Raw genomic sequence first — 55,961 nt, forward strand, 5'->3', positions numbered from 1 at the left:
TGGTCCGGCGCCCCCCGGGGCCGCCCCCGGCCCCGGCCCGCGGCGCCGCGGGGGGGGGGGGGGCGGGGCCCACGGATCCCGAGCGGGCTTGCCCACGGGTACGGGACACGCCCGTCAGCGACCGATCGCCCGCTGAGGCGGAGACGGGGGTACGTGACGGACGTCGGTCGCGCTCGACGCGAGCCCCTCACGCCGTGCACCGCCGCGCCGTTCCCGCACCGGAGCGGCGAGGGAGGCGTTCAGGCGGCGAGGGCGCGGGGGAGCGTCGCGTGACAGTCGATGAAGGCGTCGATACCGACGATGCGGATCGCACGCATCACCGCCTGGGTGGGGGAGGCCAGGCGGAGCCACCCTTGGGATTCGGTGAGCGCGTGGTGGCTCGTGATGAGGATGTTGATGCCGCTGGAGTCCATGAACGTGACCTGGCTCAAGTCGATGACGACGCGCGGGTGAACGCCGTCGCCGACCGTGGCCAGTGCCTCCGCGAGGAGGGATCCGGTGGCGTGGTCGACCTCTCCGGCCAAGGACACGACGTGGATGCCGCTGGTACCGGTGGCGAGGGCGACCGTGAGGTTCCCGGGCCCGCCTGTGTGCGGAGGGTGGACATGATCCGGCGCAGACATGAAGCGATCCTGGCATACTCCGTTTCCGAAGTGCAGGGCTCCGGACATCATCCGTCGGCGGTACGAGGACGTTCTTCCTCCTCGGCAACGAGACATGACGTGCCGAGGCGCGGGTATCCGGGCCCTCAGGAAGCGGGGGCGGGGAAACGGCTGTGGGTGAAGCAGAAGCGGGAAGGCGTCCTGTTGCCGCCGGGCCGGGAGAAGTCCCTCGTCAGGTAGTGGTTCTGGCGCCTGATGACACGTGTATGTCTCAGGCTCGGCGCGTCGCCGCAGACTTCCTCGCGCGGGCGCGGGCCGACCATGGCCTCGCCGTGGCGGAGAAGACGGACGACCTGACCCGCCTGGTGGTGAGCGAGCTGGTCACCAACGCCTACAAGTACGTGGGGGGACCGGTCTTGATGGAGCTGTCGGTCGTGGGTGCGCACATCGAGGTGGTCGTACGGGACCGGGGCACGGATCTGCCGGTGGCTCGGGCCGCGGACGCGGGAAGGATCGGGCAGCACGGGCTGGAGATCGTCATGGCCGTCGCCCAGAGCGTGGAAGCGCGGCGCGAACCGGGCGGCAAGAGCATTACCGTGCGTCTGCCGCTCGAGTAGGCGAGCGTCTCCTCAGGCGGCGTGATGCCTCCCGCTTCCTGAACGCAGGAGACCGACCGGCTCCACCCCGTGGGGACGTCCGGAAGAGTCGACATTCAGGGCTGGGTCGCGGCGACCTTGAGGCCGAACCCGATCAGGACGACGCCCGTGATCCGGTCCATGGCGCGACGCACGGGAGGCCTCTGGAAGAAGGCGCGGGCTCTGGCCAGAAGCATCACGTAGCCGCTGAGCCACAGCGCGGTCAGGACCGCGTGGATGAGGACCAGAAGCGCCATGCCGGTGTGCGGGGACAGACCGGGCGGGGCCAGCGTCGGCAGCAGGCCGGTGTAGAAGACGGCGATCTTGGGATTGAACAGGTTGCTGACCAGACCGGTCCGCCAAGCGCTCCCGGCGGGTGGGGCGGCAGGGGGAGCGTCCGCGCTCTCTGTCCGGCCCAGCCTGCTGTGGATCAGCGCCTGGACACCGAGAAAGACGAGGTAGGCGGCGCCGGTCAGCTTCACCACGGTGTACGCGATCGCGGACGCGGCCAGCAGGGCGGCAAGGCCCACGACCGTGAGAACACCCCACACCAACAGCCCAGCGGTGATGCCGCCGGCCGTCCGCAGCCCGTCCTGCCAGCCGGCGGAGACAGCCCGCTTCGTCACGACGGCCATGTCCGGCCCGGGCACCACGGTCAGCACGGCGAGCACACCAGCTGCGGTGAGAAACGGTATGAGCATGCGCCCAGTCTCACATCCGGCAGACGCCGTCTCCACGAGCACGCCGTGTTCAACGGGCCCGCCGACCGCGCCGTCGTCGCTGCGGTTGGAAAGCCGGAACGTGGGCAGAGGCCGAGCGAAGCGCGGATCGACTGGTCCGCCCGGCCCGTACGACGAAGGCCCCACGCGGCGTCTGCCACAGTGGTCCGCTGTCCGCTGTCCGCTGTCCGCTGTCCGCTGTCCCCGGTCCGTGGTCTGCGGGCATCGGCGACGGCGAACCACGTCCGCCGTCCTCACGACCGCGTGGTGCTCGTCAGCGACGGGCACGACCGTGTGGTGATCGTCGCTGACGAGTCGCCCCCGCCCCCGGGCTCCGACCCTCGGCCCGCCGGCGAGAGCCAGGGCCCCGAGCGGCCCCGCCCCCGACGAGGGCGCCGCTGGGCGCCGGGCGTGGAGCACCGGCGTCGCGTCGGCTCGTCCGCCGCCCGGTGGGCGCGAGCGTCGCCCCGGCCCGCGACCACGGCTGAGGCGCTCGAGGAAGAGGTAGGGCCGATGGATCCATCCTCCGACTCCGGCTCCGGTCCTCTGCAACCGCCGCCCGGAAGGCAAGTCCGTTCACCGGACCCCTCGCGGCACGGGGTTCGTTCACCCGACCCCTCACGGCGCGCGGAGAACGAGGAACCGCGACGGCCCGCCGTGATCCGCCACCGCCGACTGCGGACCTGCGTGGCGACGGTGCTCCTGACGCTGGCTGTCCTCCTGGCCCCGGTGAGCGTGGCGGCCACCTGGGCCAGTTCCCAGATCAACGACGTCGACCGCTACGTCCGGACCGTCGCACCGTTGGCCCGCGATCCCGCGGTCCAGGACGCGGTCACCGACCGCGTCACCGATGAAATCGTCGCGCGCGTCGATGTGCACAGGCTCAGCGAGTACCTCGCCCGGGTCCTCGCCGATCGCGACGCACCCCGGTTTCTCGTGGACGTGGCCCGGTCCTCGGACGGCCAGCTCAAGAGCGTCCTCAGGACGGGTGTGCGCTACGTGGTGCACAGGACGGTGACCAGCGATGTCTTCGCCCAGGCCTGGGACCTGGCCAACCGGGGTGCCCACACCGCCGCGACGAACCTTCTGACGGGCGGAGACGGCGGCGCGATCGAGATCAAGGACGACGCGGTCGAACTGAACGTCGGGGTCGTGGTGGAGGAGATGCAGCAACGGGTCATCGGAACGACGCTCGTGGACGCCGACCAGGTTCCCGGCGCGGACACCTCCCTCGTGCTCCTGCGGAACGATCGGGTGAGCGACGTTCGGGACACGGTTCGCTGGCTCGGCGCCCTCGCTCCGTGGCTTCCGCCGATGGTCGTCGTCCTGGCCGGCGCGGGTCTCTGGGCCGCGCCGTCGCGGAGAAGAGCGCTGATGTGCGCGGCTGTCGGTACGGGGGTGACGATGTGCGGTCTCCTCGTCGGGCTTTCCGTCCTGCGGCAGCTGTGCCTGGACGCGGTGCCCCCTGCCGTCACCACGCAGGACGCCGTGGCGGCTGTCTACGACACCCTCGTCAGATTCCTGCGGCAGGCCACGGCGACCGCGCTCGTGATCGCCGTGGTCGTGGCGCTCGCCGGCTATCTGTACGGCCCCGGTCGCGGTGCCGAAGCCGTGCGGTCGGCCGCCGGCCGGGGCGTCGGTGCAGTCGGTGCCGCGCTCGTCCGCAAGGGAGGGGACACCGGCGGTGTCGGCGAGTGGCTGCGCGCGCACCGCCGTTTCACCACGGTCACGGTGGCCGCGGCCGGAGTCCTGACCCTTCTGCTCTGGAGCTACCCCACTCCCGTGGTCGTGGCGGTCGTGCTTGTCTGCGTCCTTCTCGTCCAGGCGGTGCTCGGCGTCCTCGCGGCCGCCACGACAGACCCGGAAGGCTGACGGGCCTGGCGACGCCTCCGGATCCGGCGACGCCTTCGCATCCGGGGACGCGTTCTGATCCAGCGGCGCCTCCGCATCCGGCGGTGCGATCCCCAGGACCGTCCGGCGGTGCGATCCCCAGGGCCTTCGCCCTGGCCGTGGGTTGTGTGTCCGGGGGCTGTGCGGGGTAGTCGGCAGGAGCCGGGGTGTACGTCCGGCCCCTCCGGTCGTGGGTGAGCGGGGGCGGCCCGACGACGCGCAGCCGCACCCGGCCGGGGTGCGCGGAGCCCCTGGTGGGAGGGGGAGTGGACCGTACCGGGGGTGCGGTGTGGCGTACGGTTCGTCCCGGGGCTTGTCGGTCGAATGGCCGGTCGGTCGGGCGTGCGGGCCGGGCAGCGGTCGAGAGGTGGGGTACATGGATGGGTCCGCAACGCGGGGGGCGACCGACTCTCCTGTGGACGAGGGCTGGGACGAGCGGTTGCACGCCCTGTGGCTCGCCGCGGACCTCACGGACGACGTCACGGGCCTGGCGGGCAGCGTCTACGCGATGCTGCTGTCGCGGCCCGGCGTGGTGTCGGTGGTCGGCACCCGTTGGAACGGGCGCCGGATGACGTACCTCCGCACGGCGTCGGCGCAGGCCCCCACGCCGGTGACCCGGCGTCCGCCGTTCGCCGACTGGAGTGATCCCGTCGTGCGGCCGGGGACGGCCGCGGCCCAGGAGGCCGGGCGCCCGGTGGTACTGGAGCACACGGGGCCGGCCGCCGCCGTGGCTCTGTGGCCGGGTGGGCCCGTGCCGGAGGGAGAGCCCGTCGCCGCGCTGGAGTGCGCCTTCCCACTGGCGGGGGAGGACTGGGCCGCGCTGTGGGTGGGGCTCGACCGGTCGCCGGGAGAGCGGGAACCCCTGCGCGGGCAGCTGGTGCAGGTCGCGCAGGTGCTGGCGACGAGCGATGCCCGGCTCCTCGCGCGGCGTGCGCATGAGCGGCGTCAGGTCGAGGACGCGCTGCTGGCGGAGGCGTCGCTGCAGATGGACACGAGTCTCGACGTCGAGGAGACGCTGCGCAGGATCGCCCGGCTCGCCGTGCCGGCCGTGGCGGAGGGGTGCCTCGTCCACCTCTTCGACAACGCGGGAGTGCTGCGACCTGTCGCGTCGGCGCACGTGGCCGCGTTCGCCCAGGGGTGGCTGCGCGACCTGGCCGGCGACGACGACTGGCTGGTCAAGCTGCTCAGGGTCAGCTCGGAGCGGCGCGACAGCACCCTGGTCGGTGCCGAGGACCTGCGCGACGGGCCTTTCGGCGCTGTGCCCGGCATCGGAGCCGTGCACCACCTCAGCGTCACTCCGCTGCGGGCCCGGGGCCGCAGCCTGGGCACGCTCACCTTCCTCCACCACCGGACGGACGCACCGGTGGCCACGCCCCGGCTGCTGGGAGACCTGGCGGGCCGGGCCGCGCTGGCCATCGACACCAGCCTGCTGTACGAGAAGCGGCGCAGCGACGTGGACGTGCTCCAGCGCCACCTGCTGCCCCGTGCGCTGCCGGAGGTCTCCGGCCTGCGGCTGAGCAGCGCCTATCGGGTCGCGGACCCCACCTTGGACGTGGGCGGCGACTTCTACGACGCCGTGACCGTCGGCGACGGCGTGGCGCTGCTGATCGGAGACGTGTGCGGGCGCGGCGCCGAGGCGGCCGCCGTCACCGGCCTGGCCCGGCACACCCTGCGCACGCTCCTGCAGCAGGGCGCGTCGCCCGGCACCGCCCTGACCCGCCTCAACGACACCCTCATCGCCGAGGGCGCGGCACGGTTCGTGACCGCGCTGATCGCGATGCTGACGCCCGCGGGCGAAGGCGGCTGGGACGTCGAGGTCGCGGTGGCCGGGCATCCGCGCCCCCTGGTTCGCCGAGCCGCAGGACGGATCGAGGAGGTGGAGGGCGCGGGGGTGCTGCTGGGCATCATCCCCGGGACCCGCTACCGGTCCGTCCGGGCGTTCCTGGAACCCGGGGCTTCCTTGGTGATGTTCACCGACGGGCTGACCGAGGCGCGGGGGGCCGACGGCGCGTTCTTCGAGGCGCAGCTTCCCGCGGCCGTCGCCCGCTGCGTGGACGGCGGCCCCGACCCGGCGGGGCGCCTGGCGGCCGAGGCGTCGGCCTTCCGGCACTCGGGCGACGACGACACCGCCCTTCTCGTAGCGACGGCAGAGGAAAGACGATCGTGACGCACACGCACGCCCCCGGGTCCGGTACCGGACCCGCGGTCGAGACGGACCCTGCCGAGGGGCAGGCGAGCAGCCCGGGGATCGACCGCCGGCGGGTCCTGGTCGTCGAGGACTCCCAGGAGGACGCCGAGGCGATAGAGCGGGCCCTGACCCGTACCCACCCGCATCTCGTCCTGGAGTTCACCGACCGTGCGGACGGGCTGGTGGAGCGCCTCACCGGTGGCTCCGTGCTTCCGGGCATGATCCTTCTGGATCTGAACATGCCCGGGGTGAGCGGTCACACCGCGCTGGCGTCGGTGCGGGCCTGCCCGGCGCTGTCCGCGGTGACGGTGGTCGTCTTCACGTCGTCTACGGCGCCCGCCGAGGAGGACGCCTGCTATGCGGCCGGGGCGGACAGCTACGTCTACAAGCCGGTGAACTTCGAGCTGTTCCGTACGGTCCTGAAGGGGGCCGTGGACTTCTGGCAGGAGTCCCCGGGGCGCGGCGGGGCCGTGGCGGCGGGCGGAGCCTGACACGGGGTCGTCCGGCCCGGCGGGTCAGGCGGTGGGCCGGGCACCGGGCGGGGCCGGCGGCTCGTCGAGCGGTGCTGCGGGGGCTTCGTCGAGGGGTGCTGAGGGGGATTCGCCGGGAGACGCTGCGGGGGATTCGCCGAGGGTGAAGAAGAAGGCGGTGCCGGAGCCCGGTTCGCTCTCCAGCCACAGACGTCCGCCGTGTCGTTCGACGATGCGCTTGACGACGGCGAGACCGACACCGGTCCCGCCGCCGTGCTCGGTCGGTCCGTGCAGGCGGCGGAACAGGTCGAACACGTCGGCCTGCAGTTCGGGCCGGATGCCGATGCCGTTGTCCCGGACGACGACCGCCCGCTCGGTCCTCCCGGACCCCGACGCGGATCCTGGTCCCGCCGTGGTGGTGTCCGTTTCCGTGCCGCCGTGAGCGGGGACGTCCTCCACACTGATGCGGACCATGCGGTCGGGGCGGTCGGCAGCGTACTTCGCCGCGTTGACCAGCAGGTTCACCAGGATCTCGTACAGCCGTGTCGGGTCGGCGGCGACGCGCGGGAGCGGAGCCTCGCGGACGACGCGGACGCGTTCCTGCGCGAGCCGGGGTCCCGCGACCTCCAGGGCGGCGTCCACCACCTCGTCGAGGCCGACCTCGACCCGCCGCAGGCCGGCCTGTCCGAGACGCGCGTAGTGCAGGAGCGAGTTCAGGAGCTCGTCCATGCGGCCGGCCAGCCGCTGGATGGACTGGAGCCTGCGGACGCTCGTGGGATCCAGTTCCGCTCCGGCGTCCTCCATGGTGAAGGTGGCGGCGTTGGAGATGCCGCGGAGCGGCTCCTTCAGGTCGTGGGCGGCGGCATGGGCGAACGAGTCGAGGTCCGTGTTGCTCATGCGGAGCTCCTCGTTGAGGACGGCGAGTTCCTCCGCGTGCCGCAGGACCAGCCGGGTCAGCATCCGGCCCAGTTCTCCGGCGGCCGCCTGCTCGCGGGGCTTCCAGGGCAGCGAACGGCCGCGCGTGACGGAGCGGAAGACCTCTCCCGAACCGCGCGGAGTCAGGCGCTCGCCACGCGGCCCGACACGCACCGGAGCCGCGGGGTCGGTGGCCCACTTCCGAGGCATCGGGCGCTCGGCGCGGAACCAGGCCAGGAAGTCGCCCGGTGACGTCAGCCTCACCAGCAGCACACCCGCCGGACCGTCTTCGAGCCCCGGTACGCGCACCTCCTCGTCCGCCAGGCACTCACCCAGCCGGTCCGTGGCCCACACGGCCCCGGAGTCCATGCCGGCGGCCCGCTGCCGCAGCTGCGCCACGAGCGCGGCCGGGACGGGGACGCCGGTGGCGACCGACCGGTCACCGCGGACGAGGACGGCAGAGTCCGCGCCGACCAGGGCCCGGACGGCGGGTCCGTGCGCGGGCAGCGACATCTCCACGTCGGTGTCGAGGAGTTCCGCCACCGACGCCGCACGCCCGGCGGCCCCGGCCAGCGCGTCGGCGCGCTCCCGCTCCTCCAGGGCGGCGAGCTGGAGCGAGAACGCCGCCGCGAACAGCTCGCAGGCGGACCGTACCTCGGGTGCGGGCCGGACGGGCCCGGCGCCGTGGCAGGCGATGAGGCCCCACAGCCGGCCCTCGCGCATCACGGAGACGGACATCGACGAGCGGACACCGATGTTGCGCAGGTACTCGAGGTGGAACCCGGAGACCGTGCGCAGCGCGGCTCCCGACAGGTCGAGCGGCATCCCGGTGGCGGCACGTACGGCGGGCACCAGGCCGACGGTGGGGTCGTCGACGTCTCCGATGACCCGGATCCAGTTCTCCTCGTACAGCCGCCTGGCCTGGGGCGGGATGTCGGTCGCCGGGAACCACAGGCCCAGCCACGACTCCCAGGTGTCGGTCACGTCCTCGGCGAGCACCTCGCCCGGCCCGTCGGGGCCGTCGAAGCGGTAGGCGACGACCCGGTCGTACCCGGTCAGGGCCCGGATCTCGCGCACGGCGGCCCGGCAGCTGTCCAGGACGTCGACCGTCGACCGCAGACGGGCCAGGGCACGCCGGATCCCCTGGTAGAAACCGCTGAAGCGGAACTCCTGACCCGCGTCACGCGGCTCGAACTCCAGGACGACCAGTGATCCGGACCGGTGCGCGTACAGGTCGAACGCACGTCGCCCGCCCTCGGGCCCCGCCTCCACCTGCAGTGCGCAGGCCTCGCCGTCCTCCCCGACGCTCTGGCACACCTCGGCCCAGTCCTCCACCGCCAGAACCCGGGTGACGTGCGCGCCGACCAGCTCCGCCGCCGGCACCCCGAGCACGTCGAGCGTGTTGGCGGCGGCCGTGTCCACCGCACCGCCGTCCGCCGCCACCGCGAGCAGCGTCCCGTGCGACTGCACGCCCCCCAGCAGGTGAATGGGCTCGCGCACGCACTCGGACAGATCGAATCCGCCGGGCACCGCCGACTCGGCATCCCGTGCCCGCGGCGACAGCCAGTCCTCCGGCACCCGCACTCGCCTCCCTGAACTCGAACGTGCCCCGCAACCGTCCCATCCTGTCACCCGACGCGAACGGAGCCGCACCGGCCGTCCGAGCCTCTGCCGCGGGTGGCGCTCCCAGACGGTGGCCTCCTCAGGCCATCGAGGCGAGAAACCCGACCTCGGGCGCCAGGACCCCCGGCTGGGCGAGAGAGCGGAGGTCGGCCTCGACTGCGGCGAGGTCGAGGACACCCGCGCGGACCGCCCGATACCTCACGGCAGACCACAGGAACACGTCGAGGTTGTCGAAGTCCGTTCCCTCCTCGAGGACTTGTTCCTCGTGGAACCACACGGCGACCCGGCCGTCGGTCCGCAGCACGTACAGATTGCCTCCGCCGTCGGCTCCGAGGGACCAGACGTCGTCGTCGCTGAGCTCCGTGGCGTAGTCGCTGTCCAGGACGGCGCAGTCGTTGGCCGCGAAGTCGAAGGCGTACGACCAGTCGTAGACGTCGAGGCACTGCCTCATCGTTCCGGAGCGGACCCTGCGGTCGAACGCGGCCAGGGCCGTCGCGGCGTCGCGCGGGAGCCGGGCGAGGAACGGATCGACGGGGCGGGGAGGGACGGGCATCACGACCGGTGGCGCATCCGGGAACCAGCGCGCCAGGTCCTCGTCCAGACCCCGCTCCACGTACCCGGTCAGTTCAGAGAGAAGAGGCATGCGGGCAGGGTAGTCGGGTCGGGGGACCCGCTCCGTGCTGCTCGCACGCCGTGAACGATCCGTGGCCCAGCACGACGGCCTTCTCACCCTTCCTCGAATGTGGTCAGGCGGCGAGAATCAGGCTGGGCCGACCGGCTGCGGCCATGCCCGGCCCTGCCTCGACGGCCGTGATCCGACAGCCTCGGTCGGCAAGGGGGCGACGATCAGCGCGCGGGCCGTCGAAGCCGGTGAAGGCCGGGCTCGGCGCACGACACGCACGTCGTTGCCGCCGGCCGGATCTCCAGTCGCTCGGGTGGGATGGTCCTGCCGCAGGTCTCGCACTGCCCGTAGGTGCCGCGTTCGACCCGCTGGAGGGCCCGGTCCAGATCGGCAAGGTGCTCGCGCGCCTGCTCCAGCAGGGAGACCACGTGGGCACGCTCGAAGGCGGTGGTCCCTCCTTCGGGGTCGTGTTCGTCGTCCACCGCGACCAGGGCGTTCGCCGCGACGATCCCGTCGAAGTCCCGGCCCAGAGCCGCCATGCGCGCCTGCGTGTCGGCACGGTCGGCCTCCAGGCGTTCACGGACGGTCGCCGTGTCGGACCGGGCATCGCTCATGTGTACGACAACCGGGTCGCGCGGCCCCCCATTCCCCGCTGCACTCCGGCAGTTCCGGAGTCCGGACCAACTTGCCATGTGAGCTCCTGCTGCCCCGGACTCCCGTCGTCAGTGATTCGTTAGCGGGACGCAAGCGGCGCGGGAAACGATGGGGGCCGCCTCAGGGCGTGGCCTGTGCCGTCGGCCGGGCCCTTCAGATCATGGGAGAACGTGGTGAAGTTCCAGAAGTACCGGAAGCTCAAGGCCGGCGTCATGGCGGTGGTCGCCGCCGCGACCCTGGCGGTGGCGACGGCCCCGGCGGAAGCGTCGAACTGCAAGTTCGGCGGTGTCACCATCAACTGCGACTACCCGGTCGCCGAGTACGGCTTCAGCAACGGCGCACTCCAGCAGTTCGTCATCGGCACGGACTCGGCGGTGTGGACCCGCTGGACCAATCCACAGCGCACCACCTGGTCCAGCTGGGAGTCGATGGGCGGAGAGGCCCGGTCCGCCGTGGCGATCAAGCAGCACTTCACGCAGGACTCCATCCTCATCGGAGTCGTCGGCACCGACGGGTACTGGTGGTCGAAGTACCGCCAGCCCAGCGGGACGTGGAACGCGTGGCAGCGGTACGGGGTGAGCTTCCCGTAGCCCTGCCGAGGCCACCGCGGGGCGAGCCGTCCCTCCCGTGGGGACCGCCCGCCAGGGTTGCGCGGTGCCGGTCCGGGTACCGGCACCGTGCAGCCCAGGCGCCGACGCACCCGGTCCCGGTCCTGGTCCCGGTCGCCGTCGGATAAGGTCCTGGTCGCCGATGACCCGACCGAGGGGGACTGGGATGTCCGACAGAGAGCGACCGCACGGCGGCGCGACGACCGCGTCCGCCGACAGCGGCGCTGTGGACGAGCGGATCCACCGCATACGCCGGCGCCTGGAGCGCCTCATCGGCGTCGCGGCGACCGAGGGGAACGCCCTGCGCCCCCTGCGCAACGGGGACGAGATCTTCGCCGCGATGCTGGACGCGATCGGCAGAGCGCGTCACACCGTCGACATGATGACCTTCGTCTACTGGCGAGGCGACATCGCGCGGCGTTTCGCCGAGGCGCTGACCGACCGGGCGCGTGCGGGAGTGAGGGTACGGCTGCTCCTCGACGGCTTCGGCAGCCGCCTGATCGAGAGAGACCTGCTGGACCGGATGAGCGCGGCCGGAGTCGAGGTCGCCTGGTTCCGCAAGCCCCTCTACCTCTCGCCGCTCAAGCAGAACCACCGCTGCCACCGCAAGGTGCTCGTGGTCGACGAGCTGACCGCTTTCACCGGAGGCGTCGGGATCGCCGAGGAATGGTGCGGCGACGCGCGCAACCCCGACGAGTGGCGGGACACCCACGTCGAGGTCCGGGGCCCCGCCGTGGACGGCATCGCCGCCGCCTTCGCCCAGAACTGGGCCGAATGCCATGCGGAACTCTTCGACGAGCGCGACCGGTTCGTCAGCCACCCCCCGAGCGGGAGCGCGATCGTCCAGGTGGTCCGCGGTTCGGCCAGCGTCGGCTGGCAGGACATGCAGACTCTGATCCGGGTCGTCCTCGAATCGGCGGAGGAACGGGTCCGCCTGGCGACCGCCTACTTCGCCCCGGACGACTACTTCATCGACCTGCTCTGCGCCACGGCCCGCCGCGGCGTCGAAGTCGAGATCCTGCTGCCCGGCCCCCACACGGACAAGCGGGTGTGCCAGCTGGCGGGACAGCACCACTACGAGGCGCTGACCGCCGCCGGAGTGCGGATCCACCAGTACCAGCCGACCATGATGCACGCGAAGGTCATCACCATGGACGGCGTCGTGTCCCTGATCGGCTCCACGAACTTCAACCGCCGCTCCCTCGACCACGACGAGGAGGTCATGCTCGCCGTCATGGACTCCGGGTTCACCGCCACCCTCGACGCGCACTACGACGAGGACCTCAAGGTCAGCGAACTGATCCGCCCGGGCCGCTGGAAGCGGCGGTCGCTGCTGCAGCGGGCCCGGGAGACGGCGGTACTGCCCATCCGCCGCTACCTGTAGGAGGCGGCGGCCTCGACTTCCTGCGGCACGTCCTCGGCCTGTTCCTCCGACCGCGCGCGCACCGCGTTGAACTGCGCGCCGGCGAGGAGGGCCAGATTGCCGAACCACAGCCACACCAGGAAGACGACGATGCCCGCCAGCGAACCGTAGAGCCGGCTGTAGGTCCCGAACTGCGTGTAGAGGGTGAAGAGCGCCGAGGCCCCGAGCCACAGGAAGGCCGCGAGGGCTCCACCCGCGAACCCCCGGCGCAGGCCACGGCCCTGGACGGGCCCCGTCCGGTAGAGGATGAGAATCAGTGCCGTGACGATCATCAGCAGCACCGGCCATCGCAGCACGGCCATGGCATCCGTGCCCGAGCGCCCGGCGGCCGCCGCGAGCCGTCGGGCCACGGGGCCGGTGGCGACGAGGCTCGCGGCGCCCGTGACGAGCAGGGTCAGCAGCGAGGCCGAGGTGAGGACGAGGACGTGGGCGGCACGCAGCGGTCGGCGCGTGTCGGGCAGGCGGTGCATCGCGTGCAGGGCGCGCCGGAAGACCGCCAGGTAGCTGGAGGCGGACCACAGGGCGCTCAGGACGCCGCTGACGAGCAGCGGCCACAGCGAGGAGGGTGAGGAGGTGATGCCCTCCAGGGCCTCCCGGAGCACCTGGGCCGACTGGGGCGGAGCGTACGAGGTGAGGTCGCGGATCAGACGTTCGCGCGTACCGGTCCCGGCCAGCCCCACCAGGGAGACCGAGACGAGCAGGGCGGGCATCAGTGCCAGCACCGCGTAGTACGTGAGGGCCGCCGCGGAGTCGGCGATGTTGTCGTCCCAGAGACGCACGGCGGTGTGCCACAGGTGGGTGCAGGTGCGTCTGAGCCGCTCGAAGGACCGGTTCCCGGGAGTGCTCCGACGGGCGCGGAGATGGTTCGATGTCACGGAGGCCTTCTGCCCTGAATGACCGATCCCACCCTTCCTCCGTTTCGGCCTCCCACCGCCCACCGCCCACCTCCCACCGCCCACCGCCCACCGCCCACCGCCCACCGCCCACCTTCCGCGTCCCACCGACCACCGGCGTCGGGCATCCGGATCGCCGCCCACTGCCCACCGGCGTCGGGCATCCGGATCGCCGGCAGAGTGCGCCGACGGACCGGCCTCGGCGACAGCCGTGACGGCCGCGGAGTTTGACCGGCGCCCGGCAGGTAACACGGCGCGAATGACGATCCCGCATGAGGCAGCCAGACCCGGCCGCCGCCTCCTCCGGCTGCCCGCCCAGGCAGCCGGTCCCGGCCGCCCGCTCCTGCTGCTGCCCCTCCAGGCAGCAGCCGTCGCCGCACTGGGGCTGCTGGTGACCGGCCCCCTGGCGCACGGCTGGCCGCTGTCGGCGGAGGACGGCGTCAATCGCGCCCTCGCCGCCCATCGCACCCCTCTCGTCACCGCGCTCACCGACGGAGTGTCGCGGCTGGCCGGCACGGGAAGCGTGATCACTCTCACGGCGCTGTGCGCGGCCGTCCTGCTCCTGGTGCCCCGCGTGCCCCGGTGGCGGGAAGCGGCGTTCCTCGCGTTCGCGGTGGCAGCGCAGTCCGCCGTGTTCCTGCTCGTCACCCTCGTCGTGGAACGCGAACGTCCCGACGTGCCCCACCTGGACCCGGCGCCTCCCACGTCCAGCTTTCCCTCCGGTCATGTCGGGGCCTCCGTCGCCCTCTTCGGAGGGCTGGCCGTCCTCGCCTCCCGACGCCTGCACGGCGTGCGGCGCCGCGTCGTGGTGACGCTGCTCCTCGTGATCCCGCTGCTCGTGGCGGCCTCCCGCGTCTACCGCGGCATGCACCATCCCTCCGACGTGGCCGGAGGGCTGCTGAACGGCGCGTGCACGCTGGCCCTCGCGAAGGCCGCTCTGCTGTCACACCCCCGGAACGAGTCGGCGAAGCCCGTCCCCGCCCCGTCCTCCCACGGTGCCCGGCGGGCGGTCGTGGTGCGCCACCCGCACGCGTGCGACGCCACCACCGCCGACCACGTACGGGTCCTCCTGCGCGACCACGGATACACGGAGCAGCGATGGACGGACACGACGGCGGGGGAGCCCTCCGGCGACCTCGCCTCGTGCCTCGACGCGTCGGACCCCGACGTGGTCGTCGTCTGCGGCGGGGACGGCACCGTACGCGCCTGCGCGGACGTCCTGGCCGGGACCGGTGTCCCCCTGGCGATCGTTCCCTGCGGCACCGGGAACCTCTTCGCCCGCAACCTGCGGATGCCCACCGGTCCCACAGCCGCTCTCCGGGAGGCCCTCAGCGGGCAGGCGGCCGCGCTCGACGTGGCACGGCTACGAGGCGACGGCATCGCTCCGACCCGGTTCGCGGTCATGGCAGGCGCAGGCTTCGACGCCGCCATGGTCAAGGACGCCTCGCCGATACTCAAAGAGCGCCTGGGCTGGGCCGCGTACGCGCTCTCGGCCGTAAGACACCTGGGGGACACCCGCATGCGGCTGTCGATCCGGCTGGACGGCGGCCCCCCGCTGGAGCGGTGGGCCCGCATGGTCGTCGTCGGCAACGTCGGGACGCTTCAGGGCGGCCTGCCGCTGCTGCCGGAGGCCCGGCCCGACAGCGGCAGGCTGGAGGTCGTGCTGCTCGACCCGCGCGGGGTCACCGGCTGGCTCGCCGCCGCCGGATACATCGCCTCGCACATCCCGAGCGCTCGGCGGCGGCACCCTGGCGGCGCGGGGGAGCGGGGCCCCGCGCGCGGCGCCCTGGAGTACTTCAGCGCCGCCCGGATCGACCTGGAGTTCGCCAGGCCCCAGCCGCGCGAACTCGACGGCGACGTCCTCCCGTCGGGCACCCGGATGACGGCGGAGGTCGAACCGGGTGCGCTACGGGTGTACCTGCCCGCCCGGCCGTCGGAGGGCGCCCTGTCGGGAACTGACGCCCCGGTGGGAGCGGATGCCTCATCGGGAGCGGAAGCCCCGGTGGGAACGGACACCCCGACAGACACCCTGACGGAAGCGGAGCCCCCGGCCTGGACCGGAGCGGAAGGAGGAGCCCGTGGGAACCGCGACGCGCGTACCGCAGCGCAGTGAGGTCGACGCCGTCGAGGCCGAACTGCGTCTGCGGGGGGACACCCTGTCGGGCGAGGAGGCGTGGGCGGCGCTCCGCCACTACGGAGGCTGGGCCCTCGTACGGGACTCGTTTCTACGGTTCCGCTACGCCGACGGCTTCAGCCACTCCCGGGCTCTCGCCCTGCAGACCGCCCTAGCGATCGTTCCGCTGGCCATCGCCGTCATCGGACTGTCCGGGGTGCTGCACACCGAGGACCTGGCACGGATCGCCGAGCTGACCATCCGCCGGATCAGCGGTCCGAGCCAGGGCGTGGTGGACGACGCCCTGAGCGAGAGCCGACGGCACGCCGGCGAGGGCGGTGCGGCGGCCTTCTGGCTCGTTCTGCTGTTCTCCGTCGCGAACGTCACCACGGGCATGTGCCAGGTCGAGCGCGGCGCGAACCGCATATACGGCGTGGAGCGCGACCGGCCGTTCCTCCGCAAGTACGGCCGAGGGCTGGCGATGGCCGTACTGGTCGGCGTACCGCTCGGACTGACCTTCTGCGTGACCGTCCTCGGATCCGACCTCAACCAGGCCCTGATCGAGGTCTACCACCTTGAACCGGCCACGTCCCGCGCGTGGAACGTGCTGCGCTGGCCCGTGGGGATCCTGCTCGCTGTGATCGCCACCAGCGTGATCTTCCGCCGCTCGCCCCGACGCGCCCAACCGGGCTACACCTGGCTGGCCTTCGGCGCCACCGTCCACCTCGTGCTCTGGCTGGGTGCCACGTGGGCCCTGAGCCTGTACGTCGGCTCCGTCGGCTCCTTCACGACGGTGTACGGCCCCCTGAGCGCGTTCGTGGCACTGCTGCTGTGGTCCTACCTCACCTCGCTCGCGCTGTTCCTGGGCCTCTCCTTCGCCGCCCAGCTGGAAGCCGTGCGAGCGGGGGTGGCGGCCCCGATCACCGAGGACCCGGGGGTCTGAGCGACCTGCCCGCACGTCCCCGACGGAAAGGAACCGTACCGACCATGACCGAGCGTTCCACCCGGACCCGGCGGCACCCTCTCGGACGGCTCGTGGCCGGCCACGGCGGGCCCGACACGAGGTTCGGTGCGCGGTTGGCCCTGGGCACGGCCCTCACCGCCCTGGCGGCCGTCCCGTTCTCTCTCGCCCTGGTGCTCGTGGAGGCGCACTGGGCCCCGCTGTACCGCTTCGACCAGGACGTGGCCGAGCGGCTCCACCGGTCCGCGCTCGGCAGCCCGGTCCGGGTGGGGCTGCTGGAGTTCCTCACGCACGTCGCGTGGGGGCCGCTGACGATGCGGCTCCTGGTGGCAGGCGTGGTGGTGTGGCTCCTGCGGCGGCGGGCGTACCGGCTCGCCGCCTGGGCGGCCGTCACCGCGACGGCCGGCGGGCTGGTGGGGCTGCTGGTCAAGAACGTGGTCGAGCGTGCCCGCCCCCACCTGCCGGATCCCGTCGCGCACGCGCCCGGATACTCCTTCCCCTCCGGGCACGCCATGACGGCCACCACCTCGTGCGCCGTCCTGTTGCTGGTCCTGCTTCCCCTGGTCCCGCGTGCCTGGCGGCCGCTGCCGTGGGTCCTGGCGGCGGTGGCGGTACTCGGCGTCGGCTACACGCGCGTCGCGCTCGGGGTGCACTGGGTGAGCGACGTGGTCGGGGGCTGGCTGCTGGGCCTTGCGGTGGTGACGGCGACGACGCTCGCCTTCGAGGCCTGGCGGGGCGACACCGGCCGCCCCCTCACCACCCCGGCCGAGGGCCTGGAGCCCGAGATCGTGACGGAGGACCCGGAGCCGGCGAGCCGGCCCGGCGGCCGATGACACGGATCGAACCCGTCAGCCGGCCGAAAGGGCCGCCCGGTAGCCGAGCGCGTGCGCGAGCTCGGCGCCGTCTCCCGCCGGCAGGCCGGTCCCACTCCCCGAAGCGCTCCGGGTCGACCACCGGAACGCTTCGGAGGGGCGACCACCGGAGCGGTTCATGACGGACCCGAGCGGTCCGCCCGGGGAGCCGACCGGCCTCAGTCGAGGATCGTCGCGGCGCCGCGGCGCCGAAGGCCGTCCAGTCCGTCCCGCATGGCCTTGATCTGGTCGGGGGAGTGCCCGACCCAGCCCCGGAGCTCCGAGACGATCCGCACGGGATCGCTCGTGCGGAAGGAGCGGGTCGGGTTGCCGGGGAACTTCTTGTCCGTGACGTTGGGGTCGTCCTCCACGACACCGGTCGGCTCGACGACGTAGATCCGCCCCTCGCCGTCACCCGCGGCGAGCTCGGCGCCCCAGACGGCGGCGTCCAGGGTCTCCGAGAAGTACACGTTCCGGGACACGCGCCCCTCCTCGTAGTTGGACGCGTATCCGGGAACCAGCAGATCCCCCGCGGCGAGGTCCGCCTTCGTGCCGTGCAGGTACGTCCCCGCCTCGTACACCTGGAAGGGAACGGGGGCACTGCTCATCGGATGCTCCTTCGGCCTGGGCGCTGGGCCCACAGACAACCACAACGACAGCCCCCGTGTGACCGGACCGGCCCACCGTCCTCGCCGTCCTCAGGACACCCGGCCGGTCGCCCCGTCGGCGAGCGGCCCGTTCAGGCCGCCTCCTCCATCGCGTGCTCCTCCACGGAGCGGGAGTCGGTGAGGCTCAGCGCTCCGCCGGCGGCGAGCAGGCCCACGACGGCCGCGAGAAGGGCGTAGGTGATGCGCTCGCCGCGGAAGAAGGACGCGATCAGGTCGCCGCTCCAGGTGCCGGCGGGGAGCTGCGCGGTGACCAGGACGGCGATGAGGGTGCCGACGACGGCCGTGCCGACACTGGAGCCGACCTCCTGGGCGGTGTCGTTGAGGGCGGTGCCGAGGGAGGTGCGGTTGCTCGGCATGGCGTCGACGAGGGCGACCGCGCAGATCGTCATGACGGTACGCAGGCCGATGGTCATCAGGACCATGCACACCGCGATGGCGGCGTAGCCGTGCTCGACGCCCCAGGCGAGCCCGGCCACCGAGCCCGCGAGGAAACCGGCGCCCACCAGGCAGGCGACGCGATGCCCGAAGCGCCGCGCGAGCCACTCGGACAGCGGGGTCGCCAGGAGCATCGTCGCGATGATCGGCAGGTTGGCGAGTCCGGCCCGGACGGGGCTCCAGCCGTAGGCGTACTGGAAGTGCAGGATCAGGCCGAACATCACGCTCGCCATGGCGATGGACGTGCCGATCTGCGCGATGGCGGCGCCCCGGACGGTACCGCGCGAGAAGAGGCGCAGGTCGAGCATGGGCGCGGCCGTGCGGCGCTCGTGACGGACGAACCAGACGGCCGCGCCGAGGGCTCCGACGACCGACGCGAGGGTGATCGTGGAGAGCCAGCCGTGCTCGACGCCGCTGGTCAGGGAGTAGCAGGCGAGGCCGATGGCGGTGACGCTCAGGACGGCGCCCGGCACGTCGAGCGTGTCCTTGGTCAGGTCCTCCGGACGGTCGGCCGGGACGCCGAGCCGTACACCGACGCAGGCGATCACCGCGATGGGGGCGTTGACGAGGAGCAGCCACTCCCAGGACACGTGCGCCAGCGCCGTGCCGCCGAGCAGGGGGCCGAGGACGAATCCGGACATGCCGACGATGATCATCACGGTCATGGCGCGCATGCGGAGCGCCTTGTCGTCGAAGAGCCGGAAGACCAGGGAGTTCGTGATCGGCGCCATCGCGGCCGCGGCGATGCCGAGACCGGCGCGCAAGGCGATGAGACCGCCCGCGGACTGGACGAGGAGCACGCCGAGGCTGAGCGTGCCGAAGACCGCGAGCCCGATCAGGAGGACGCGGCGGCGCCCGAACCGGTCCGCGATGGACCCGGCGGTGAGCAGCAGCCCGCCGAAGGTGAGCGAGTAGGCACCCGTCACCCACTGGAGCGCGGTCGTGCCCGCGCCGAGGTCGCGGCCGATGGTGGGCAGCGCGATCGACAGCAGGGTGTTGTCGACCATCTCCACGAAGAAGGCCAGGCAGAGCGCTGCCAGGGGGATCCACGCCGCGCGCAGCGACGGGTAGGTGCGGGACGGGTTGGTGAGCGTGGCGGTGGCCATGGCGCACTCCTCTCGATCGAACGCAGTTCGGTTATCGAACGATGTTCCATCCGGTACGATAGAACAACGTTCGATCCGATGCAAAGGTGAGAGGTGGACGCCATGGCACGCCAGCAGACCCGCCCGGGCGGAGGGCGCCGACGCGCCTCGCACTCGATGGAGTCGGTCCTCTCCGAGGCGGTCGCCCTGCTGGACGAGGCGGGAGCCCCGGCCCTGACCTTCCGGGCCCTGGCCCAGCGCCTGGGCGGAGGCGTCGCCAGCATCTACTGGTACGTCGCGAACAAGGACGAGCTCCTGGACCTCGCCACAGACCACGTCATGGCCGGCGTGCTCGCCGACATCGAGAAGCTCCCGCCCGGCGAGGACGCGATCGACGACCTCCGCGCGATGGCCGTGACCCTCTTCGACGCCGTCGTCCGTCGCCCGTGGCTCGGCGCGTACTTCATGCGCAACACCGACGTGCAGAGCAACTCCCTGCACATCTACGAGATGCTCGGCCGGCAGACCCTGCGCATGGACCTCACCGCCCGCCAGCGCTTCCACGCCGTCTCCGCGGTCGTCGGCGTCGTCGTCGGCTCGGCCGTCGACATGGGCCAGGAACCGCCCGAGGAGGTCCTCGACGGCGCGGTGGACCGCGACCAGTTCCTCGGCCGATTCGCCCAGGCCTGGCGGGAGCTCGCCCCGGAGGAGTTCCCCTTCGTCCACGAGATCGTCGACGAGTTCGACGGCCACGACGACGTCGACCAGTTCCGCTCCGCCCTGGACCTCACCCTGGCGGGCCTCCGCCTCCAGGCCGGGCTCTGACCGTCCCCACCCAGCGGCCCCCGGTCGCGCACACATCCGCCTGGGCGCCCGCGGCGGCATCCTCGCCGAGCCACCGGCGGGACACCGCCGCACACCCCGTACGCCGGACCCGCCGGCACGGGATGCGGGGTGTTCGGCAGGAGCCCGCGCGGCGGGGGGCACGCGCCGCGCACGCCATGATGGTCGGTACCGGCACGGACCTTCCTGACAGCGCCGTCACGGCGATCCGATAAGGAGACCTTTCGTGGAGCAGCATTTCGATCTCGTCATCGTCGGCTCGGGTTCCGGGAACTCGATCGTCGACGAGCGGTTCGCGGAGTGGAAGGTCGCCTTCGTCGAGAAGGGCATCGGCCCGCTGGACAGTTACGGCGGCACGTGCCTGAACGTCGGCTGCATTCCCACGAAGATGTTCGTCCACACGGCCGACACCGCCCGAGCGCCCGAGCACGGCGCGCCCCTGGGCGTCGACCTGGCCCTGCGGGGTGTGGACTGGCCCGCCGTACGGGACCGGGTCTTCGGTCGCATCGACCCGATCGCGCAGGGCGGCGAACGCTACCGCGCGACCGGACATGACAAAGTCAGCCTCTATCGGGGCACCGCCCGGTTCATCGGCGAGCGCCGTCTGACCGTTGCCACGGCAGACGGGCCCGTCACGCTCACGGCCGATCGCATCGTCGTCGCGACGGGCGGCCGTCCCGTCGTGCCCGACGTGCCCGGCCTCGACGAGTCGCTCGGCTTCCACACCAGCGACAGCGTCATGCGCCTGGAGACGCTGCCGCGCCGCATGACGGTCCTCGGCTCGGGTTTCGTCGCCACCGAACTCGCCCACGTCTTCTCCTCCCTCGGCGTCGAGATCACCCTGATCGCCCGTGGAGACCTCCTGTTGCGGCACGAGGACGCCGATGTCGCACAGCGCTTCACCGAACTGGCCCACGAGCAGTGGGACGTCCGGCTCAACCGCAAGCTGGTGCGCGCCGACAGGACCCCTGACGGCACACTGCGGCTCGACCTGGAAGGTCCCCAGGGAGCGGAGAGCGTCGACACGGACGAACTGCTGGTCGCCGTCGGCCGTCGGCCCAACTCCGACCTCGTGGACGCCGCCGCCGGCGGGCTCGACCTCCACGCGGACGGCCGGATCGTCGTGGACGCGCACCAGGCCACCTCGGTGCCGGGAGTGTGGGCGCTCGGCGACGTCTCCTCGCCCTGGCAGCTCAAGCACGTCGCCAACCACGAGGCCCGCGCCGTCCAGCACAACCTGCTCCACCCCGGCGCCCTCCGCGCCACCGACCACCGCCATGTCCCGCACGCCGTCTTCTCCTCGCCGAAGATCGCCGGTGTCGGCCTGACCGAGCAGGAGGCCCAGGCGTCAGGCCGCCCGTACGTGACGGCGACGCGGGAGTACGGCGGCATCGCGTACGGCTGGGCCATGGAGGACACCACCGGCTTCGCCAAGATCCTGGCCGATCCGGCCACGGGCGAGATCCTGGGCGCGCACATCATCGGCCCCGAGGCCCCGACGCTGATCCAGCCGCTCGTCCAGGCCATGGCCTTCGGCCTGGACGCCCGCGCCATGGCCACCGGCCAGTACTGGATCCACCCCGCCATGCCCGAACTCGTCGAGAACACCCTGCTCGCCCTTCCCCTCGACTGACCGGACCCTCGGCCGGCACGGCGGCACGCCGTTCCGCCACGTGCTCCCGTCTCGGCGGGAGCACGTCAGCACATGAACGGGAGTTGGCAAGTGCGTTGCCAACTCCCCGTTCCGCCTTCCTGTTTGTTTCGATTCGGCATATGACTGTTCGGCAGCCGTCCGCACCCGGCTGTCGAACCCTTCGAACCGCCGAATCAGAAGGAACAGGCTTCATGCGCCTTCGCACACTCCTGCCCGTCACGGTGGCCGCAGCGGTGCTCTGCACGCTGCCGGCCCCGACGGCTGCCGCCGTCCCCGGGGACCGCGCCTGCTCCCCGTACCTGTCCGTGGCCGGCTTCTCGGACACGCTCGACAAGGCCATCCTCGACGGGAAGCCGGTCGGCGGGATCTCCGGCCTCGCGCTCGACCGGGACGGCACGGTCGTCGCGGTGTCCGACAAGTCGGCGCTGTACCGGCTCGAGGTGGCATCCGGCCGTACCCCCACCGCGACCGCCACGGCCCGGCTGCCACTCGCCGACGGAACGGGCAAGGTGCTCGACTCCGAAGGCGTGGTCGTCGACCGGGACGGCAGCTATCTCGTCACCGACGAGACGTCGCCGGCCATCCGCCGCTACTCACGCACCGGCCGGGTGGTGGCCGAGCTTCCGGTCCCGCCCGCGTTCCGGATCGCCCCGCAGGGCCGGGCCACCGTCAACCAGACCTTCGAGTCCCTGACCTTGCTGCCGGGCGGCCGCACCCTCGTCGCGGCCCTGGAGGGCCCACTGGCCGGGGACGGCAAGGACCGGCTGGGCCGCAGCCTCCAACGGATCCAGACCTGGGAGCGGCGCCGGGACGGTCAGTTCGTCCTGGGACGGCAGTACGCCTATCCCGTGGACGCGGACCACGGGATCGCCGAGCTCGCGGCGACCCGGGACGGGCGACTGCTCGTCCTGGAGCGGGGGTTCACGCGCGAGTTCAGGATCACGGTGCGGCTGTACGCGGCCGATCCGCTGGGCGCGAGCAACACCGCGGCCCTGGAATCCCTGACCGGGGGACCGGGGCTGCGGCCTGCCCGCAAGACGCCGATCGGCGACTTCGACGCCTGCCCGACGCTGGGCGCCCCGTCGAAGCTGCCGCAGAACCACCCCCTGGTGGACAACATCGAGGCCATGGCGGTCACAGACGAGGACAGCAGAGGCCGTCTCCAGCTGTTGCTGGCCAGCGACGACAACGAGTTCCCGCAGCAGATCACCCGCCTGTACCGGGTGGACGTACGGCTCCCAGCGCGACGGTCGTAGCCCGGATCGGCTCGGCGCGCGGCGCGGGGGCCCATGGGGAAGGGGGACGCGTCGGGCCACCCGCTCCCGGCTCTGAAAGGGGGGCGACGTGCCCTCGTGGAGCCACAAGGCGTCCGTTCGGGCGGTCGGTCGCGCGCGTCGGTGGTCAAAGCCGTGGTCAAGGCCGTGATGGAGGACCCGGGCGGGGACACTGGGCGAGCCGCCGTCTCCCAGGACCCGCAGCGGCCCAGGAGAGAGGACGTGGCCGACGTGGCGCAGGCTCCGGCGGATCCGCGGGACGACGAGGACGGCGCGGACTCCGTCGAGCTGGGCGGCTACCAGCAGGAGCTGAAGCGGACACTCGGATCCTTCCAGGTGTTCGCGATCTCCTTCGCCTTCATCTCGGTGGCGGTCGGCATCTTCGGGACGTACGACGACGTGCTGAGGACCGCCGGGCCGGTCGGGATCCGGCTGTGGCCGATCGCCGGTGTGGGGCAGATCCTGGTGGCTCTGGTGATCGCGCAGTTCGCGGCCCGGATTCCGCTGAGTGGTTCCTCGTACCAATGGGCCTCGCGCCTTGCCAACCCCAAGGTGGGCTGGGGGTTCGGCTGGCTGTCCTTCTGCTTCCTGGCGGTCGCCGTGGTCGCGGTCGACAACGCGTTGGCGAGCCAGGCGTTCATGCCGCTCGTCGGGATGGACCCCGACGAGGACGCCGCGCGGGTGATCACGCTCGTGGTGCTGTTCGTGCAGACGGTGCTGGCCGTCGCCTCCACCCGCATCGTCAGCGTCATCAACACGGCCGCCGTCGGCATCGAGGTGGCCCTGGTCGTGGTGGTGTCGATCGCGCTGGCCGTCGCCGTCCTGGCCACCGGCGACGGCGCGGCCGACAACCTCGCGTCGCGCGGCATCACCACCGACGCCCCCGGCTACTTCGCCGTGGGCGGCGGACTGATGCTCGCGATGATCATGGGCCTGGCCACCCTGGTCGGCTTCGACTCCGCGGCGAACCTGGCCGAGGAGGCCAAGGACCCGCACCGCACGGTCCCGCGTGCGATCGTGGGGTCGGTCGTGGCGGCCGCGGTCCTGGGCATGCTGTTCCTGATCGCACTCACGGTCGCGATCACGGATGTCCCGCGCATCTCCGCGGACGGCTCGCCTGTCGCGGCGATCATGCGGGACCAGCTCGGTCCGGTGATGGAACGGGTGCTGCTGGTCGCGATCACCTTCGCGTTCTTCGGCGCCGGGTTGGTGTCGATGGCGGCGTGCGCGCGCCTGGTCTTCGCCATGGCGCGAGACGGCCGGTTTCCGGCCGGCCGTCTGATGCGGCGGGTCGGTCGGCGCACACGGACCCCGGTCCCGGCGACCGCCCTGATCTTCGCCCTCGGCGTCCTCCTGATGGTCGCACTGCCGGGCTCCGCCCTGCTGGAACTGATCACGGCGTCGACGATCCTCCCGGCGCTCATCTACGGTGCGACGATCGTCCTCTACCTGGTGGTGCGGGGGCGACTGAGCCGCAGGAAGTGCGCGTTCGATCTGGGGCGCTTCGAGCTGCCCGTCGCGATCTGCGCACTGGCGTGGACGCTCCTGGCCCTGTTCGTCCTGGTCTCCCCGAGAGAGGCCTTCGTGTCCGTCGTGATCGTCGCCGGCCTCCTCCTGGCCGGCGGGCTGTTCTTCCTGGTCATGCTGATGGCCGACCGCGACACGCTGGAGACCGAACCCGGGACGCTCGGCGAGGCATTCCGGCCCTGACGAGGTTCCTCACGCCTGCACCCGAAGACCACCGAATGGACGCGCGCGGCCGGACAGCGGGTCAGTCTCCGACCCGTCCGGCCTGGACCTGGCGGCCCTCGTTGGTGACGACCACGACGGGCACCCCTTCGGGGATCTGCCCCTGGAGGTCGGCGAGGAGCGTGTCGACCGGGGGCAGGTCTCCCGGCACACGGACCTGGATGTAGAGCGTTCGCGACTGCGCGCTGACGTTGACCACGGAAGCGCCGGGCGATGCCGCCAGCCACCGCGTGGCGCTGTTCGAGGCGCGCGTGGTCCACAGCTGCACCAGGACGGTGGCCGTGGTGTTCGCCGCCAGCAGCACGCCGACCGCACCGAACAGCAGGCCGAGCGCCAGGTAGGTCCTGCGCGCGCCGCCCGTCTCCGTTCCGCGGTCGGCCGTCGCGTATCCCAGGCCTCCGAACACCACCATGCCGGCGAACACGAGGGCCAGGAGGTTCGACACGAACAGGACGGACGATCCCAGGGCCAGCCACCACGCTGCCTGCCCGAGGCAGACGCCGGTCACCACCAGCGGCGGTACCAGCGAGATGGCGATCGCCACTCCTGGCAGGACCGCGGCGACGTCCCGGCGGGAGAGGGCCAGAGCGCCTGCGAAACCGGTGGCGAGCGCCGCCACCAGGTCCATCAGGCCGGGCGAGGTACGACTGGAGATCTGACTGTTGGACAGCAGGTCGTAGGAGGCGGGCAGCACCAGCGAGAACAGGGCTCCGAGCGCCACGACCAGCAGCCCACCGGCGGCGACGAACAGAGCCGCCGTCGAGCGCCGGCGTTGCACGGCGCCGAGGGCGATCCCCATGATCGGCGTGGACAGCGGCGCGATGATCATCGCGCCGATCACCGTGGCCGTCGAATCCGTCAGCACTCCGCCGGCCGCGATGACCGCCGACAGGAACAGCATGGACCAGAACGCGGACTGCTTCGCACGGGTGTCCCCGGCCGAAAGGTCCAGATCCTCCTCCAACTCCTCCAGAGTCCTTCGCTGGTGGTCGGGGAGCGCGCGGTCGCGGAGGCTGCTGAGCACCCGTCGAGTGTCGCCCCCTGCCGAGCGACGGAGGCACGCGCCACCCACGGCTGTCCCTCGGAGGGAGCACAGACCGGGAGGGGGAGCCGTTGCGGCTGCCGCGACACCGTGGGTCTGCCTCCTGCGGGGTCGTGACCGGGCCCCTCGCACGCCTACGCCGCGAACCGGGGCCCAGTCCAACGCCCGAGCGACAGCGGGAAGCCGGTGGTCTTGAGCCGGTAGGACGATCCGGCCGGTTGCCGGTTGCCGGTTGCCGGTTGCCGGAGACGGAGCCGTCGAGCGTCGGCGTCAGGCGCTGAGCACGTCCAGGGACAGGCGTCTGGCACGGTCCAGATCGGCATCGTCGCCGAAGAGCTGGTAGCGGGTGTTGGCGGCGCGCAGGTAGGCGTCGATGCGAAAGGCGTCGTCGGCCGGGAAGCGGCTGCCCGCGGCGGCCAGCTCGGACTCCAACAGGCGCAGCCATTCGCGGACGAGGTCGCGGACCGCGTCGGCGACGGGGCCTTCGCGTCGTCCGTATTCGACCGAGGTCGCCGTGATGAAGCACCCGCCGGGGAAGACGTCGTCGCGCAGATAGGTGACCCAGCTGTCGAGCAGGGCGTGGAGTCGGGGCAGCCCCGGGGCGGCGGGCCACGACGGCTCGACGACGTGCCGCAGGTACAGGGTGCGAGCCTCGGCGACGGCGGCGATCTGGATGGCTTCCCGGTTGGCGAACACCGTGAGGATGCCGCTCTTGCTGTGCCCGGTCCGGGCGGCGAGCGCGCCCACCGTGATGGCGTCCAGACCGTGCACAGTCGCGGACATGGCTGCCTCCCGGGCGACTTCGTGCCGTGTCCGGTCGCCGCGCGCGCGGCGACCGTCGGTGCGCGGCGCGGGGGAGTCCGCGGCGGAGTCGGGGGTGTCGGGGGCCATGTGGCGATTGTATGCGATCGATCGGTCGTGTACTGTCCCCGGCTATACGACCGATCGATCGCATAGTCGGGGTGTGGATCATGAGTGACGCCGGGCTGGACGGCTTCGAGAGGCGCGTGCTCTCGCTGTTCGGGAGCGAGAAGGCCGTCCATGTGGCCGGGCAGGGGCCTGCGGTGGTCGTGATGCCGGAAATACCGGGGATCAGCCCCGACGTCGTGCGCTTCGCCAGGTGGGTGTGCGATGCGGGGTTCACCGTCTACGTGCCGTCGCTCTTCGGGGTCGACGGGGCGTATCCCACCGTCGAGCTCGCCGAGCCGATCCTCAAACGGGCCTGCGTCAGTGCGGAGTTCAGGGCGTTCGCCGGCGGTGGTACGAGTCCGGTGGCGGTGTGGCTGCGCGCGCTGGCCAGGACCGCGCACGACGAATGCGGCGGACCGGGCGTCGGAGCTGTGGGGATGTGCTTCACGGGCAACTTCGCCCTGAGCATGACGCTGGAGCCGGCCGTCATCGCCCCGGTCCTCGGCCAGCCCTCGTTGCCCTTTGACGACCCGGGCGCCCTGGAGCTGTCGCCTGAGGACGCTGCCGCCATCCGCGAGAGGTTCGAACGCGACGGACTCACCGCACTCGGCCTGCGCTTCGACAACGACAAGTGGTGTACCGGCCGGCGCTTCGCCGCCTACACCCACCTGCTCGGCGACCGCTTCGACGGCCGCGTGCTGCCCGGCGCGTCCGCGAACCCCGAACCACCGCCGTTCTTCCGCGATCTGGTCCAGACCCCCCACAGCGTTCTCACCGCGCACCTCGTCGACGAGGAGGGGCACCCCACCGTGGAAGCCCGTGACGAAGTGCTCGGATTCCTGCGCTCCCGCCTGCTTCCCGACCCCACCACGGCCTGACCGCCGGAAGCGGCGTGACCCGCGGCGGCGCGCAGCCCGCCGACGCTCGTCGAGACCCATCCGAACGTCGGATGCACCCATCTAAGTTGGATGCACTCATCCTCACACTGGAGGTTCCATGCCCAAGGGCTACTGGGTCAGCGTCTACCCCGTCATCTCCGACCCTGAGAGTCTGACCGCCTACAACAACCTGGCCGGACCGGCCGTCTCCTGTCCACCGACGGTCGCGTCGTCGCCCACGAGGCCGGAATCACGCAGCGCGTCGTTCTGATCGAGTTCGACAGCTTCGAACAAGCCGCCTCGGCATATGAGAGCGAGGCCTACAAGAAGGCGCTGGAGGCCCTCCCTGACGGCTTCGAGCGCGACTTCCGCATCGTCGAAGGCGTCGCCTGACCCGGAGGGCCCTGCCCCTGGAGGACCGGATCCTGCTGGTCGCGGCGCAGGGCGGAGGCTCCTGCGGCGAGATCCACAGGGAACGGCCACTGCCGGTGCGGCCTGTCGCCGCGCTTCCCCGGCCCCGAAAGACCGCTGGAGGCGAGCTGCGTGAATGGTCCCGGGGATGCGGGGTAGCAGCGCGAACCAGACGGTTTGATCCGTTCTCGACAGGAAGGACGCGCCCCATGACCGCCTCCAGCGTCTCCGCCGCGGCACTCGCCGCCGATGGCTCGCCCGCGTTGTTTCTGATCCTGGTCGGGGTGGTGGTGGCCGTCCTGCTGGTCGCCGCATTCTGGTGGGGTGCCCGGCGGGTCGCGCGCCGACGTACCACCACCGGTGTCGCCGCCCAGCCGCCGTCTGCCGAGGCGAGGAGGGACTCGTGGGCGACTCCTGACGAGCGCCCTGAACGGTGAAGGACGAAACGGGGATGTCCGCAGATCGAAGGAGGAGAGTGACGATGGTGAAGGCCGAGGTCCGCAACGGGCGTGACGTGGTGGAGGTCATCCTTGAGGACCACCGCAGGATGGAGGAACTGTTCCGCCGGATGCGCAGCGTCGAGGCGGACCGCGCCGCCGCCCTGGAAGAGTTCGCCGCGCTGCTCGTGGCCCATGGCGAGGCCGAGGAGACCGAGGTCTACGGGGCGCTGAAGCGGTTCAGGGGCGTCGACAACGACGAGGTCGACCACGGCTCGGAGGAGCACGCCGAAGGAAACGAGGCCCTCCTCGCGTTGCTCGAGGTGAAGGACGTGGGCTCGGAAGAATGGGACGACCGCCTGGAGGACCTGGTGAAGGCCGTGACTCACCACGTCGACGAGGAGGAGCGCACCATCCTCAACGGAACCCGGGAGAACGTCCCCGACGAGCGGAGGGCCGAACTGGGCGACGCGTTCCAGGCGGCGCGCGCGAAGCAACTGGCATCGGACTGCGGCCGCCTGGAGCACGTACGGGAGCTCGTCCACCGCTGATCCCGCCGCCCCCCCCCGCGACGCAGCGGCGGACGGCGACCGCCCCCTGATCGCCGGGACGGCCGTCGATCAGTCGCCGTGGCCGGTTCCGCCGCTGCCGAAGCCGCCGCTGGAGATTCCGCGCCACTTGCGCTTCTCCTCGCTCGGCGGGTCGGTGTCGGGCTCGCCGGTGTTCTTCAGGTTGTACGGCATGAGGCGGTGCTCGCCGTCGGTGACCGGCATCTCGGTGGGCTTGCGGTACTCCGCGACCTCGCCCGGCAGCTGACCCGTGTCAGGCCGGTGCGGCTGCGACTCCGGGTCCGGGGGCGGGAGCTCCTTGTTCTTGACCCTGATGCCGAAGACGAAGGCGCCGATGAGGACGGCGACCACGATCAGACCACCGAGGACCTGGGCGAGTCCGGACTGCCAGACTCCGGCCGCGAGCTCCGAGGCGCCATAGACGTGTGTGTGCATGGAGGGATCCCGTCTGTCTGTCAGGGCCTGACCCGGAGGACTGAACGATCCGGGACGGCACCGTGGGCGACGCCGACAGCCCCTTCTCCGTACTCGAGCGGGAGAAGACGCGGGCGGCATCGGATGTCGCTGTGTCCCCGCGCCCCGTCGGAGGGGCGCGGCGGCCGCGCCCGGCGTGCGGGCGACGGGGTGTCGGTCACACGAGGTCGGCTATGCGGAGGCCGAAGAACAACGCGATCATGAGCGACCCGATGACGATCAGGGAGAGCCACACCATGGGGTGCTCCCAGATGCCGCCGTCGGGGCGCTCGGGATGGGCGGAGGAGGTGGAGCCTTCGGCGGGCGGAGTTTCCTGGGGCGGTACGGACTTCTCGGCGGCCATGACGCCTCCCGTAGGTCGAGCGGCATAGCAGCCGCATTCCCAGATCATCATCTCGCGACAAACGACGCATATCCACTCGCATTGATCCTGCATCGAAAACTGCCCGCAGGCTGCGCCGGTCCCCCTCACGTACACCAGAGCCCGGACACCGGAAGCGTGACTTCGGTCCGTCCATGCGAGGTCCTGTCAGCGCGGCTGCTCCCGCATGGCGGCCAGGAGCTGGCCTGCCGTCCAGTCGGGGCCTCTGCCGGACAAGTCGCCGGCCCAGCGGGACAGTCCCCGCGGCGTTCGGTCGAGCAGCTGGCGTACCGCGGCACCCGCCTGGGCTTCGGTGAGCCGAGCCGGGTCCAGGCACACGCCCAGCTGTGCCTTCTCGGCGTCGTGGGCGATGGAGAACTGGTCGCTGGAGAAGGGAAGCACGAGCGCTGGGACGCCGGAGGCCACACATTCGGTGAACGAGTTGTTGCCGCCGTGATGCACCATCGCGTCCACGTGCCTCAGCAACCAGCGCTGAGGCACCGTCGCGGCGACGTGCACTCGCGGCCCCGCCAGTCGCGACAGGCGGGACACACGGTCACCGGCCGCGACCACCACGGATGTGTCCGGGACGTGGGAGAGGATGCCCCGCACCAGCACCGCCAGCACGTCGTCGCGTGCCGACAGGAACGTACCGAGAGCGATGAGGACGACGTGCCGGGCCTTGGTCCTCAGCTTCGCGAGGACCGCCTCCCACACGCTGCCGGGGCTCTGCGCCTCCTGGGGTACGCAGTGTCCTCCGTAGACGTACCGCGTCCCGGTCGGACGACGGGCGGGCAGCCACGGGAAGGGCGGATAGTTGAAGACGACCGCCCGACGGGACGCGAGGGCGAAGGCCCGGCCGGGTGTTCCGCCCTTGGACACGTGATGGCGCGCGACGCTCGCGAACTGCCGGGTGAAGGCGACGTCGTTGGCGGAGGCGGCCAGACGGAGTCGGGCCAGATCCTCCTTGGCCGGGCGGATGGCCGAGGGCCACGCGTACGGCACTCCGAACAGCGCCTGCGGTTCGTGCGGCAGATACGACGGATGCCCGGGGCAGAACGTGGCGAACGGCAGGCCCAGGCAGTGCAAGGCCAGAGTCACCGGGAAACTGAGCTGGTCGACCACGTACCAGTCCGGAGTGAGGCGCTCGTGCAGAGCCCGCATCTCGGCCAGTACGAGATCGGGGTCGGCCAGCATGTCCTCCCCGCGATGGCGGGACTGCGTGAGCAGCGCCGCGACGGCCCCTTCGCGGGTCGACGTGAGGAACTCGTCCAATCGCGCGGCCTCGCGCGCGCCCTGCGCCGTACTGCGTGCGACTCCGGTGTTGGCGTTGCGCGTCACGGTGAGCGGGGCGAACCCGACACCGGCCGCTTCAGCCATGGGAGCGAAGGGTTCCGCACAGGCGAGGTACGTGTCGACGCCCGCCCGCCCGAGGGAGCCGGCCAGGACTGACATCGGCTGAGCGTGGGAGTGGAACGGGGGACTGACGACGACGACGCGCGGCATGCGACCTCCTGCGAGACAGGCCCCTTCCGGAGCCTCTGCTGTGCCTCCCTTCGCTCGACGCCCGCCCCGTGGATGCAGGGATCCACGGCCTGGGGCGTCACCCGCGCCGCGGCGGATGCGAACCACCCCGCCGCCGAGGTGGGGGCTCCCGGAATCGACGAGGTCGCGCATCCAAGTGCCGCGGAGCAGCCGAATCACAGCAGGTCGACCATCTGCCCCGAGGAGCCCTCATGGAACATCCAGGTCTGGACGCTCGTAGCCGGGCGACCTTGTCCGATGTCCCTGACGATGGCCGGCGCGACGCTTTCGTCGACGCCCGACAGCGCTTCTGGCGCAAGGTCCGCACGACACCGCGAACCCACCCGGGCACGCGACGTGAACAGCACGACACTCTGATGACCGAGCTGGTCGACGCGGAGTACGACGGCCGGGCCGAGAGAGCCGGTGAGTGGCCGGTCCTGGCCACCGCTCTGGACCTCGAGCTCGCTCGGGTGCGCAGCAGGGTCCGGGCCGGCGAGATCCCGTCACCCGAGGAATGCGTACGTCTCCTGGCGGGAGGCGCTCTCCCACGGGCCACCGTCGCGGCGGTCTGGCCGTACAGCCTGCGAAGCCACGGGGTTGCACGGGCCGCTGCCGCCGTACGAAACGGGTTCCTCACGAGCCGGGACGCCGACACCACCTCGTTTCTCATGGATCTGTCCACTGCCGGCAGGCTCCCCGTCCTTCGGCACGTGGAAGCGGCCCGTCTGGCCCGTAGCCCGGACCGGGGGCTGAGGCACGCCGCGTGGCGCCATCTGGCCCGGTCCGGACACGAGGAACTCGACCTCGTAGCGGCTGTCGGAGAGCTCGACGCCTACGAGCGCTTGCTTCTCGACGCCCTCCGGTCCACGGACGCGAGCCGCTGGGAGACGGCTCCCGAACGCCCCGGCCTCCTCCTCGCCCAGTCCATGCTCATGGGAGACCTGGAGCGGCCGGGAGAAGGGCTCAGCGGCGGGCTCGGCGTGCTGCTCGGAGGACTCGGCGACGCCCTCGCGGAGACGCAGGGGATCGCCGGCGTCGTCACGGTGGTGACCGCGTGCCGCCCGGAACTCGAGGCCGACCCCGTGCTGCTGCGCCGTCGAACGGCCGACCACTGGGTGCTGCGGCTTCCCGTCGACAGCGACCAGCCCCTGGGGCCGCAGGACATGGGACGACATCGCGAGGAGCTGTCGTGGTGGTCGGCGAGGCTCCTCGGCGCACTGCGACCGGCGGTCGACGTGCTCCATGTGCGCTACTCCGACGACGGCTCCGCCGCGATGGCCGAAGCCGCCCGCAGGATCGGGGCACGCGTGGTCTTCACCGCCACGCCCGACCCGCACCGGCAGATGACGGAACGCCATGACACGCCGCAGGCGGAGCCGGAGGCCGTCCGGCACGACCTGCACCGGGTCTTCCTGGCCGACTGGCTCGTCGCCCGCGCCGACCACGTCGTGGGAATCGCCGGGCAGGACGGGGGAGTGGGCGAGCTCCTCACCCACTTCCCCCAGCTCGCCGGTGACCGGGGGAGAGCAGAGATCGCCGCGCTGCCTGAGGGCATCGCTCCGTACAGGCCGGGGCCTGACGTACCCGTCCGTCGGCGCAGACTGGCCGGACAGGTCTCCGCAGCCGTCGCGGCCGCCGACCTGGCCGTACCGACCGTGCTGCTGAGCGTCGGCCGCCTGCACCCGGTCAAACAACAAGACGTCCTCGTCCGCGCGTGGATCGAATCAGGCTGCCACCACGCCTCCCTCCTCGTCATCGTGGGCGGCACCCCCGAAAACCCCGGCCCCACGGAGACACCCGTACGGGACGGCATCGAGCGGGCTTTGGATTCCTGCCCGGCCGCCAGAAAACGTCTCGTGCTCATCCCCGCGCTGTCGAACGCCGACGTGAGACTCCTGGAGCGCACTCTGGCCGACCCCGCGAGCGGCATACGCGCCCGCTACGTCTGCCCGAGTGCGAAGGAGGAATTCGGACTGGCCGTTCTGGAAGCGATGGAGGCCGGAATGCTCGTCGCGGCCCCCTCGCGCGGCGGCGTTCCGAACTACCTGAAAGACGGCGAAAACGGCTTGCTGCTCGACACGTCGTCCGCGCGATCCCTCGGCACCGGCCTCAGACGTCTCCTGCAGGTCGATGACCACAGTGCCGCCGAAATGGCCCGGCAGGGGAAGGCTCTGGTCCGGACGTCCTACTCGGTCGAGGCGATGGCGCGAAGTCTCGCCGGTGAATACCTCGATCTGGCGCGCCGGAGCCCTCTCACTCGACGGATTCCCAGAGACCCCATCGCCTCTCGGCGCATCCGAATCCGGAACTGACGAGAAAGACTCTGCAAGCGGTGCTCAGGCCGGGATCCACGCGCCGCGAGGAGTGCGGCGATTCCCCGGTGATTCTCGTGAATGTCCGACCCGCGCCCGTCTCCCACCGGCCCGCGCCTGTCTCCCGCCGGCCCGACTTTCTCCGGCCGGCCCGACTTTCTCCGGGAGAGAACATGAAACTGAAGGACGAGTTGCCCGTCGACCATCACCTGGCCCGGGTCTACCGCGTCGGCTCGGCTCTCTGCGGCATGATCCTGCTGTGCTTCGGCTGCCTGGGATTCGCGGACTTCCTGAGCCCCTTCAATACGTCGGGCGACAAGATCGCCGGCATGACCACCAACAGCGCTCTCAGCGCCCTTTCGGTCGTGTTCGGCGTGGCCCTTCTGGGTGGGGCGGTGGTGGGAGGGAATTTCGCCTCGTCCCTGAACATGACCGTGGGCTCCCTGTTCCTCCTCAGCGGCTTCTGGCACCTTTTCGTCCTGGACCGGCCGGCGAACTTCCTGGACTTCGGCATGACCAACGTCATCTTCAGCTTCGTCATGGGGCTGGTGATCCTCACCTTCGGGATGTACGGCCGAGTCTCCGGCAGGCTTCCGCACGACAACCCCTACTGGCAGCGCCGTCACCCCGAGGCCGCCTCCGGGGAAGCACGCGACGGTCACCGCGCGCGAGAAACCGAACCCACGGCCTTCTCCGAACCGTCCGAGGCACCTGTGCCGCGTCGGATCTCCGACCGGCGTCGGCGCTGAGGCCTGAGCTCGCCGACGCCGACGGCAGGATGCCGTGCGCCGCGTGCACTCCCGCCGCTGCCGCCGTCCGCCCATGGCCGATACTGCTTCCATGGGGGATCACGACACCACGCAGGCACAACTGCGCGCCGCTCTGTGCGCCGGCGACCCGTGGACCGCGCTGTACATGCTGAACACCGACCGGCCCGTCGCTCTCGCCGCGGCGGCCGAGGAGCTGTACCGGTCGGACCCGGACCGGGACGCCTTCCGCCCCTACCTCACCTCGCTGCTCCAGGGGCTCGGCGAGGCAGGGGGCGAGGTGCTGCTGCGGTTGCTCGCCGAGCCTGCGTTCGCCCCCCGTGACCGCCAGGCCCTGCTGAGGGCCGCCGTCACGTGCGGGCTACGGCTGCCCGCGGCGCTCGTGCGCTCGTTTGCGGATGAGGCCCAGGCCGCCGAAGGGAGTGAGGCGCGCGCCGACAGCCCGGTCGCCCCGGCGCTCGTGGACGCGATGGGACTCTCCGGGGACCTGTCCTTCGCCCCTCACCTCGGCACCCTCCTCGAAGACCCCGCCGTGCGCGCCCGCGCCGCGCTCGCGCTGGGCCGCCTCGGCGCCCGTGAGTGGACAGCCCCGATAGCCGCACGGCTGTCCGCGGTCAGCGGGCTTCAGCACACCGCGTTCGCCGTCGCCCTGGAGCTCCTGGACGATCCCGTCGCAGTGCCGTACCTGCTTCGATGGCTGGCCGAGAGCGGCGAGGAACGCGTGCACGACGTGCATCTCGCGCTCGTACGCCTCACCCGGCGCGACCCGCTGCTGCCCGAGGGAGCGAGCGGTGCGGCGTACGCGTCGGCCGTGCGCGCAGCCTGGGCCGAGAGCCGTACCGAGCGCGTGCCCGAGGTGGTGCGGGACCTGGTGGTCGAGTCCGATGCGCTGGCGCGATTCTCCGTCGACGAGGGCGCGGGCCGGATCAGGGTCGCCTTCGACCCTCCGTCGCCCGGCTCCTCCTGGCCGCGCTGGAACCGGTCCCTGACGTTCGACGGGAAGCCGCTGTACCAGGTCGGCTCGGTCTGCGACACGTGCGAGCTGGGTCTGACCCTGCTGGACTGGCCGGACCAGGAGGCGGCCCGGATCGCCGCCCGGATGCGCGGACGGCTGGCCGACCTGGACCGGCTCGACACCGCGCTGCTCGCAGAATGGGGCCCCGTCCTCGGCGAGCTGGAGACCGGCCACTACCGTGCCCTGCTGCTCGACCTCCCTCTGGAGGAAGTCTCCGAGCCTGCCCATTCGTGGTGGTACCGCCGCGTGGCGGCCCGGGCGCAGCAGGACGGCGACGAGGACGAATTCGGCGAGGACACTCCCGAAGACTTCTGGCCAGGCGTCGCTCATCTTCAGCTCACCGCGCCCGTCACGGGTGGCCGGGTGCCGTTCACGTACGGCGCCCTCATGCCCTCGCAGCCGCCGGAGGCGCTCGACCCGGCGACCGTCGCCCGGCACGCGGCCGCCATCGCGGCCGGGAAGAGGCCCGCTGCCGTCGTCCTCGGCTGGATCGACGACCGGTACGTCCGGGCCCAGCACGAGGAGCGATGGCTGGTGGGAGCGGTACTGGACGGTCATCACCGACTCGCGGCGTACGCGGCCGCCGGCGTGCCGGCCCGGGTGCTCCTGCTCGCCCGAGAAGGCGAGGGCGGCGTCACCGACGGAGGCGTGGAGGGGCTGGCGGAGCTGGCCGCGGCGTACGGCTGCCGGGACTGACGGCGGACCGCGCTGTCGCGCCGGATCGTACGGTCTCCATGCCGCGCACGAGAATCGAGGGAATCACTGCTGGTGCATCCGTAGGGCCAGCGAACGCACAAGCAGAGGTAACGGGGACTGAAGCTGCTTCGGCGTCGAAGCCGCGGTTGGACCCCCTACCTCCCCTCTCGTGCAGCAACGGAGGACCTGTGAACTACTCGGCAGCACTCCAGGGACGTACAGCGGTGGTGACCGGAGCGGCGCGCGGCCTGGGCGCCGGAGTCGCCCGCGAGCTGGCCGCACGAGGAATGCGGGTCGCCCTGCTCGGACGCGAGGCGCCCACCCTCGACGCCGTGGCCTCCCGGCTTCCCACGGAATCCGGCGTCTACGAGGTAGATGTCACGGACGACTCCGGAATGATGCAGGTGGCGGCCCAGATCGAGTTCGATCTCGGCTCCCCGAGTGTCGTCGTCGCCAACGCCGGCATTGCGGAGGGAGGGCCGTTCACAAGCTCTGATCCGTCCACCTGGAGACGAGTCATCGAAGTGAATCTGATCGGCAGTGCGGTCACGGCACGCGTCTTCATGCCCCACCTGCTGGAGACGCACGGGTACTTTCTCCAGGTGGCCTCCACGGCGGCCTTCGGGGCAGCTCCGATGATGAGCGCGTACTGTGCCTCCAAGGCCGGAGCGGAGTCGTTCGCCCGCTCGATCAGAGCGGAACTCGCACACCGGGATGTGTCTGTGGGAATCGCCTACCTGCACTGGACGGACACGGACATGATCCGCGACGTGGAGCGGCACACGGTCCTGCGCGAACTGCGCCAGCACATGCCCGCACCGGCTCGGAAGGTCTACCCCGTCGGCCAGGTCGCTTCGTGGATCGCGCGAGGCATCGACCGACGAGCCACCTCCGTCTACGCACCGCCGTGGCTTCGTCTCGCGCAACTGGCCCGTCCGGTCTTTCCCGCGGCCGTCTCCCTGCTGTCCAGCCGGACGCTACCGCACCTCACCCGTGCGGACTCCCTCGAACAGACGGGGCTTCTGGGCACGGGAGGGCGCATCGAGGAGGAGTCCATCCGGAGGGGGTAACCGCACGACGCGTCAGGAGCACTCTGATCCGGAACGACGACCACCCCATGCCACAACGTGCCGCCATGCTCAACGTGATGCCCCTCCACGCCGGGCGGCTCACCAGCCCCAGGTGCCGGGACCACCCTTGAAAGGGCCCTCGATCTCGGCCGTGATCCACCCACCGTAGAAGTCGCCCTCCTGGGCGGTCACCACGTCGCCGTCGACTGTGCAGTGCGCAGAAGACGGGTAGAAGGCCAGGTGGCTCCGGAGAGCCTGGTAAGGGGTGAGCGGCCGCTCGTAGCTCCAGGCAGCCCTGTGGATCACAAGGCCGTCGACGACGATGTCCCAGTAGGACGCCTCCCCTTTCCACTCGCAGTGGGTTCCCCCCGGCCGCGCCCGCAGAAGCTCCTCGCGCACGTCGCTTCGGGGCAGGTAGAAGACCGGGGGATGACTCGTCTCGAGAACTCGGAGGCTCGCACATGTCTCCGCCACGACCACCGAGCCCACCGATACCGTCACGCGGCGGTCATCGCCCACCAGCTTCGGAGGCCGTGGGTAGTCCCACACCGACTCCTTGGGCCGTGCCCGCGCCGTGAAGCCGACCGATTCGCCGTCCACGTCGTTCATGAACCGACCTCACCGTTCCTGAGTGTCCCTGCGAATGCCTGTGCCTATCGTTCTGCCTGAGCTCGCTCGGCAGATGCGATGCAGACGTCACGCCTTTCGGTAGAGGTCGCTGAGGAGCTCGATGACGTGCGGGGCCGCCGGGTGCGGGTCGTCGCGCCACCAGGCCAGCCGTACCGCGACGGGTTCGGCATCGCGGACCGGTCGGTAGACCACGCCCGGTCTGCGGTACTGGCTGGCCGTGGCCTCCGCGCTCATGCCCATGCATCGCCCGGTCGAGATCGCCGTGAGCCAGTCGTCCACGTCGTACGTCTCCTGGGTCGCGGGGCGGGAGTCGGGCGGCCAGAGCTCCGGTGTCGTGGTGCCGGTGCGCCTGTCGATCAGCAGGGTGTGGCCGCTCAGGTCCGCCAGGCGCAGCGAACGACGCCTGGCCAGCGGGTCGTCGGCCGCCATCGCGCAGAGCCGTCGCTCCAGACCCACGATCGCCGAGTCGAAGCGGCGGTCCTCCAGCCCCCTTCGCAGCACGGCCAGGTCGCACGAGCCCTCTGCCAGCCCGGCGGTCGCCGAGTTGACCCGCACCATGTGCAGCTCGGTGCCGGGGTGCGCCGCGGCCCACCGGCGCTGGAACGCCGGGGTGTGGCGGCCGAGGGCCGACCAGGCGTAGCCGATGCGCAGGACGTGCTGTCCCGCCGTCGCCTCTCGGACCAGTTCGTCCGCCGCGGCGAGCAGCCGCCGCGCGTGCTCCACCACGCGCACGCCGGCGCTCGTGGGAGCCACGGAACGGGAGGTGCGTCGCAACAGCCGGACGCCCAAAGTCCGTTCGAGGGAGGCCAGGGTCCGGGAGACGGCCGCCTGGGAGACGCCGAGCGCCAGCGCGGCGTCGGTGAAGGTGCCCTCGTCGACGATCGCGACGAGACAGCGCAGCTGCCGGAGCTCCATATCCATGACGTCAGCGTATAGCTGGCTTGCGTACATGCATTTTGCGCAAGGACGCGTCGGCACCAGCATCAGCGCATGCGAACAGCCCCGTCCGAACCCACCCTGGCGACGAGCGTCCCGCCGACGCCCCAGGCCTCCCCGGCCGGCGTGGCCGCCATGCTCGGCAGCGGCCTCTCCAACCAGATCGGTGCCGCCACCGGTTCCCTCGCCTTTCCCGCCATCGGCCCCGTCGGAGTCGTCGCGGTCCGCCAGTACGTCGCCGCCGCCGTGCTGCTGGCCGTCGGCCGGCCCGCGCTGCGCAGCTTCACCTGGCGGCAGTGGCGGCCCGTCGTGCTGCTCGCGGTCGTCTTCGCGACGATGAACCTCTCGCTCTACACTGCCATCGACCGGGTCGGCCTGGGGCTCGCCGTGACCCTGGAGTTCCTCGGTCCGCTCGCCATCGCCCTGGCCGCCACCCGCCGCCGTACCGACGTGCTGTGCGCCCTGCTGGCTGCCGCCGGGGTCGTCACCCTCATGCGGCCCCAGCCCTCCACCGACTACGTCGGGATGGCGTCGGGCCTGCTCGGGGCCGTGTGCTGGGCCTCGTACATCAAGCTCAACCAGGAGGTCGGGCGCCGCGTCCCGGGCGCGCAGGGCAGTGCCGCCGCCGCGCTCCTCTCCGCCGTCATGTTCCTGCCGGTCGGCCTCCACGTCGTGCTGCGTCACCCGCCGACAGCCGCGTCCCTCGCGTACGCCGTCGCAGCCGGCGTCCTCGCCTCGGCGGTGCCGTACCTGGTGGACCTGTACACGCTGCGGCACGTGCCGGCCGCCGCCTTCGGCCTGTTCATGAGCGTCAACCCCGTGCTCGCGGCCGTGGTCGGCTGGATCGGTCTCGGCCAGAGCCTCGGGTGGACCGACGGAGCCGCCATCGGGGCCGTCGTCGGAGCCAACGTCCTCAGCATCCACTTCTCCCGCCGCTGAGCGGCGCGGGCCGTCGCTCGTTCGGCAGGAGTCGATCGGCGATCCCTCGTGCTCAGCCCCCGTCCGCGCCGGCCCGCCCTCGTCCGGACCGGCGGGCGGGGCGACGTCACGCAGGGGAGCCGAGCGGCGGGTGGTCGAGCACGCGGGGCCGGTACTCGACCAGCTGGATGCGGTCGTCGAAGGTGCGGTGCTCGGTCATCTCGAGGGCCACGTCCGGGTAGCCGTCGTAGATGCGTTCTTCGCCCGTGGCTCCGGTGATCACAGGGAACATCACGACCCGGAAGCGGTCGACGAGTCCGGCACGGAGCAGGGCCCGGGAGAGGCTGAGGCTGCCGATCGTGCTGAGGATCCCCGAGCCGCTCGCCTTCATGGCGCGGACCGCCTCGACGGCGTCGTCCTGGACGAGCGTGGCGTTGGCCCACGTGAGCGGCGCCGTGAGCGAGCTGGAGAACACCACCTTGGAGGCGCGCGTGAGCCCGTCGACGGACGCCTCCTCCTCGGGCCTGAACTCGTCCTGACCGCTCGGCACCTCGCCGGCGGCGAAGCCCGACATCAGGCGGTAGGTGTTCGCCCCCATCAGGTAGGTGACCTCGGGCTGCTCGCCGAGCCAGGCGAGGTACTCCGGGCCCTCGAGGCCCCAGAACCCGGGCCATCCCTCTCCTGACGCGTAGCCGTCGAGGGACGTGATGAAGTCGACGAGAAGCTCCGACATGGCGGTGTCCTTTCCTGGCGTGTCACGAGCTTGGACCGCCCCGGAGCCGCAAACTCATCGGCCGCGCCGTGGAGAACCGAGAAATCGACCGGCCGGACTCCTCACGCACGACCGACGCTGTCCCGGCGGGCTGGACCCGGCCGCTCGTGACCCGACGGCCTGGCAGCGGGACACCCGGAGGCGACGGGCGGTGGGCTCGTCTCCAGCGCGGCGAGGGCCCCACGAGCATCCCGCGCCCGCTCCGTCGCCCCAGGGTTCGAGGGTGGCCGACCGAACTGCTGCCGGGGGAGCCCGCCCAGATTCCTCGCTTCCTGCCAGGAGCTCGTCCTTCCGGCCCTGAGCAGCTGAGCCCGATTGCTCTCCACCCGGCGACGGCCGTTTGCGACCCGAGATCGCGGAAAGCCGGACGGACATGGACGATGTGGAAACCGCACCACGAACCGTCGTGATCGGCCCAGTCGGCGGCGGCATCGGCCGCGCCTGCGCGGTGGCGTTCGCCACCCGCGGCGACCGGCCGCCACCGACCGTCCGGGGCCGCGCGGATCGCGCCGGTCCCGACGGCGCGTCCCGGATCGCCGAGCAGGCGGGCGGGCGCGGCCGAGGTGATCACCGTCGAGGTTCACCCGCACGACCGCACTTGGAAGGTGTGACCATGAACCGAGGAACGAGCGCCGTCCCGCACCGGTGGTACGGGCCGGGGGGACGCGTCCCGCTGACCGCGGACGCCGTTCCGCTGCCGCCCGACCCCGACATCGCGCCGGTACCCCCGCCCGCACCGCCGCGACCGCCGGGCCCGCCCGACCCGGTCGCGCCGCCGCCCGGCAGGCCGGAGCCCGTGCCGCCGGGCCCCCAGCCCGTACCGCCCGGGCCCGACCCCGTACCGCCGGGTCCCGAACCGGTCCCGCCCGGGCCGCCGGATCCGGGCGCGCCCGACCCCGAGCCCCCGAATCCCGGCGCCGCCGGGCCCGGGAGACCCCGGCGCGCCGGAGCCGCCCGCCTGACGGTCCGCGAGGCCGCCGGGCCGCGCCCGGGTGACCCTCCACGCACGGCGTATACGGCAGGAGACGGCGGGACAACACCCAGGCGGTCCTCCCCGGGGCCCGCCGTCCGGACCGCGGCGGCTCCGACGGCCGGGCGGACGGTCCCGGGAGTACTCCTCGGAGTTCCGCGGACGCGCCGGAGAGCGCGAACCGCACCGGGCCCGGTGCGGCGCCTTCCGCGCCGAGACAGCGTGATCATGGCCTTGACCTGCGGATTTCGTACGCGTCCCTGGCGTGAACAGTGGGCGAACCCCTGGCGCGATGGGTTTCGGAGGCGCTGTGCCACGCCCTAGCCTCCCGGCCATGTCCGACTTCTCACGCCGTAAGGTCCTCGGCACCCTTGCCGCCGGTTCCGCACTCTCCGTCCTTCCGCCCTCCCTCCTGACGGCCATGGCCGCTCCTCTGCCCCGCGGGGGACTCCGGGCCGTCGAGCACGTCATCGTGCTGATGCAGGAGAACCGTTCCTTCGACAACTACTTCGGCACCCTCAGAGGCGTCCGCGGCTTCGGCGACCGGCGGGCGCTGCGACTGCCCGACGGTGCCAGCGTGTTCGAGCAGCCTCGCTCCGGCGGGCCCTCCGTCCTGCCGTTCTCCGCCCGCCGGGCGGCCGTCGACGCCGGACGGCCCGAGAGCGACATCCAGTACCTCGGCTCGCTGCCGCACGGCTTCAACGACGGCGTGCAGGCCCGCGCGAACGGCTGGTGGAACGACTGGATCGCGGCCAAGGGCCAGAGCACCATGGCCCACTACGACCGGCGCGACATCCCCCTCCAGTACGAACTCGCCGACCGTTTCACCATCTGCGACGCCTACCACTGCTCCGTCTTCGGCTCCACGAACCCCAACCGCAACTTCCTGTGGACCGGCACGACAGGGTTCGAGCCCAACGGCGGGGGACGTGCCGTCACCAACGCCGCGTACTCCTACAGCCACGCCGGCTACGACTGGACCACCTACCCGGAGCGCCTGGAGGCCGCCGGGGTGTCCTGGCAGATCTACCAGGAGTGGGACAACTTCACCGACAACGCGGTGGAGTACTTCAAGCCGTGGAAGCGGATCGGCCGGAAGATCCTCAGCGCCGCCGGGTTCGCCCACGCCACCACCGAGGAGTTCTACGACAAGCTGTGGGCGAAGAGCGAAAGCCAGCGGAAGGCGGACCTGGCCCGGTTCAGCGCCGCGGTCGACGCCCTTCCCGAGGACGAGCGCCGGCTGTTCCTGCGCGGCGCCCACCGCTCCGAACCGGGCACCCTCCTCACCCGGATCAAGGCCGACATCAAGGCGGGAACCCTCCCGAAGGTCAGCTGGGTGGTGCCCACGGCCGCCCTCTCGGAACACCCCAGCTCCTCCACGCCCGTCGGCAGCGCCGGCCTCGTCTACGACCTGCTGGACGCCATCGCCTCGGACCCCAAGACCTGGTCGAAGACCGCGCTGTTCATCAACTTCGACGAGAACGACGGCTACTTCGACCACGTTCCCGCCCCCACCGCCCCGCGGCCGGAGAGCGGCGACGGCGACGACTGGGTGGGCGGCCGCCCGGTCGGGCCGGGCCCGCGCGTCCCGATGACCGTCGTGTCCCCCTGGACGGTCGGCGGTTTCGTCAACTCGGAGCTCTTCGACCACACGTCGGTGATCAGGTTCCTGGAGAAGTGGACGGGCGTCCAGGAGCCCAACATCAGCGCCTGGCGCCGCAGCGTCTTCGGTGACCTGACCTCCGTGTTCGACTTCGACCGCGCCTACCGCCGGCCCGAGGTGGAACGGCCCGGCGCGGTTCCGGCACCGATCGGCCGCTGGAACCCGGTGCCTCCGTCGACGCAGGAGCGCCCCGTCCAGGAGACCGGCGTCCGCCCGACCCGGCCCTCCCCGTACCGGCTCGCGCTGCGCGCCACCGTCACCGACACCGAGGTGCGGCTGGCGCTCGGCAACGAGGGTCGGCGGACCGCCGCGATCACCGCGTACCCGGGCGACGGAACCGTCCCGCGCGCCTGGACCGTCGCCGGCCGGGACAGCGCCACCGGCAGCCTGCCGTACGGTCCCGAGGGCTACGACCTCCAGGTGCACGGCCCCGGCTGGGCGCTGTGGGAGCTGCGCGGCGCCGGCACCGGCGCCGAGGCGCACGTGGTGGAGCACGCCCACGCCCGCCACGTGGACGTGGAGTGCACCAACCCCACCCGGCGCACCCGGACCCTCGTGGTGGGCGAGTCCACCCACGAGCGGCGCGGAGACGGCCGCGTGCAGACCGTCCGGCTGGCGCCCGGCGGGAAGCGGACCGTGTCCGTACCGCTCGCCCGGCACGGCTGGTACGACATCGTGGTGCTCGACGAGGAGGACCCGCGCTTCCTGCGCCGGATGTCCGGCAGGCCCGCGGACGGCGGACGGGGCACCACGGACCCGGCGATCGGGACCGCGCCGGCGCTGAGCGCGGCGATCGAGCTGCCCGAGCCCCTGCCCCCGCTGACCGCCCCCCTCGTGCAGGGCAGTCCCGCCGAAGTGGTGGTCCGCGTACGCAACGAGGAGAAGGGACGGCTGCGGGACCTGGCCGTGTCCCTGCTGGCACCGGGCGGCTGGACGGTGAAGTCCTCCGGGCCGGTCCCGCGCAGCCTGCCCGGCGGCGGTACGGCGGACCTGCGGTTCACCGTCACCCCGGCGGCGGACGCCACGGCCGCCACGCTCACCGTCGCCGCCCGCGCCGAGGGCGACGGCCTGCTCCGGATCGCGGACGCGCGGGTCCGGGCGGAGGTCGCCCGCGCGGTGAGCCTCACCCTGACCGCGCCCGCGAGCTCTCCCGACACCGACGGCTGCGCGCTGTCCCCGGAGAAGCCGCTGTCCGTGACCGCGACCGTCACCAACGCGGGGAGCGCTCCGCTCACGACCCTGTCCGCCCGGCTCGCGGTACCGGACGGGTGGCGTGCCGAGGTGACCGCGGGGACCCCCGCCTCGGTTCCGGCCCGTGCGTCGGTGAAGGTGGTCTGGAAGGTCACCGCGCCCGCGTCGGCGGCCCGCACCTCCGCCACGCTGACGGCGACCGTCGGCGGGCGCACCGCGGCCGGCACGACGGTGGAGCAGACCGGATCGCTGGCCACCCGGGTGGGGCCGGTGATGACCGGCTACCTGCTCGCCGAGGACTTCGAGTCCCTCGCCGACCGGCTGGCCCCCGCCACCGATCTGAGCCGTCCCGGGCTGCGGGGCTGGACGCGGACCGCGCCCGAGGGTTGGACGGTCACCAACGCCGCCGGGATGCCGCAGGGCACGGAGGAGCTCAACGGCTGGTCGTTCCTGTCCCGGCAGTTCTGGTTCCCGGCCGGCCAGGAGCGCGCGGCGTTCGGCCGGTCCCTGGGCATCGTCGCCGTCGCCGACCCGGACGACTGGGACGACACGGGCAGTCCCTCCAGCCGTGGCACCTTCGACTCGACGCTGACGACGCCCGCCGTCGCGATCCCGGTGGGGACCCCGACACTGCACCTGGGCTTCGATTCCCACTACCGGCAGGAGAGCCCGCAGGAGGCGGAGGTGACCGTCGTCTTCGACACCGGCGCCACCTCCAGGGTGCTGTACTACTCCAGCGCGGCGTCGGGGAACAGCAACGGCGGCCGCGACCAGCAGAACCGTCTCGTCACCGCGTCCTTCGCCGTGCCGGCCGACGCGCGTTCGGTGAAGGTGGGCTTCCGGATCCACCACGCGGGCAACAACTGGTTCTGGGCGGTGGACAACATCAGGCTGAGCGCCTCGCCCATCGCCGACGCCTGACCGACTCCGGGCCCCCGCCGAGCGGGGGCCCGGTGCCGGGTACGCGCCGCACCGCCGGGCTCCACGGCATCGCCTGGGCCGAGCCCGGCGCAACGCGCTGCCGAACGTCGGCTATCCCTTGACGGGGTCGCTTCCCGGCTCCTTGACGATGCGGTCGTCGATGGCGATCGACTTCCAGAGCCGACGGTCGATTCTGAACTTCCTGAGTTCCCCGTCGGTCAGGCTAACCTCCACGAAGTGGTACATGTTCGAGCCGTCCAGCATGCCTCGAGACTTGCCCACGACCACGCCCTCCCAGGCGTCGTCATGCCCGGATTTACTCGATTTCATCATGTTCCGCAGTGTACGAGGGTCCTCGCGCCGTCCCGCAGGTCCGCACGTCAATTCCGGCCAAGGCGGACCGGCCGGGCCGGAAGGGCCGCTGTCCGGCGGCCGGAGCGGGCACCGTCGCCCCACTGCGCGGAGCGGTACTGCCCAGCTCTCGTGTCCGGCACCTGCGCACCCCGCCTGGCGCGCGGCGTCACGACCGAGGCGCGGCTCCGCGTTCGCGCGCGTGGAGGTGCCCCTCCGTCTCGTGTGCCCCGCGTGGCGGCAGGATGCTCTCCAAGGCGTAGCCCGTCTTCTGCGCCACCCGGCAGGAGGCGGGGTTGCCGGCATTGTGGATCAATTCCAGACGGCTCAGGCCGGGACCCGTCTTCGTGTCGAAGGCCCAGGCGGTCAACAGTTCCACGGCTCTGGAGGCCACGCCGAGGCCCCGTGCCGGAGCCCCGGTCCAGTAGCCGATCTCGCCGCACGGTCGGTCCCCGGACGGCGTGAGGACGATGTGCCCCACGACCCGACCAGCCGCCAGGGTGGCGAAACTGAGTCGCTCACCGGACTTCCAGCCCGCCTCCTGTCCCGCGATCCAGCGCTCCGCGTCCTCTGGCCCGTCGACCCGATGCGACGTCCAGCGGCGCAGTTCCTCGTCGCCGGCCAGTGCCACCAGCACGTCGGCGTCACCCGGCTCCCACGGACGCAGCGTCAGATCGGCCGAGTCCAGCATCACGGTCATGACCATGGAAGTCCCCCTGTCCTCCCGTCACCCTAGAGCCACGTCCCCCGGCCACGCGCCACGAGGCCCCGCCGGAGGCCGAGTCCGCGATCGCCGCACACGACGGCGGCGCCGCACAGGACGGCCCCCGCACGCCGCCAAGGCGGTTCGCATCGCGGCCCCGATCGGAGGCGACAGGACCGCGCGAGGCGCTCACCGCCCCTCTCCGGCGCGCAGCGCCTTGGCCCGGCTTCGGAACCCGGCCGGGGTCTCGCCGGTGCGCTTGCGGAAGAAGCGGGTGAACACGGTCGCCGAGGGGAAGCCGAGTCGTTCGCCGACGGTCGCGGTGAGCAGGTCGGTGTGGAGGAGCAGCCGTTTCGCCTCGAGGACGAGCCGGTCGTCGATGAACGCCTTGGCGCCGCGCCCGACGGCGGCGTTGCTGGCGCGCGTCAGCGTCCTGACGCTGTAGCCGAGTCCGGCGGCGTACTGCTCGGCCTGGTGCAGGCGGGTGAAGTCGTTCTCCACCGCCTGCTGGAAGCGGCGGAAGGTCTCGTCCCCCGCCGTCTGCCGGCGGTGGCCGCCCGGGAGGTGGGAGAGGCGGAGCACGAGGACCGCGAGCAGGTGACGGACCACTTCGACGTGTACTTCCAGGGGCAGGTTCCGCAGCTGGTGGTACTCGTCCTCCAGCAGGTCGAGCGTCTGCGTGATCGGCTCGCTCGGGCCGGGCGGGGGAGTGAGCGGCAGCCGCCACGCGCGGCGGTCCAGCCGGGCCGAGGCGACGGTCGCCGTGTCCAGGAAGCTGGGCTGGAAGAGGATCAGCGACACGCGGGCTTCGAGACCCTCCTCCACCGCGTCGCCCCGCAGCCGGACGACCTGGCCCGGACGCAGCCAGAGCCAGGAGCCCGCGTCCATGCGGCACTCGGTCAGATCCACGTCGCACTCCAGGGCGCCGGACCGGACCGTGACCAGCAGGTGGAAGCCGGGTCGCACCGCTGTCCCGGCGCGCCGGCCCAGCCGTTCGACGCGGGCCCGCCACCCGGCGAGGTCGGTGACCTCGATGCCCGGAGGGCCGCCCGGCGTCACGGGGAAGGGGAAGTCCGCGATGTCGTGGAGTTGTCCGATTCTGCTCATGATCTGCCCGAGAGTACCCCGGACGCCTGCCTGACCGTACCTAGCCTGACCAGTACACAGGCCCTCGAACCGTGGGGGTCCAATCGAACTGACAGGACAATCGAGGTGACCGAAAAACCCCATGCGCGCCCGGAGGGCTCCGCAGCTCCCGGGGCTTCCCGTAGGCGCATCATCGTGGGCATGACCGGGGCGACAGGAGCCCCCCTGGGACTGCGCCTGCTCGAACGCCTCGCGGACGACCCGGGTGTGGAGACGCACCTGGTCCTCACCCCGTGGGCCCGCGCCACCATCGAGCTGGAGACCGGCCGGACGGCCCGGGACCTCTCCGTGCTCGCCGACGTCGTCCACAACCCCGAGGACCAGGGAGCCTCGATCTCCTCCGGCTCCTTCCGTACCGACGCCATGGTCGTCGTTCCCTGCAGCATGAAGACCCTCGCCGGCATCCGCGCCGGCTACGCCAGCGGCCTCGTACAGCGCGCGGCCGACGTCGCCCTGAAGGAGAACCGGCCCCTGGTGCTGGTCCCCAGGGAGACTCCGCTCAGCCCCATCCACCTGGAGAACATGCTCGACCTGGCGCGCATGGGAGTCCGGATCGTGCCGCCGATGCCCGCCTTCTACAACCACCCGCACGACGTCGACGACATCGTGGACCACATCGTCACGCGCATCCTCGACCAGCTCGGCCTTCCGGCCCCTTCCGCCCGCCGCTGGAACGGCATGCGGGCAGCGCGAACCGCGTGACCGATCGACGACGGCCGCGGGGAACGGACCGCGTGACCGATCGGCGACGGCCGCGGGGAACGGACCGCGTGACCGATCGGCGACGGCCGCTCTGAACGGAGCATGTGACCGATCGGCGACGGCCGCAGTGAGCGGACCGCGTGACCGATCAGCCAAGTCCGTGCCGAACGAACCACATGACTGATCCGCCAGATCGGCGCCGAACGAACCGTTTAGCCGATCCGCGCAGGCGCCACCGACCGCCCCGCGCGACCGCCCCGCGACTTCGACACCCTTCAAACTGCCCGGCCCGCCCGCAGGCGGCCGAAGAAAGCGACCCCACACCATGAGCCAGTCCACCGACCCCGCCCTGGACTTCCGCACCTTCCTCGCCCAACTCCTGGCCGACAAGGATGCCGTGGCCATCGAGCAGACCGTCGACCCCCACCTGGAAGTCGGGGCGGTCACGCGCCGGGCCTACGAGACGCGGTCGCCCGCACCCCTCTTCACCTCCCTCACCGGAACCGCCCCGGGGTTTCGGATACTCGGGGCACCCGCCGGACTGAACCGCGACCCCCGCACCCGGTACGGCCGGCTCGCCGCGCACCTGGGTCTGCCGCGTACCGCGAACCCGCGCACGATCCTGGAACACCTGGTCGCCGCCATGAGCGCACCGCCCTTGGCACCGGTCGTCGTGCCCGAGGGCCCCTGCCAGCAGAACGTCCGCATCGGAGACGGCGTCGACCTGGAGACGCTCCCCGTACCGCTGCTGCACCAGGAAGACGGCGGACGCTACGTGGGCACCTACGGGTTCCACATCGTGCGGAGCCCGGACGGCACCTGGACCAGCTGGTCGGTCGCCCGCACCATGCTGCACGACCGCAACTCCCTGGTCGGCCCCGTCATGCCCCAGCAGCACATCGGCATGATCCGGGAGATGTGGCGGCGGCGCGGCGAACGCACCCCGTGGGCGATGGTGCTGGGCGCCCCGCCGGCCGCCCTGGCCGCGGCCGGGATGCCGCTGCCCGAAGGTGTCAGCGAGGACGGCTACGTCGGTGCCCTCACCGGCACTCCCGTCGAGGTGGTGCGGGCCCGCACCAACAACCTGTTCGTCCCGGCCCACTCCGAGATCGTCCTGGAGGGGTACATCGACGGCGACGCCACGGCGTCCGAGGGACCGATGGGGGAGTACCACGGGTACGCGTTCCCGGACGGAAAGGAGCAGCCCGTCTTCCGCGTCGAGGCGGTCACCTGGCGCGACGACCCGGTCCTGCCGGTCTGCGTCGCCGGACTCCCTCCGGAGGAGAACCACACCATCTGGGGCACGATGATCTCGGCGGCGGCCCTCGAAGTGCTGCGTACCGCCGGCCTGCCCATCGAGCTGGCCTGGTGCTCCTACGAGGCCGCCACCTGCTGGATCGTCCTCAGCATCGACCGGGAACGGCGGAGGCGGCTCGGGCTGACGCGCCGTGAGCTGATCGACCGGATCGCGAAGGTGCTGTTCGGCTCCCACGCCGGATGGCTGGTCCCCAAGGTGATCCTGGTGGACGACGACATCGACATCACCGACATCGACCAGGTGGTGTGGGCGATGGCCACCCGCTGCCACCCGGGGACGGGCGAGCACTACTTCCCCGATGCCCCGGGCATCCCGATGGTCCCCTACCTCACCCCGGACGAGGTGCGCGCGGCCAAGGGCGGCAAGTCCATCACCGACTGTCTCCTTCCCGAAGACTTCCGCGGTACCACCGCCTCCTTCCGCGGCTCCTTTCCGCCGGCGCTCCAGCAGTACGTACTCGACAACTGGACCACCTACGGCTACAGCGGCGACTGAACGGTCCGCACGCCGCTTCCGGCAGCAGCAGATCGGCCCTCATACCGACTGACGTCTCCAGGAAATAGGCCAGAATCTGACCTATTCGGCGTCCAGGATGAAGCCATGACGCAGATCCAGAACACCCCTCATTCCGTTGACGCCCCTGACGCCGCCGCCGACCCCCGACAGGCACTGCTGAAGGCCATCGCACTGGCCGGACGTACCGTGGCCGCGGTCCGGCCCGAGCAGTTCGACGGGCCCACGCCCTGCACCGAGTTCACCGTCCGTCGACTCGCAGAGCACCTCGTCGCCGTCCTGCGCCGGATCGCCTTCGCCGGACGCGGCGGCGACGTGACGAGTCTCCCCACGACCGCCGACGACCTCGCGGACACCGAGTGGCAGGAGGCATGGGACGCCGCAGTGCGAGAGGTCGAGGCGGCGTGGGCGGACCCCGCGATCCTGCAGCGCACGCTGACCCTGCCCTTCGGCAGCATTCCGGGTGCTGCTGCCGCCGCCGTCTGGACCTCCGAATTCACCGTGCACACCTGGGACATCGCCACCGCGACCGGCCAACTCCCCGACTGGGACGCCGAGCTCGTGGCGATCTCCTACGCCGCCATGCAGCGGGGACTGCCCGCCGGGCCGCGCGACGGTGCGCCGTTCGGGGCCGCCGTGGACGTCGACCCGGATGCGCCGGCCATCGACCGCCTCGTGGCCTGGTGCGGGCGCAAGCCGTAACGAGCATCCGAAAGGGGAGGGCGGTCCCAAGACCGGGGCCGCCCTCCCCGCCCTCTTTGTCAGGACGGACGACGCCACGCCTTGGCAGTCTTCTCCGTGCCGCCCAGGAACCGTGTACGCGCGCGGACTTCAGGCGTACGAGTCCTCGATGGCCACGTGCCGCACCGTCCGAAGCGTCGATCGCAGCCGGTCCAGATCGGTCGAGCCCAGAGCGAGGCGGAGGGCCTGTGGTGTGTGGGTCGTGGTGCTGTAGGGCTCTGCGGTGGACACCGAGATGTGCTGACGCGCGAGCGCGGCGGTCAGGCGGTCGGCGCGTGCGTCTTCGGGCAGCGGCAGCCAGGTGAAGTAGGACGACGGATGGCTGATGAGGCGCAGACCCGCCAGCTCCTCTCGGGCGACGGTCTGGCGGGCCCTGGCGTCGTCTCGCTTCTGCGCTTCCAGGCGGTTCACCGTCCCGTCGTCGAGCCAGCGGCAGGCGATCGCGGTGGTCAGGGCGGGGGTGTTCCACGTGGTCGCCCGGATGGCACGTTCGAGTGACGGCACGGCGGACGGCGGGGCCACGACGAAACCGACGCGGAGGCCGGTGGCGATGTTCTTGGAGAGGCCCGAGACGTAGAGGGTGACGTCCGGGGCCGTGGCGGCCAGCGGCGGCGGGGGGTCTTCGACGAGGTAGGCGTAGGAGGCGTCCTCGATGATGAGTGGACCGTACCGCCGGGCGATCTCGGTCAGGCGGGCGCGGTCGGTGGCCGGCATGACCCAGCCCAGCGGGTTGTGCAGGGTGGGCATGGTGTAGATCGCACGCACGGGCCGGGTCGCGCACAGCCTCTCCAGGGCGTCGAGATCCGGTCCGTCGGCGGTGAGGGGGACGGGGGCCAGGTCGAGATGGAAGGCATGCGCGAGCACCTTGAAACCCGGATAGGTCAGCGCGTCGACCGCGACGACGTCGCCTGCGTTGAGCATGGCCATGACGGTGATGGCCAGGCCGTGCTGTGCGCCGCCCGCGATGAGGATCCGCTCCGCGTCCGTGGTGATGCCCCGGAGCCTCAGGTGCCGTGCGATCGAGGCCCTGTCCTGAGGGCGCCCTCCGTGCGGTTGGTAGCGCAGCAGGGAGTCGAGGTCACCTGAGCCGGCCACCTCGCGCAGAGCGTGCCGGAGGAGATCGGCCTGGCCGGGCAGCGAGGGGTAGTTGAAGCTCAGGTCGACCGCGTCCGCGGCGACCGCCTGTTGATCGATGCCGTGCCCGGCGGGAACCGTGATGTCGCGTACGAAGGTGCCGCGGCCCTGCTCCCGGCTCACCAGGCCCATCGCTTCCAGCTCGGCGTACACCCGGGTCGCGGTCACCACGGCGATGTTCTCGCGGGCGGCGAGCCGGCGGTGCGTCGGCAGGCGCGCACCCGCGGCGAGCCGTCCCGACCGGATGTCGGCAGCGAGGGTGTCGACCAGCTGTTTGTACCGCGGAGCTGCCATGACCGGAATTGTATCCATGACAATTCTTTGACCGTCCTGGTCGCGGCTTCCTACCGTCAGGGTCAACCAGTTCACCCATCCGGAGGGCAGTCGCCGTGCACATCGCCATCCTCACCTTCGAGGGCTACAACGAGCTCGACTCCCTGATCGCGCTCGGCGTGCTCAACCGCGTCAAGACCGAGGGCTGGCGTGTCACCATCGCCACCCCCAGCCCCAAGGTGAGGTCGATGAACGGCGTTGTCATCGAGCAGATGTCGACCCTTGAGGACGCGTGCGCCGCCGACGCGGTCATCGTCGGCAGCGGCATCGCCACCCGCGAGGTCGTCGAAGACCCGGCGATCATGAAGGTCCTGCGCGGCCTGGACCCCACGCGCCAGCTCATCGCGGCACAGTGCTCCGGCGCGCTCGTACTGGCCAGGCTCGGCCTGCTCGACGGCATCCCCGCGTGCACCGACCTGACGACCAAGCCCTGGGTGGTCGCAGCCGGCGTAGAAGTGCTCAACCAGCCCTTCTACGCCCAGGGCAACACCGCCACGGCCGGCGGCTGCCTGGCCTCGCAGTACCTCGCCGCGTGGATCATCGCCCGTCTTCAGGGCAAGGACGCCGCGGAAGACGCGATGCACTACGTCGCCCCGGTCGGCGAGAAGGAGGAGTACGTCGAGCGCGCCTGGCGCAACATCTCCCCCTACCTGTCCGCGCCCACTCCAGCGCTGGTCTGATGCCCGTGGCGGGCCGCAGAGTCCTACGGGGCCCGGTGAACGCCCTCCACGAGGTACGGAACGGGGTCCGACGCCAGTCCTCGCCCAAGGCTCCCGCAACGGGCGTCGAAGTGGCAGAGGCCGGTGATGCTGCTGAGAGCGATGAGGCAGTGCAGGTGGTGGAGCAAGGTGCCGGTCAGCACGAGCGTGGGGAGCGCCTTGTCGGCGCGCAGGAGGGGGTTGAGGAAGGCGGAGTCTCCGAAGGCGACGGCGGTGAGGCCGAGCCGGATCCGGGAGGGCAGCCGTTGCGGGCGTCGGCCAAGGCCTGGGCGAGGCAGGTGGTGACGGGGCCGTCGGTCAGTCGACTGGGTGAGGAGCTCGTGCGCCGGTCCGCTTCCAGGCCTAGGGTCGGGTACGGGGAGCAGATCGGGGCTGACACGCTCGTGGAGTGGCTGTGGAGGACTCGGAAGGGCCCGAAGCGGAGGGCAGGAGCGGGACGGCGGGTGAACGGCTCAGCACGTTCACCAAGCGGAACATCCTGCTGGTCTCCGTCTTCTTCCTGTCCAATCTGCTGACCGCGGTCAGCACTCTCGTCACGGCTGTCACCGTCCTGCGAGAGTCTCGAACGGACTGGCATGCCGCGGAGTACCGCAAACTCAGCCAGCTTCGAGCGGGCTACACGTTGGAGAAGTTCCAGAAGGAGCTGGGTCCGCCCGTCTTCCGAAGGGCACTCGACAGCGGTGGCCCGTTCGTCACGAACGTCTACCGCCCCAGGGAGCAGTACTGGGTCGAGGTGATCTCCGACAAGAACAACGCTGCCAGGACGTACGCGGTGACGACGTGCGATCCCTCCTTCCACCCCGAGTTCCTCTACGGAGGCGCCCGTAAGGGCAGGGTGGTCCTGAACGAGAACACCTTGTCGGACGTGCTTCCGTCAGACGAACAGCGCGAGGAATCGCTCAAGATCTACTTTGGATCCACGGCGGGCAGTCCCGGCGCGGTGTTCCAGGTGTACGACCGGGGTGCCGCAAGCGCCTACCGCCAGTTCGCCTGGGGCCTCAACGAAGTGTGCCCGACATGGCACTCGAAGACCCCCGGGTATGACCCGCAAGCTTCATGGGCCGGTTGGTACCAGAAACACCAAGGGCAGAAGGAGCCCCCTCCGGGGCATTCCTTCCTCGCCGAGGAGCTGAACGAGGGAGCCAGGCCCATCATGGCCGAGTCCGTCGTCAACACCTACGCCGAGTCTGCGGTCGGCGAGATTCTCCTTACCTACTATCCGACTCAGATCGGCGTGGAGCGGCTCGTCGTTCAGTAGTGCCTCTAGTTCGCCTCAGCCGAGGGGAAGAAGCGGGCCGCGTCGCGGGGAACGCTCCCCGCTCGTCGCCGTCCAGTCCTCCGTGACAAGGCGTAGGCGACTCGCGGAAGCCGCCGCAGGCGGCAATTCGGGGAACGGCTGTGTCTGGTTGCGGTGGGGAATGTCGGCGAGTCCTAGGAACAGTTCCCGAGTCGGGGTCCATCTCGTCGCCCCCGGCCGTCAGCTGAACCCGCATCGGTGCCGCACAGGATTCGCAGACGACGTCCATTGGTCCCGTGGACGCCCAGCTGGGGAAACCGCCGACTCGCCAGCCGGGCGGTATCGACAGCGCGCCCTGGTAGTTCGGTGCGCAGCGTCCGCCCTCCGCCATCCGGGCGTTGCCCCAGGCGTCGATGCGGGCGATCAGAGCAGCCGGCAGCGTGTCGTCCTCCGCCACAGCGCTGGGGAGTGCGTGCTCCCACTGGACCAACGGCGCTTCAGGCACGGCAGGGGGGATGGCCCCCGCGCTCCGTCCGAGCCGCCGGCCTCCACTTCAGGAGGTATCGGCGTTCGAGGCGCGGGCCGTGAGTACGCGGGCAGCGGAAGAGTTGCACCAGGTCGGCGCCGCCTGGACCGGCGGCAAGGCCGAGGACGTCCCGGCCGAAGAACTGGGCGATCCCCGCGGCACATCCGCAGCCGCCCGAGGGCTCCCGGATACACTGCTCCGCCCGACCCTGACAGGAGACCATCGCCTTGTTACCCGCACGCGTACTCGCCGTTGCCCCGCTGGCGCTCGTGGTGCTCGCCCTGTCCGGCTGTTCGTCCTGGGTCTGCACCGACACCACGGCGGAGCGCGGAACGGCCGGTGCCCGGGTGGAGATCGTACACACGTACGGGCAGCGTCTCGGCGTCACCGTCGAGGTCGTCGGCTGGCGCCTTGAGCCCCACCCGCAAGAGCCGTCCAGAGGCGACAAGGTCCACTTCGACTACCGCTTCGAGGGCGCCGAAGAACATTCCGGCCCTGCGGTGGATGCCTGCGCGGTCGACAAGAAGCGCGTGGCTTTGGGGTGCCAGACGATCCATTCGTCCGGGGCCTGGCCCGAGCCTGACGGTACCCGCACGGGCGACGGCTGGCTCGCCATCGAGCATCCTGAGCAGGTTGCCGGAGTGCTGTTCGTCCCGAACGACCAGTCCTACGACCGACGGACCTGTGAAACGGACGTCAAGGACGGCGGCGGGATGCATCCTCCGGAACCGGCCACCGTGGGGGATCAGCTGTAGCAGGTCAGGGCCGTCGAGGGCGACGTACGGGTCGATACGACGATCGCGCTGCTCGGCATGCACTACGGCGGCCGGGACCGGGGCTTGGCCTTCGCCGTGTGGGGCGCCACCAACTCGGTGGCCGCCGCCGGGCGCCTGGTCGGCGGACTCCTCACCCAGTGCCTGGACCGGCGGTGGACCTTCTTCGTCCACCTGCTGGCACCGTGGGCGGCGCGGTCAACACCTTCCGCCCGCTGGGGTTCGCCCTCGGCATCGCCGTGTTCGGCGTGATCTGCCAGTGGCGGACCGAGACCGTCCTGCGAGCCGACGGCGGGGTCCCGGACCCGCACGGTGCGGCCGTGGCGCTGAGCGCTAGGCGCGGGCGGTGGTGGCCGGCCGACCAGAGGCCGACCGCGACGCGATGGCGCACCTGGTGCGTGAGGCGTTCGCCTCCGGCCCG

50 protein-coding genes and 1 pseudogene (1 of these 51 only partly in view) are annotated in these 55,961 nt (G+C 71.7%); 31 read left to right on the top strand and 20 right to left on the bottom strand.

What is annotated here, in order from left to right; genetic code table 11:
• Positions 1-239: 239 nt before the first annotated feature.
• The gene (locus ACFV2S_RS11725) at positions 240-623 is read right to left on the bottom strand and encodes an STAS domain-containing protein (protein ID WP_385556573.1); all 384 of its coding nucleotides are present in this window, start codon (positions 621-623) and stop codon (positions 240-242) included.
• A 245-nt stretch (positions 624-868) separates the two neighbouring features.
• On the opposite strand from ACFV2S_RS11725, the gene ACFV2S_RS11730 reads away from it, so the two are divergent.
• On the top strand, positions 869-1,219 hold the full coding sequence (locus tag ACFV2S_RS11730; RefSeq protein WP_385556575.1) for an ATP-binding protein: 351 nt from the start codon (positions 869-871) through the stop codon (positions 1,217-1,219).
• A 95-nt stretch (positions 1,220-1,314) separates the two neighbouring features.
• On the opposite strand, the gene ACFV2S_RS11735 is transcribed toward ACFV2S_RS11730, so the two are convergent.
• On the bottom strand, positions 1,315-1,938 hold the full coding sequence (locus ACFV2S_RS11735) for a LysE family translocator (RefSeq protein WP_385556577.1): 624 nt from the start codon (positions 1,936-1,938) through the stop codon (positions 1,315-1,317).
• 705 nt (positions 1,939-2,643) lie between these two features.
• On the opposite strand from ACFV2S_RS11735, the gene ACFV2S_RS11740 reads away from it, so the two are divergent.
• The 3 genes from ACFV2S_RS11740 (at position 2,644) to ACFV2S_RS11750 (ending at position 6,525) form a co-directional block, all read left to right on the top strand.
• Positions 2,644-3,828 (top strand): hypothetical protein, encoded by a 1,185-nt coding sequence (locus ACFV2S_RS11740; RefSeq protein ID WP_385556579.1) that lies wholly within the window; start codon positions 2,644-2,646, stop codon positions 3,826-3,828.
• Positions 3,829-4,222: 394 nt separating this feature from the next.
• Positions 4,223-6,013, top strand: a complete 1,791-nt coding sequence (locus ACFV2S_RS11745) for a PP2C family protein-serine/threonine phosphatase (RefSeq protein WP_385556581.1) — start codon at positions 4,223-4,225, stop codon at positions 6,011-6,013.
• Between the two features lie 80 nt (positions 6,014-6,093).
• The gene (locus ACFV2S_RS11750) at positions 6,094-6,525 is read left to right on the top strand and encodes a response regulator (RefSeq protein WP_383783931.1); all 432 of its coding nucleotides are present in this window, start codon (positions 6,094-6,096) and stop codon (positions 6,523-6,525) included.
• 24 nt (positions 6,526-6,549) lie between these two features.
• On the opposite strand, the gene ACFV2S_RS11755 is transcribed toward ACFV2S_RS11750, so the two are convergent.
• The 3 genes from ACFV2S_RS11755 to ACFV2S_RS11765 all read right to left on the bottom strand — a co-directional run bounded on the left by ACFV2S_RS11755 (position 6,550) and on the right by ACFV2S_RS11765 (position 10,278).
• Complete coding sequence (locus ACFV2S_RS11755; RefSeq protein WP_385556583.1) at positions 6,550-8,997, bottom strand: ATP-binding protein; 2,448 nt, start codon at positions 8,995-8,997, stop codon at positions 6,550-6,552.
• A 124-nt stretch (positions 8,998-9,121) separates the two neighbouring features.
• Positions 9,122-9,685 (bottom strand): hypothetical protein, encoded by a 564-nt coding sequence (locus tag ACFV2S_RS11760; RefSeq protein ID WP_385556585.1) that lies wholly within the window; start codon positions 9,683-9,685, stop codon positions 9,122-9,124.
• A gap of 203 nt (positions 9,686-9,888) precedes the next feature.
• Complete coding sequence (locus ACFV2S_RS11765; RefSeq protein WP_385556587.1) at positions 9,889-10,278, bottom strand: TraR/DksA family transcriptional regulator; 390 nt, start codon at positions 10,276-10,278, stop codon at positions 9,889-9,891.
• Between the two features lie 213 nt (positions 10,279-10,491).
• On the opposite strand from ACFV2S_RS11765, the gene ACFV2S_RS11770 reads away from it, so the two are divergent.
• Both ACFV2S_RS11770 and ACFV2S_RS11775 read left to right on the top strand, forming a co-directional pair.
• Positions 10,492-10,908, top strand: coding sequence for a hypothetical protein (locus tag ACFV2S_RS11770; protein WP_385556589.1), 417 nt, complete (start codon positions 10,492-10,494; stop codon positions 10,906-10,908).
• 184 nt (positions 10,909-11,092) lie between these two features.
• On the top strand, positions 11,093-12,310 hold the full coding sequence (locus tag ACFV2S_RS11775) for a phosphatidylserine/phosphatidylglycerophosphate/cardiolipin synthase family protein (RefSeq protein WP_385556591.1): 1,218 nt from the start codon (positions 11,093-11,095) through the stop codon (positions 12,308-12,310).
• On the opposite strand, the gene ACFV2S_RS11780 is transcribed toward ACFV2S_RS11775, so the two are convergent.
• On the bottom strand, positions 12,301-13,224 hold the full coding sequence (locus ACFV2S_RS11780; protein WP_385556593.1) for a YihY/virulence factor BrkB family protein: 924 nt from the start codon (positions 13,222-13,224) through the stop codon (positions 12,301-12,303). The two genes, ACFV2S_RS11775 and ACFV2S_RS11780, sit on opposite strands and share 10 nt — an antisense overlap.
• A 277-nt stretch (positions 13,225-13,501) precedes the next feature.
• Between ACFV2S_RS11780 and ACFV2S_RS11785 the strand changes: the two genes are divergently transcribed.
• Genes ACFV2S_RS11785 through ACFV2S_RS11795 form a run of 3 tightly spaced genes read left to right on the top strand, consistent with a single transcriptional unit; the run spans position 13,502 to position 17,149 of the window.
• Positions 13,502-15,355, top strand: coding sequence for a diacylglycerol kinase family protein (locus ACFV2S_RS11785; RefSeq protein WP_385556594.1), 1,854 nt, complete (start codon positions 13,502-13,504; stop codon positions 15,353-15,355).
• Complete coding sequence (locus ACFV2S_RS11790; protein ID WP_385556596.1) at positions 15,321-16,298, top strand: YihY/virulence factor BrkB family protein; 978 nt, start codon at positions 15,321-15,323, stop codon at positions 16,296-16,298. Before ACFV2S_RS11785 ends, ACFV2S_RS11790 begins: the two co-directional genes overlap by 35 nt.
• 44 nt (positions 16,299-16,342) lie before the next feature.
• On the top strand, positions 16,343-17,149 hold the full coding sequence (locus ACFV2S_RS11795) for a phosphatase PAP2 family protein (RefSeq protein ID WP_385556598.1): 807 nt from the start codon (positions 16,343-16,345) through the stop codon (positions 17,147-17,149).
• A 197-nt stretch (positions 17,150-17,346) separates the two neighbouring features.
• On the opposite strand, the gene arr is transcribed toward ACFV2S_RS11795, so the two are convergent.
• Both arr and ACFV2S_RS11805 read right to left on the bottom strand, forming a co-directional pair.
• A complete protein-coding gene (gene arr / locus ACFV2S_RS11800; RefSeq protein ID WP_385556600.1) occupies positions 17,347-17,775 on the bottom strand; it encodes an NAD(+)--rifampin ADP-ribosyltransferase in 429 nt (142 codons plus the stop codon).
• Positions 17,776-17,906: 131 nt separating this feature from the next.
• Positions 17,907-19,376 (bottom strand): MFS transporter, encoded by a 1,470-nt coding sequence (locus tag ACFV2S_RS11805; protein ID WP_385556602.1) that lies wholly within the window; start codon positions 19,374-19,376, stop codon positions 17,907-17,909.
• Between the two features lie 156 nt (positions 19,377-19,532).
• On the opposite strand from ACFV2S_RS11805, the gene ACFV2S_RS11810 reads away from it, so the two are divergent.
• The 4 genes from ACFV2S_RS11810 (at position 19,533) to ACFV2S_RS11825 (ending at position 24,836) form a co-directional block, all read left to right on the top strand.
• Positions 19,533-20,180: a TetR/AcrR family transcriptional regulator gene (locus ACFV2S_RS11810; RefSeq protein WP_385556734.1), complete on the top strand. Its 648-nt coding sequence runs from the start codon at positions 19,533-19,535 to the stop codon at positions 20,178-20,180.
• A 244-nt stretch (positions 20,181-20,424) separates the two neighbouring features.
• Positions 20,425-21,831, top strand: a complete 1,407-nt coding sequence (locus ACFV2S_RS11815) for a mycothione reductase (RefSeq protein WP_385556604.1) — start codon at positions 20,425-20,427, stop codon at positions 21,829-21,831.
• A 212-nt stretch (positions 21,832-22,043) separates the two neighbouring features.
• Complete coding sequence (locus ACFV2S_RS11820; RefSeq protein ID WP_385556606.1) at positions 22,044-23,108, top strand: esterase-like activity of phytase family protein; 1,065 nt, start codon at positions 22,044-22,046, stop codon at positions 23,106-23,108.
• A 240-nt stretch (positions 23,109-23,348) separates the two neighbouring features.
• Entirely contained in the window at positions 23,349-24,836 is a 1,488-nt protein-coding gene (locus tag ACFV2S_RS11825) for an APC family permease (protein ID WP_385556608.1), read from the top strand.
• A 61-nt stretch (positions 24,837-24,897) separates the two neighbouring features.
• Here the strand turns inward: ACFV2S_RS11825 and ACFV2S_RS11830 are convergent, their stop codons facing one another.
• Together ACFV2S_RS11830 and ACFV2S_RS11835 are read right to left on the bottom strand one after the other, a co-directional pair.
• On the bottom strand, positions 24,898-25,899 hold the full coding sequence (locus ACFV2S_RS11830; protein WP_385556610.1) for a DUF389 domain-containing protein: 1,002 nt from the start codon (positions 25,897-25,899) through the stop codon (positions 24,898-24,900).
• Between the two features lie 288 nt (positions 25,900-26,187).
• A complete protein-coding gene (locus ACFV2S_RS11835) occupies positions 26,188-26,808 on the bottom strand; it encodes a TetR/AcrR family transcriptional regulator (protein ID WP_385556612.1) in 621 nt (206 codons plus the stop codon).
• An 80-nt stretch (positions 26,809-26,888) separates the two neighbouring features.
• Between ACFV2S_RS11835 and ACFV2S_RS11840 the strand changes: the two genes are divergently transcribed.
• From ACFV2S_RS11840 to ACFV2S_RS11855, 4 genes and pseudogenes are all read left to right on the top strand, one after another.
• Positions 26,889-27,704 (top strand): dienelactone hydrolase family protein, encoded by an 816-nt coding sequence (locus tag ACFV2S_RS11840; RefSeq protein WP_385556615.1) that lies wholly within the window; start codon positions 26,889-26,891, stop codon positions 27,702-27,704.
• A gap of 118 nt (positions 27,705-27,822) precedes the next feature.
• A pseudogene (locus tag ACFV2S_RS11845) lies at positions 27,823-28,097 on the top strand (DUF1330 domain-containing protein).
• Between the two features lie 227 nt (positions 28,098-28,324).
• A complete protein-coding gene (locus ACFV2S_RS11850; RefSeq protein ID WP_385556618.1) occupies positions 28,325-28,552 on the top strand; it encodes a DUF6479 family protein in 228 nt (75 codons plus the stop codon).
• A gap of 44 nt (positions 28,553-28,596) precedes the next feature.
• On the top strand, positions 28,597-29,103 hold the full coding sequence (locus ACFV2S_RS11855) for a hemerythrin domain-containing protein (RefSeq protein ID WP_385556737.1): 507 nt from the start codon (positions 28,597-28,599) through the stop codon (positions 29,101-29,103).
• A 69-nt stretch (positions 29,104-29,172) separates the two neighbouring features.
• Here ACFV2S_RS11855 and ACFV2S_RS11860 read toward each other — a convergent pair whose 3' ends face one another.
• The 3 genes from ACFV2S_RS11860 to ACFV2S_RS11870 form a co-directional block, all read right to left on the bottom strand.
• A complete protein-coding gene (locus ACFV2S_RS11860; RefSeq protein ID WP_385556621.1) occupies positions 29,173-29,556 on the bottom strand; it encodes a DUF6479 family protein in 384 nt (127 codons plus the stop codon).
• Between the two features lie 196 nt (positions 29,557-29,752).
• Positions 29,753-29,938: a DUF6480 family protein gene (locus tag ACFV2S_RS11865; RefSeq protein ID WP_383783825.1), complete on the bottom strand. Its 186-nt coding sequence runs from the start codon at positions 29,936-29,938 to the stop codon at positions 29,753-29,755.
• Positions 29,939-30,124: 186 nt separating this feature from the next.
• Entirely contained in the window at positions 30,125-31,411 is a 1,287-nt protein-coding gene (locus tag ACFV2S_RS11870; protein ID WP_385556624.1) for a nucleotide disphospho-sugar-binding domain-containing protein, read from the bottom strand.
• 446 nt (positions 31,412-31,857) lie between these two features.
• On the opposite strand from ACFV2S_RS11870, the gene ACFV2S_RS11875 reads away from it, so the two are divergent.
• From ACFV2S_RS11875 to ACFV2S_RS11890, 4 genes are all read left to right on the top strand, one after another.
• Positions 31,858-33,795 carry a glycosyltransferase family 4 protein gene (locus tag ACFV2S_RS11875; protein ID WP_385556627.1) on the top strand — a complete coding sequence of 646 codons (1,938 nt, stop codon included), beginning with the start codon at positions 31,858-31,860 and terminating at the stop codon, positions 33,793-33,795.
• 173 nt (positions 33,796-33,968) lie between these two features.
• Positions 33,969-34,544 (top strand): DUF4383 domain-containing protein, encoded by a 576-nt coding sequence (locus ACFV2S_RS11880; RefSeq protein ID WP_385556629.1) that lies wholly within the window; start codon positions 33,969-33,971, stop codon positions 34,542-34,544.
• 91 nt (positions 34,545-34,635) lie between these two features.
• A complete protein-coding gene (locus tag ACFV2S_RS11885) occupies positions 34,636-36,273 on the top strand; it encodes a hypothetical protein (protein ID WP_385556632.1) in 1,638 nt (545 codons plus the stop codon).
• 188 nt (positions 36,274-36,461) lie between these two features.
• Positions 36,462-37,343: an SDR family oxidoreductase gene (locus ACFV2S_RS11890; protein ID WP_385556635.1), complete on the top strand. Its 882-nt coding sequence runs from the start codon at positions 36,462-36,464 to the stop codon at positions 37,341-37,343.
• 99 nt (positions 37,344-37,442) lie between these two features.
• Here ACFV2S_RS11890 and ACFV2S_RS11895 read toward each other — a convergent pair whose 3' ends face one another.
• Entirely contained in the window at positions 37,443-37,952 is a 510-nt protein-coding gene (locus tag ACFV2S_RS11895; protein WP_385556638.1) for a DUF427 domain-containing protein, read from the bottom strand.
• An 87-nt stretch (positions 37,953-38,039) separates the two neighbouring features.
• Positions 38,040-38,894 (bottom strand): LysR family transcriptional regulator, encoded by an 855-nt coding sequence (locus ACFV2S_RS11900; RefSeq protein ID WP_385556641.1) that lies wholly within the window; start codon positions 38,892-38,894, stop codon positions 38,040-38,042.
• A 69-nt stretch (positions 38,895-38,963) separates the two neighbouring features.
• Here ACFV2S_RS11900 and ACFV2S_RS11905 point away from each other — a divergent pair, with 69 nt between their 5' ends.
• Positions 38,964-39,848, top strand: coding sequence for a DMT family transporter (locus tag ACFV2S_RS11905; RefSeq protein WP_385556644.1), 885 nt, complete (start codon positions 38,964-38,966; stop codon positions 39,846-39,848).
• 106 nt (positions 39,849-39,954) lie between these two features.
• Here the strand turns inward: ACFV2S_RS11905 and ACFV2S_RS11910 are convergent, their stop codons facing one another.
• On the bottom strand, positions 39,955-40,560 hold the full coding sequence (locus ACFV2S_RS11910; RefSeq protein ID WP_385556647.1) for a dihydrofolate reductase family protein: 606 nt from the start codon (positions 40,558-40,560) through the stop codon (positions 39,955-39,957).
• 1,343 nt (positions 40,561-41,903) lie between these two features.
• On the opposite strand from ACFV2S_RS11910, the gene ACFV2S_RS11915 reads away from it, so the two are divergent.
• Positions 41,904-45,344, top strand: coding sequence for a phosphocholine-specific phospholipase C (locus tag ACFV2S_RS11915; RefSeq protein ID WP_385556650.1), 3,441 nt, complete (start codon positions 41,904-41,906; stop codon positions 45,342-45,344).
• Positions 45,345-45,455: 111 nt separating this feature from the next.
• Here the strand turns inward: ACFV2S_RS11915 and ACFV2S_RS11920 are convergent, their stop codons facing one another.
• The 3 genes from ACFV2S_RS11920 to ACFV2S_RS11930 form a co-directional block, all read right to left on the bottom strand.
• Complete coding sequence (locus ACFV2S_RS11920) at positions 45,456-45,677, bottom strand: hypothetical protein (protein ID WP_385556653.1); 222 nt, start codon at positions 45,675-45,677, stop codon at positions 45,456-45,458.
• 187 nt (positions 45,678-45,864) lie between these two features.
• A complete protein-coding gene (locus ACFV2S_RS11925) occupies positions 45,865-46,401 on the bottom strand; it encodes a GNAT family N-acetyltransferase (RefSeq protein WP_385556656.1) in 537 nt (178 codons plus the stop codon).
• A gap of 186 nt (positions 46,402-46,587) precedes the next feature.
• Positions 46,588-47,505 carry a helix-turn-helix transcriptional regulator gene (locus ACFV2S_RS11930; RefSeq protein ID WP_385556659.1) on the bottom strand — a complete coding sequence of 306 codons (918 nt, stop codon included), beginning with the start codon at positions 47,503-47,505 and terminating at the stop codon, positions 46,588-46,590.
• Positions 47,506-47,610: 105 nt separating this feature from the next.
• Here ACFV2S_RS11930 and ACFV2S_RS11935 point away from each other — a divergent pair, with 105 nt between their 5' ends.
• From ACFV2S_RS11935 to ACFV2S_RS11945, 3 genes are all read left to right on the top strand, one after another.
• Positions 47,611-48,246, top strand: a complete 636-nt coding sequence (locus ACFV2S_RS11935; RefSeq protein WP_385556662.1) for a UbiX family flavin prenyltransferase — start codon at positions 47,611-47,613, stop codon at positions 48,244-48,246.
• 325 nt (positions 48,247-48,571) lie between these two features.
• On the top strand, positions 48,572-50,059 hold the full coding sequence (locus ACFV2S_RS11940) for a UbiD family decarboxylase (RefSeq protein WP_385556665.1): 1,488 nt from the start codon (positions 48,572-48,574) through the stop codon (positions 50,057-50,059).
• 105 nt (positions 50,060-50,164) lie between these two features.
• Positions 50,165-50,779 (top strand): TIGR03086 family metal-binding protein, encoded by a 615-nt coding sequence (locus ACFV2S_RS11945; RefSeq protein WP_385556668.1) that lies wholly within the window; start codon positions 50,165-50,167, stop codon positions 50,777-50,779.
• A gap of 129 nt (positions 50,780-50,908) precedes the next feature.
• On the opposite strand, the gene ACFV2S_RS11950 is transcribed toward ACFV2S_RS11945, so the two are convergent.
• A complete protein-coding gene (locus ACFV2S_RS11950) occupies positions 50,909-52,246 on the bottom strand; it encodes a PLP-dependent aminotransferase family protein (protein ID WP_385556671.1) in 1,338 nt (445 codons plus the stop codon).
• Between the two features lie 95 nt (positions 52,247-52,341).
• Here ACFV2S_RS11950 and ACFV2S_RS11955 point away from each other — a divergent pair, with 95 nt between their 5' ends.
• From ACFV2S_RS11955 to ACFV2S_RS11975, 5 genes are all read left to right on the top strand, one after another.
• Positions 52,342-52,965, top strand: coding sequence for a DJ-1/PfpI family protein (locus tag ACFV2S_RS11955; RefSeq protein ID WP_385556674.1), 624 nt, complete (start codon positions 52,342-52,344; stop codon positions 52,963-52,965).
• Between the two features lie 427 nt (positions 52,966-53,392).
• Positions 53,393-54,262, top strand: coding sequence for an ETEC_3214 domain-containing protein (locus ACFV2S_RS11960; RefSeq protein ID WP_385556677.1), 870 nt, complete (start codon positions 53,393-53,395; stop codon positions 54,260-54,262).
• A 732-nt stretch (positions 54,263-54,994) separates the two neighbouring features.
• Complete coding sequence (locus ACFV2S_RS11965; RefSeq protein ID WP_385556680.1) at positions 54,995-55,522, top strand: hypothetical protein; 528 nt, start codon at positions 54,995-54,997, stop codon at positions 55,520-55,522.
• A gap of 84 nt (positions 55,523-55,606) precedes the next feature.
• On the top strand, positions 55,607-55,792 hold the full coding sequence (locus ACFV2S_RS11970; RefSeq protein WP_385556682.1) for a hypothetical protein: 186 nt from the start codon (positions 55,607-55,609) through the stop codon (positions 55,790-55,792).
• A 130-nt stretch (positions 55,793-55,922) separates the two neighbouring features.
• Positions 55,923-55,961, top strand: partial view of a hypothetical protein gene (locus ACFV2S_RS11975; protein ID WP_385556685.1) — the beginning only. It continues 156 nt past the right edge of the window; the window shows 39 of its 195 coding nt (coding positions 1-39); its start codon is at positions 55,923-55,925; its stop codon lies off the right edge, out of view.

Source organism: Streptomyces sp. NPDC059695, assembly GCF_042733785.1.
In the GTDB taxonomy this organism is placed as follows: domain Bacteria; phylum Actinomycetota; class Actinomycetes; order Streptomycetales; family Streptomycetaceae; genus Streptomyces.

What these genes read in the sequence shown, in the direction of transcription:
- ACFV2S_RS11725 (WP_385556573.1), bottom strand. Translation starts at nt 623, where the DNA reads ATGTCTGCGCCGGATCATGTCCACCCTCCGCACACAGGCGGGCCCGGG.
- ACFV2S_RS11730 (WP_385556575.1), top strand. Translation starts at nt 869, where the DNA reads ATGTCTCAGGCTCGGCGCGTCGCCGCAGACTTCCTCGCGCGGGCGCGG.
- ACFV2S_RS11735 (WP_385556577.1), bottom strand. Translation starts at nt 1,938, where the DNA reads ATGCTCATACCGTTTCTCACCGCAGCTGGTGTGCTCGCCGTGCTGACC.
- ACFV2S_RS11745 (WP_385556581.1), top strand. Translation starts at nt 4,223, where the DNA reads ATGGATGGGTCCGCAACGCGGGGGGCGACCGACTCTCCTGTGGACGAG.
- ACFV2S_RS11760 (WP_385556585.1), bottom strand. Translation starts at nt 9,685, where the DNA reads ATGCCTCTTCTCTCTGAACTGACCGGGTACGTGGAGCGGGGTCTGGAC.
- ACFV2S_RS11765 (WP_385556587.1), bottom strand. Translation starts at nt 10,278, where the DNA reads ATGAGCGATGCCCGGTCCGACACGGCGACCGTCCGTGAACGCCTGGAG.
- ACFV2S_RS11775 (WP_385556591.1), top strand. Translation starts at nt 11,093, where the DNA reads ATGTCCGACAGAGAGCGACCGCACGGCGGCGCGACGACCGCGTCCGCC.
- ACFV2S_RS11785 (WP_385556594.1), top strand. Translation starts at nt 13,502, where the DNA reads ATGACGATCCCGCATGAGGCAGCCAGACCCGGCCGCCGCCTCCTCCGG.
- ACFV2S_RS11795 (WP_385556598.1), top strand. Translation starts at nt 16,343, where the DNA reads ATGACCGAGCGTTCCACCCGGACCCGGCGGCACCCTCTCGGACGGCTC.
- arr (WP_385556600.1), bottom strand. Translation starts at nt 17,775, where the DNA reads ATGAGCAGTGCCCCCGTTCCCTTCCAGGTGTACGAGGCGGGGACGTAC.
- ACFV2S_RS11805 (WP_385556602.1), bottom strand. Translation starts at nt 19,376, where the DNA reads ATGGCCACCGCCACGCTCACCAACCCGTCCCGCACCTACCCGTCGCTG.
- ACFV2S_RS11810 (WP_385556734.1), top strand. Translation starts at nt 19,533, where the DNA reads ATGGAGTCGGTCCTCTCCGAGGCGGTCGCCCTGCTGGACGAGGCGGGA.
- ACFV2S_RS11820 (WP_385556606.1), top strand. Translation starts at nt 22,044, where the DNA reads ATGCGCCTTCGCACACTCCTGCCCGTCACGGTGGCCGCAGCGGTGCTC.
- ACFV2S_RS11835 (WP_385556612.1), bottom strand. Translation starts at nt 26,808, where the DNA reads ATGGCCCCCGACACCCCCGACTCCGCCGCGGACTCCCCCGCGCCGCGC.
- ACFV2S_RS11840 (WP_385556615.1), top strand. Translation starts at nt 26,889, where the DNA reads ATGAGTGACGCCGGGCTGGACGGCTTCGAGAGGCGCGTGCTCTCGCTG.
- ACFV2S_RS11850 (WP_385556618.1), top strand. Translation starts at nt 28,325, where the DNA reads ATGACCGCCTCCAGCGTCTCCGCCGCGGCACTCGCCGCCGATGGCTCG.
- ACFV2S_RS11855 (WP_385556737.1), top strand. Translation starts at nt 28,597, where the DNA reads ATGGTGAAGGCCGAGGTCCGCAACGGGCGTGACGTGGTGGAGGTCATC.
- ACFV2S_RS11860 (WP_385556621.1), bottom strand. Translation starts at nt 29,556, where the DNA reads ATGCACACACACGTCTATGGCGCCTCGGAGCTCGCGGCCGGAGTCTGG.
- ACFV2S_RS11865 (WP_383783825.1), bottom strand. Translation starts at nt 29,938, where the DNA reads ATGGCCGCCGAGAAGTCCGTACCGCCCCAGGAAACTCCGCCCGCCGAA.
- ACFV2S_RS11870 (WP_385556624.1), bottom strand. Translation starts at nt 31,411, where the DNA reads ATGTCAGTCCTGGCCGGCTCCCTCGGGCGGGCGGGCGTCGACACGTAC.
- ACFV2S_RS11875 (WP_385556627.1), top strand. Translation starts at nt 31,858, where the DNA reads ATGACCGAGCTGGTCGACGCGGAGTACGACGGCCGGGCCGAGAGAGCC.
- ACFV2S_RS11880 (WP_385556629.1), top strand. Translation starts at nt 33,969, where the DNA reads ATGAAACTGAAGGACGAGTTGCCCGTCGACCATCACCTGGCCCGGGTC.
- ACFV2S_RS11885 (WP_385556632.1), top strand. Translation starts at nt 34,636, where the DNA reads ATGGGGGATCACGACACCACGCAGGCACAACTGCGCGCCGCTCTGTGC.
- ACFV2S_RS11895 (WP_385556638.1), bottom strand. Translation starts at nt 37,952, where the DNA reads ATGAACGACGTGGACGGCGAATCGGTCGGCTTCACGGCGCGGGCACGG.
- ACFV2S_RS11900 (WP_385556641.1), bottom strand. Translation starts at nt 38,894, where the DNA reads ATGGATATGGAGCTCCGGCAGCTGCGCTGTCTCGTCGCGATCGTCGAC.
- ACFV2S_RS11905 (WP_385556644.1), top strand. Translation starts at nt 38,964, where the DNA reads ATGCGAACAGCCCCGTCCGAACCCACCCTGGCGACGAGCGTCCCGCCG.
- ACFV2S_RS11910 (WP_385556647.1), bottom strand. Translation starts at nt 40,560, where the DNA reads ATGTCGGAGCTTCTCGTCGACTTCATCACGTCCCTCGACGGCTACGCG.
- ACFV2S_RS11915 (WP_385556650.1), top strand. Translation starts at nt 41,904, where the DNA reads ATGTCCGACTTCTCACGCCGTAAGGTCCTCGGCACCCTTGCCGCCGGT.
- ACFV2S_RS11920 (WP_385556653.1), bottom strand. Translation starts at nt 45,677, where the DNA reads ATGATGAAATCGAGTAAATCCGGGCATGACGACGCCTGGGAGGGCGTG.
- ACFV2S_RS11925 (WP_385556656.1), bottom strand. Translation starts at nt 46,401, where the DNA reads ATGGTCATGACCGTGATGCTGGACTCGGCCGATCTGACGCTGCGTCCG.
- ACFV2S_RS11930 (WP_385556659.1), bottom strand. Translation starts at nt 47,505, where the DNA reads ATGAGCAGAATCGGACAACTCCACGACATCGCGGACTTCCCCTTCCCC.
- ACFV2S_RS11940 (WP_385556665.1), top strand. Translation starts at nt 48,572, where the DNA reads ATGAGCCAGTCCACCGACCCCGCCCTGGACTTCCGCACCTTCCTCGCC.
- ACFV2S_RS11945 (WP_385556668.1), top strand. Translation starts at nt 50,165, where the DNA reads ATGACGCAGATCCAGAACACCCCTCATTCCGTTGACGCCCCTGACGCC.
- ACFV2S_RS11950 (WP_385556671.1), bottom strand. Translation starts at nt 52,246, where the DNA reads ATGGCAGCTCCGCGGTACAAACAGCTGGTCGACACCCTCGCTGCCGAC.